This window comes from Providencia sp. PROV197, assembly GCF_028479625.1.
Lineage (GTDB): Bacteria > Pseudomonadota > Gammaproteobacteria > Enterobacterales > Enterobacteriaceae > Providencia > Providencia vermicola.
In genome coordinates, this window is record NZ_JAMPNZ010000041.1 from 1 (window position 1) to 41,758 (window position 41,758).

Annotated in this window: 41 protein-coding genes and 2 pseudogenes; 19 read left to right on the top strand and 24 right to left on the bottom strand. The window is 39.5% G+C overall.

Features of this window, described 5'->3' with window-relative positions:
- Positions 1-36 precede the first annotated feature (36 nt).
- Positions 37-474, bottom strand: a complete 438-nt coding sequence (locus PR808_RS19850) for a rhodanese-like domain-containing protein (RefSeq protein ID WP_206085783.1) — start codon at positions 472-474, stop codon at positions 37-39.
- A 435-nt stretch (positions 475-909) separates the two neighbouring features.
- Here PR808_RS19850 and envC point away from each other — a divergent pair, with 435 nt between their 5' ends.
- Positions 910-2,202 (top strand): murein hydrolase activator EnvC, encoded by a 1,293-nt coding sequence (envC, locus tag PR808_RS19855; RefSeq protein WP_272539958.1) that lies wholly within the window; start codon positions 910-912, stop codon positions 2,200-2,202.
- Between the two features lie 37 nt (positions 2,203-2,239).
- Entirely contained in the window at positions 2,240-3,289 is a 1,050-nt protein-coding gene (locus PR808_RS19860; RefSeq protein WP_272539959.1) for a divergent polysaccharide deacetylase family protein, read from the top strand.
- Between the two features lie 66 nt (positions 3,290-3,355).
- Here the strand turns inward: PR808_RS19860 and tdh are convergent, their stop codons facing one another.
- Positions 3,356-4,381, bottom strand: a complete 1,026-nt coding sequence (gene tdh / locus PR808_RS19865) for an L-threonine 3-dehydrogenase (RefSeq protein WP_272539960.1) — start codon at positions 4,379-4,381, stop codon at positions 3,356-3,358.
- A gap of 10 nt (positions 4,382-4,391) precedes the next feature.
- Positions 4,392-5,588, bottom strand: coding sequence for a glycine C-acetyltransferase (locus tag PR808_RS19870; protein WP_272539961.1), 1,197 nt, complete (start codon positions 5,586-5,588; stop codon positions 4,392-4,394).
- A 229-nt stretch (positions 5,589-5,817) separates the two neighbouring features.
- Between PR808_RS19870 and rfaD the strand changes: the two genes are divergently transcribed.
- The 3 genes from rfaD to rfaC are packed head-to-tail and all read left to right on the top strand — an operon-like array spanning position 5,818 to position 8,777.
- Positions 5,818-6,756: an ADP-glyceromanno-heptose 6-epimerase gene (gene rfaD / locus PR808_RS19875; RefSeq protein ID WP_206085769.1), complete on the top strand. Its 939-nt coding sequence runs from the start codon at positions 5,818-5,820 to the stop codon at positions 6,754-6,756.
- Between the two features lie 9 nt (positions 6,757-6,765).
- Positions 6,766-7,812 (top strand): ADP-heptose--LPS heptosyltransferase RfaF, encoded by a 1,047-nt coding sequence (gene rfaF, locus PR808_RS19880; RefSeq protein WP_206085767.1) that lies wholly within the window; start codon positions 6,766-6,768, stop codon positions 7,810-7,812.
- Positions 7,812-8,777 (top strand): lipopolysaccharide heptosyltransferase RfaC, encoded by a 966-nt coding sequence (gene rfaC / locus PR808_RS19885; protein WP_272539962.1) that lies wholly within the window; start codon positions 7,812-7,814, stop codon positions 8,775-8,777. The genes rfaF and rfaC overlap by 1 nt, the downstream gene beginning before the upstream one ends.
- Positions 8,778-8,814: 37 nt before the next feature.
- Here rfaC and PR808_RS19890 read toward each other — a convergent pair whose 3' ends face one another.
- Both PR808_RS19890 and waaA read right to left on the bottom strand, forming a co-directional pair.
- Positions 8,815-10,275 carry an ArnT family glycosyltransferase gene (locus PR808_RS19890; RefSeq protein ID WP_206085763.1) on the bottom strand — a complete coding sequence of 487 codons (1,461 nt, stop codon included), beginning with the start codon at positions 10,273-10,275 and terminating at the stop codon, positions 8,815-8,817.
- Positions 10,276-10,462: 187 nt separating this feature from the next.
- Positions 10,463-11,743: a lipid IV(A) 3-deoxy-D-manno-octulosonic acid transferase gene (gene waaA, locus PR808_RS19895; protein WP_206085995.1), complete on the bottom strand. Its 1,281-nt coding sequence runs from the start codon at positions 11,741-11,743 to the stop codon at positions 10,463-10,465.
- Between the two features lie 203 nt (positions 11,744-11,946).
- Here waaA and coaD point away from each other — a divergent pair, with 203 nt between their 5' ends.
- On the top strand, positions 11,947-12,432 hold the full coding sequence (gene coaD, locus PR808_RS19900) for a pantetheine-phosphate adenylyltransferase (protein ID WP_206085761.1): 486 nt from the start codon (positions 11,947-11,949) through the stop codon (positions 12,430-12,432).
- Positions 12,433-12,442: 10 nt separating this feature from the next.
- Here coaD and mutM read toward each other — a convergent pair whose 3' ends face one another.
- Positions 12,443-13,252 carry a bifunctional DNA-formamidopyrimidine glycosylase/DNA-(apurinic or apyrimidinic site) lyase gene (gene mutM, locus PR808_RS19905; protein WP_206085753.1) on the bottom strand — a complete coding sequence of 270 codons (810 nt, stop codon included), beginning with the start codon at positions 13,250-13,252 and terminating at the stop codon, positions 12,443-12,445.
- Positions 13,253-13,452: 200 nt separating this feature from the next.
- Between mutM and PR808_RS19910 the strand changes: the two genes are divergently transcribed.
- Positions 13,453-14,691, top strand: coding sequence for an O-antigen ligase family protein (locus tag PR808_RS19910; RefSeq protein WP_272539963.1), 1,239 nt, complete (start codon positions 13,453-13,455; stop codon positions 14,689-14,691).
- A 41-nt stretch (positions 14,692-14,732) separates the two neighbouring features.
- Here the strand turns inward: PR808_RS19910 and PR808_RS19915 are convergent, their stop codons facing one another.
- Positions 14,733-15,773, bottom strand: a complete 1,041-nt coding sequence (locus PR808_RS19915) for a glycosyltransferase (RefSeq protein WP_272539964.1) — start codon at positions 15,771-15,773, stop codon at positions 14,733-14,735.
- Positions 15,774-16,097: 324 nt separating this feature from the next.
- Between PR808_RS19915 and PR808_RS19920 the strand changes: the two genes are divergently transcribed.
- Positions 16,098-17,651 carry a phosphoethanolamine transferase gene (locus PR808_RS19920; protein WP_272539965.1) on the top strand — a complete coding sequence of 518 codons (1,554 nt, stop codon included), beginning with the start codon at positions 16,098-16,100 and terminating at the stop codon, positions 17,649-17,651.
- A gap of 138 nt (positions 17,652-17,789) precedes the next feature.
- Here PR808_RS19920 and PR808_RS19925 read toward each other — a convergent pair.
- The 10 genes and pseudogenes from PR808_RS19925 to radC form a co-directional block, all read right to left on the bottom strand.
- Positions 17,790-18,230: pseudogene (locus tag PR808_RS19925) on the bottom strand (glycosyltransferase family 52); the annotation flags it as partial.
- A gap of 22 nt (positions 18,231-18,252) precedes the next feature.
- Positions 18,253-18,561, bottom strand: a complete 309-nt coding sequence (locus PR808_RS20740) for a glycosyltransferase family 52 (protein ID WP_442959416.1) — start codon at positions 18,559-18,561, stop codon at positions 18,253-18,255.
- Between the two features lie 92 nt (positions 18,562-18,653).
- Positions 18,654-19,697 carry a glycosyltransferase family 9 protein gene (locus tag PR808_RS19930; RefSeq protein WP_272539966.1) on the bottom strand — a complete coding sequence of 348 codons (1,044 nt, stop codon included), beginning with the start codon at positions 19,695-19,697 and terminating at the stop codon, positions 18,654-18,656.
- A gap of 43 nt (positions 19,698-19,740) precedes the next feature.
- Positions 19,741-20,751: a lipopolysaccharide 3-alpha-galactosyltransferase gene (waaO, locus tag PR808_RS19935; RefSeq protein ID WP_272539967.1), complete on the bottom strand. Its 1,011-nt coding sequence runs from the start codon at positions 20,749-20,751 to the stop codon at positions 19,741-19,743.
- Positions 20,752-20,779: 28 nt separating this feature from the next.
- Positions 20,780-21,577, bottom strand: a complete 798-nt coding sequence (rfaP, locus tag PR808_RS19940; protein ID WP_206085719.1) for a lipopolysaccharide core heptose(I) kinase RfaP — start codon at positions 21,575-21,577, stop codon at positions 20,780-20,782.
- On the bottom strand, positions 21,570-22,694 hold the full coding sequence (locus tag PR808_RS19945) for a glycosyltransferase family 4 protein (protein WP_206085717.1): 1,125 nt from the start codon (positions 22,692-22,694) through the stop codon (positions 21,570-21,572). Before PR808_RS19945 ends, rfaP begins: the two co-directional genes overlap by 8 nt.
- 1 nt (position 22,695) lies before the next feature.
- Positions 22,696-23,760 (bottom strand): lipopolysaccharide core heptosyltransferase RfaQ, encoded by a 1,065-nt coding sequence (gene rfaQ / locus PR808_RS19950; protein WP_272539968.1) that lies wholly within the window; start codon positions 23,758-23,760, stop codon positions 22,696-22,698.
- Positions 23,761-23,965: 205 nt separating this feature from the next.
- Positions 23,966-24,133: a 50S ribosomal protein L33 gene (rpmG, locus tag PR808_RS19955; RefSeq protein ID WP_004265124.1), complete on the bottom strand. Its 168-nt coding sequence runs from the start codon at positions 24,131-24,133 to the stop codon at positions 23,966-23,968.
- A gap of 11 nt (positions 24,134-24,144) precedes the next feature.
- Complete coding sequence (gene rpmB, locus PR808_RS19960; protein WP_004265123.1) at positions 24,145-24,381, bottom strand: 50S ribosomal protein L28; 237 nt, start codon at positions 24,379-24,381, stop codon at positions 24,145-24,147.
- A gap of 251 nt (positions 24,382-24,632) precedes the next feature.
- Positions 24,633-25,298: a RadC family protein gene (gene radC / locus PR808_RS19965; protein ID WP_272539969.1), complete on the bottom strand. Its 666-nt coding sequence runs from the start codon at positions 25,296-25,298 to the stop codon at positions 24,633-24,635.
- Between the two features lie 183 nt (positions 25,299-25,481).
- On the opposite strand from radC, the gene coaBC reads away from it, so the two are divergent.
- From coaBC to slmA, 3 genes are all read left to right on the top strand, one after another.
- Positions 25,482-26,693 carry a bifunctional phosphopantothenoylcysteine decarboxylase/phosphopantothenate--cysteine ligase CoaBC gene (gene coaBC / locus PR808_RS19970; RefSeq protein ID WP_272539970.1) on the top strand — a complete coding sequence of 404 codons (1,212 nt, stop codon included), beginning with the start codon at positions 25,482-25,484 and terminating at the stop codon, positions 26,691-26,693.
- Complete coding sequence (gene dut / locus PR808_RS19975) at positions 26,680-27,135, top strand: dUTP diphosphatase (protein WP_206085702.1); 456 nt, start codon at positions 26,680-26,682, stop codon at positions 27,133-27,135. Before coaBC ends, dut begins: the two co-directional genes overlap by 14 nt.
- 216 nt (positions 27,136-27,351) lie before the next feature.
- Positions 27,352-27,951 (top strand): nucleoid occlusion factor SlmA, encoded by a 600-nt coding sequence (gene slmA / locus PR808_RS19980; RefSeq protein WP_206085700.1) that lies wholly within the window; start codon positions 27,352-27,354, stop codon positions 27,949-27,951.
- A 50-nt stretch (positions 27,952-28,001) separates the two neighbouring features.
- Here slmA and pyrE read toward each other — a convergent pair whose 3' ends face one another.
- Positions 28,002-28,643 carry an orotate phosphoribosyltransferase gene (pyrE, locus tag PR808_RS19985; protein WP_206085693.1) on the bottom strand — a complete coding sequence of 214 codons (642 nt, stop codon included), beginning with the start codon at positions 28,641-28,643 and terminating at the stop codon, positions 28,002-28,004.
- Between the two features lie 121 nt (positions 28,644-28,764).
- On the bottom strand, positions 28,765-29,478 hold the full coding sequence (rph, locus tag PR808_RS19990) for a ribonuclease PH (protein WP_206085691.1): 714 nt from the start codon (positions 29,476-29,478) through the stop codon (positions 28,765-28,767).
- A 122-nt stretch (positions 29,479-29,600) separates the two neighbouring features.
- Between rph and PR808_RS19995 the strand changes: the two genes are divergently transcribed.
- The 6 genes and pseudogenes from PR808_RS19995 (at position 29,601) to PR808_RS20020 (ending at position 35,013) form a co-directional block, all read left to right on the top strand.
- Positions 29,601-30,464 (top strand): YicC/YloC family endoribonuclease, encoded by an 864-nt coding sequence (locus PR808_RS19995; protein ID WP_272539971.1) that lies wholly within the window; start codon positions 29,601-29,603, stop codon positions 30,462-30,464.
- 241 nt (positions 30,465-30,705) lie between these two features.
- Positions 30,706-31,106: pseudogene (locus PR808_RS20000) on the top strand (hypothetical protein).
- 319 nt (positions 31,107-31,425) lie between these two features.
- Entirely contained in the window at positions 31,426-32,736 is a 1,311-nt protein-coding gene (locus tag PR808_RS20005; protein ID WP_206085687.1) for an MFS transporter, read from the top strand.
- A 40-nt stretch (positions 32,737-32,776) separates the two neighbouring features.
- Positions 32,777-33,424 (top strand): RraA family protein, encoded by a 648-nt coding sequence (locus PR808_RS20010; protein ID WP_206085685.1) that lies wholly within the window; start codon positions 32,777-32,779, stop codon positions 33,422-33,424.
- A 9-nt stretch (positions 33,425-33,433) separates the two neighbouring features.
- On the top strand, positions 33,434-34,225 hold the full coding sequence (locus PR808_RS20015) for a carbon-nitrogen hydrolase family protein (protein WP_206085684.1): 792 nt from the start codon (positions 33,434-33,436) through the stop codon (positions 34,223-34,225).
- Between the two features lie 164 nt (positions 34,226-34,389).
- On the top strand, positions 34,390-35,013 hold the full coding sequence (locus tag PR808_RS20020) for a GntR family transcriptional regulator (RefSeq protein ID WP_047756388.1): 624 nt from the start codon (positions 34,390-34,392) through the stop codon (positions 35,011-35,013).
- 81 nt (positions 35,014-35,094) lie between these two features.
- Here the strand turns inward: PR808_RS20020 and PR808_RS20025 are convergent, their stop codons facing one another.
- From PR808_RS20025 to PR808_RS20035, 3 genes are all read right to left on the bottom strand, one after another.
- Complete coding sequence (locus PR808_RS20025; protein ID WP_225820420.1) at positions 35,095-36,351, bottom strand: nucleoside permease; 1,257 nt, start codon at positions 36,349-36,351, stop codon at positions 35,095-35,097.
- Positions 36,348-37,265, bottom strand: a complete 918-nt coding sequence (locus tag PR808_RS20030; RefSeq protein WP_272539972.1) for a DMT family transporter — start codon at positions 37,263-37,265, stop codon at positions 36,348-36,350. The genes PR808_RS20025 and PR808_RS20030 overlap by 4 nt, the downstream gene beginning before the upstream one ends.
- 65 nt (positions 37,266-37,330) lie before the next feature.
- Complete coding sequence (locus PR808_RS20035) at positions 37,331-38,149, bottom strand: purine-nucleoside phosphorylase (RefSeq protein ID WP_272539973.1); 819 nt, start codon at positions 38,147-38,149, stop codon at positions 37,331-37,333.
- A gap of 189 nt (positions 38,150-38,338) precedes the next feature.
- On the opposite strand from PR808_RS20035, the gene PR808_RS20040 reads away from it, so the two are divergent.
- Together PR808_RS20040 and thiM are read left to right on the top strand one after the other, a co-directional pair.
- On the top strand, positions 38,339-39,541 hold the full coding sequence (locus PR808_RS20040) for an ROK family protein (RefSeq protein ID WP_241016880.1): 1,203 nt from the start codon (positions 38,339-38,341) through the stop codon (positions 39,539-39,541).
- A 77-nt stretch (positions 39,542-39,618) separates the two neighbouring features.
- Positions 39,619-40,398, top strand: a complete 780-nt coding sequence (thiM, locus tag PR808_RS20045; RefSeq protein ID WP_272539974.1) for a hydroxyethylthiazole kinase — start codon at positions 39,619-39,621, stop codon at positions 40,396-40,398.
- A gap of 28 nt (positions 40,399-40,426) precedes the next feature.
- Here the strand turns inward: thiM and PR808_RS20050 are convergent, their stop codons facing one another.
- Both PR808_RS20050 and PR808_RS20055 read right to left on the bottom strand, forming a co-directional pair.
- Complete coding sequence (locus PR808_RS20050) at positions 40,427-41,131, bottom strand: lipopolysaccharide core heptose(II) kinase RfaY (RefSeq protein ID WP_206085676.1); 705 nt, start codon at positions 41,129-41,131, stop codon at positions 40,427-40,429.
- 188 nt (positions 41,132-41,319) lie between these two features.
- Positions 41,320-41,758 (bottom strand): UDP binding domain-containing protein (locus tag PR808_RS20055; protein WP_272539951.1); only part of this gene is annotated, 439 nt, incomplete at its 5' end.

Sequence of the window (41,758 nt, forward strand, 5' to 3'; positions counted from 1 at the left end):
TTACCTATTGATATAGGCAGCTTGAGGTAACGGTAACTACTTCTTACCACGAGCCAGTGGAAGGTTTTCACCTGCCCAACCAGCAATCCCTTCTTTCAGGACAAAGACTTTTTCAAAACCGTGTTGCACGAGTTGCTCTGCGGGTTTGTTTGATTCCATGCCACTTGCAGAAACGATAATCACAGGTTTCTGTTTGTGTTTATCTAACTCACCTAAATTATTATCTTTAATTTCAGACGGCGTTAAATTAATAGAATCAATGATATGGCCTTTACGGAAGTCGTCACGAGAACGCAAATCCACAATAACCGCTTCTTCTTTATTAATCAGTGTAATCGCTTGTGAGCGAGCAATCACTTTCGTTTTAGAAAAGAGGCCTTTAAAGGTCATGACGACCACAGCAACTAATAGCGCTATCCAAACCAGACTCAATAACATGTTCCGGCTTACAAATTGCATGATTTCTTGGATCATGGGGGGCAATCACTCCCGTTAGTTAAAATCGAATATCAAAGGGTTCAGAGTATACCTGTGTGTTGAGCTAATTACAGCCAATTCACGCAAACTACTGTGTTTTTTTTGCGGTAATGTACGCAAAATTAATACCATTTTACTGAAAAATAGAATTTCTTTCTCGAAGCGGTACGCAAATATTTTACCATAAACATGCCTAAACGGGACTAACCTGTAGATTAAATAGGCGTTCAATAATAAAAAACCGTTCAAAACTAGCTATACAAAATAAATCAGTGATAATAAAACTATATTATTTGACTTAATTAGCCTTTGTTTCAGGGCAAAAGTCCGAATTTATAAGTGTTTTCAATACTATTTATTAGAGAGTGCTGGAAACCATCACTTGCAGATGAAATAATCAGTTATTGCATTTAATTGAGGTGATCTATCACAATGGCCAATACACAATATCGAATGAAAACAACATTTCTTCGTCAGGCTATTACATCCGCCCTACTTGGTTTAGGGCTCTTTGCGCTTGCCCCTACACATACCGCTTTCGCAAACCAGATCACTGAAAATAAAGGGCAATTACACGATTTACTCAAAAGTATTGCTGAAAAAGAAAAAAGTGTTAAAGAACAGCAGGCTAAGCGTTCTAACTTACTGGAACAGCTCAAACAGCAAGAACAAAGCATTTCCGCTGCGGGGCGTAGCTTACATGAAACACAAAACCAATTAAAACAGCTAGATAAAGAAATTGTTTCCTTAAATAGCAATATCAAACAGCTACAAACTAAGAAACAACAACAAGAAAAAATGCTTGCAGATCAGCTCGATGCCGCTTTTCGTTTAGGTAAACACCAAGGCCTAACCCTGATGTTTAAAGGGGAAGAAGGCCAACGGGAAGAGCGTATCTTGGCGTACTATAGTTATTTAAATCAAGCGCGTGAAAAAAACATTGTTGCACTTGAAGAAACAACTAAAGAGCTACAACAACAAAAACAATTAGAACAAAAAAAACAGGCGGAACAAAAAAGTACACTTACCCGCCAACAACAAGAGAAGCGTAAATTAGATAACGCCCGAGCCTCTCGGCAAAAAACCCTGACAGCCCTTGAAAGTACCTTAAAAGAAGATCAAAAAAATCTCGCGGTTTTAAAACAAAATGAAGCAAGGTTGCGTGACAAAATTGCTCGTGCAGAACGCGAAGCCAAAGCCAGAGCCGAACGCGAAGCCAAAGAAGCGGCACGTATTCGCGCCCAAGTGGCAGAAAAAGAACGCCAAGCAAAACAGAAAGGGGCGACTTATAAACCTTCTGAAAGTGAGCGATCACTTATGTCCCGTACAGGTGGTTTAGGGCGTCCCGCAGGCCAAGCCATGTGGCCAGTTCGTGGCTCCCTACTTCACAATTATGGTGATGTCATTTCCAGCGAACTACGTTGGAAAGGCATGGTTATTGCCGCCAATGAAGGCACACAAGTCAAAGCCATTGCAGATGGTCGCGTTTTACTGGCAGACTGGCTACAAGGTTATGGCCTTGTTGTGGTCGTTGAGCATGGTAAAGGTGACATGAGCCTGTATGGTTATAACCAGAGTGCCTTAGTCAATGTGGGCCAAGAAGTTCGTGCTGGCCAGCCAATTGCTCTAGTCGGTAGCAGTGGTGGTCAAGAGCGACCATCCTTGTACTTTGAAATTCGCAGGCAAGGTAAAACCGTTAATCCTCGCCCATGGTTAGGAAGATAACCCAGAAAACTTAAAATCAAACGATTAGGATGAAATTATGTTGAAGCGCTTACCCTTTAGATTATTCATTAGTTTACCGCTGTTACTGATGAGCCTGCAGGTGAGCGCCGCAAAACTCGCGATAGTCATTGATGATTTTGGCTATCGCGCTAAAGAAGATAACCAAATTTTAGCACTTTCCCCCGCGGTCACGATTGCGATTTTACCCAGTTCGCCCCATGGCCGTGAAGTGGCGGAAAAAGCCTACCAGCAAGGGCGGGATATTCTGATCCACATGCCCATGAAACCATTGAGTAAGCAGCCCTTAGAAAAAGACACTCTCGCCCCCTCAATGAGTGCGGCGGAAATTGACCGTATTATTAAAAATGCTATTTCCCGTGTACCCCATGCAAAAGGCATGAATAATCATATGGGTAGCGAAATGACATCCAACCTGCCAGGTATGCGTAATGTGATGCAGAGCCTCTCGCAATCAAATTTATTTTTTCTCGATAGTGTGACTATCGGCAATACGCAGGCAGGAAATGCAGCAAAAGAATTTGGCGTCCCAACACTGCGCCGTAACATCTTTATTGATAACCACCAATCAGAAGAAGAAACACGTACCCAACTAAATAAAGCCGTTGCTTATGCGCGAAAACACGGTAGCGCTGTAGCGATAGGTCACCCGCATCCCTCTACTGTGCGTGCACTGCAAAAATATTTGCCACAACTGCCCGCTGATATCGAACTGGTTGCAGTAAGTGCATTGGTTAACCCTCAAGATCCTGCAAAGCAACCTGCGACATCACTCAGAATGCTCTCTGAAGAAGCACAGAAAAAACCTGAGCAACCTAAAGAGAAACAGCCTGACAGTGAGCAGCCAAAAGCACCAGAGTCAACTGAATCGATTGAAAGCAAACCAGAAGATGGACTTATTGTCGAAGAGTTAGGCATTTGTGAGGTCACAATACCTGAAACGAAATTACAAGGTATCGATTTAATTATGTCGATTGTCGAAAATATTTATCAAGACAAAACATTGCAACCATTGCTTAAACAAGAAGCGCCAACGAAAAAGCGCATGCTTTTTAAAACCGAATCTTAGAGGTTAGCTCCCACATACATCATTCCCTTCTGAAGGCAATAACCTCAGAAGGGAATAACTCGCTAATTAATCCCAGTTTAAAATCACTTTTCCGGCTTGGCCTGAGCGCATAACGTCAAAGCCTTTTTGGAAATCATCAATGGAAAATTGATGAGTGATGATGGGTGATAAATCTAATCCTGATTGGATCAGTGTCGCCATTTTATACCAAGTTTCGAACATCTCTCGGCCATAAATACCTTTAATAAACAGTCCTTTGAATATAACTTGGCCCCAATCTGTTGCCATTGAGGCAGGAGGTATCCCTAATAACGCAATACGTCCACCATGATTCATGGTGTCTAACATGGTTTGAAAAGCCGCAGGCGCCCCCGAAACTTCTAATGCCACATCAAAACCTTCTTTCATGCCGAGTTCGTTCATCACATCTTTTAGGTTTTCACGACTCACATTGACTGCACGGGAAACACCCATTTTTTTCGCTAATTCAAGGCGATAATCATTCACATCCGTAATAACTACATGACGAGCGCCAACATGGCGACAGACCGCGGCAGCCATGATGCCAATCGGCCCAGCCCCAGAAACCAGCACATCCTCACCCACTAAATCGAACGAAAGCGCTGTATGCACAGCGTTACCAAATGGGTCAAAAATAGCGGCTATTTCATCAGGAATATTGTCGGGTATTTTGAATGCGTTGAAAGCTGGGATCACCAAATACTCGGCGAAACAGCCTTCTCGATTCACGCCTACACCAATTGTATTACGACAAAGATGGGTACGGCCACCACGGCAGTTACGACAGTGACCACATGTAATATGCCCTTCCCCTGACACTCGGTCACCAATTTTAAAGCCTTTGACTTCCTGCCCAATCGCAACAATTTCCCCTATATATTCATGACCGACCACCATCGGGACAGGAATAGTTTTTTGTGACCATTCATCCCAGTTATAGATATGTACATCTGTACCGCAGATAGCGGTTTTGCGAATTTTGATCATCACATCATTGTGCCCGAGTTCCGGTTTCGGAACGTCCGTCATCCATATACCTGGTTCAGCTTTCAGTTTGGACAGTGCTTTCATAAAAGACCTTTTATTTGATTATTTTTAGTTTTCTACCAATGCGGGTGAATGCTTCAACGGCGTGTAAAATATCCTCCTCACTGTGGGCTGCGGACATCTGTGTACGAATTCGTGCCTGACCTTGCGGCACAACTGGGTAGAAAAAGCCAGTGACATAGATACCTTCATCAAGTAGCTCTTTCGCAAAAATTTGGGCGAGCTTGGCGTCACCTAACATAACAGGGATGATAGCGTGGTCGGCTCCGGCAAGCGTAAAACCCGCTGCCGTCATTCTTTCCCTAAATAACACCGCGTTACGCCATAGTTTTTCACGTAGTGATTGGCCTTCTTCCATCATATCAATCACTTTGATAGACGCGGCAACAATCGCAGGCGCAAGGGAATTCGAGAATAAATAAGGGCGAGAACGCTGACGTAGCCACTCAACGACCTCTTTTTTCGCTGCCGTATAACCACCGGAAGCACCGCCAAGTGCTTTACCTAACGTTCCCGTAATAATATCGATACGCCCCATTACATTGCAGTATTCATGGCTACCGCGGCCATTTTCGCCGACAAAACCCACGGCATGGGAGTCATCAACCATCACTAACGCTTGGTACTCATCCGCTAAGTCACAAATAGATTGTAAATCAGCAATCACACCATCCATTGAAAAAACGCCATCAGTGGCAATTAAAATATGACGGGCACCCGCCGCTTTTGCTTCTTCTAGGCGTTCTTTTAACTCAACCATATTGTTATTGCTGTAACGGTAGCGTTTAGCTTTACTTAACCGCACACCATCAATAATTGAAGCATGGTTTAATGCATCAGAAATAATGGCATCTTCTGGCCCCAATAAGGTTTCGAATAGGCCACCGTTAGCATCAAAACAGGATGAATAGAGAATAGCGTCTTCCATGCCTAAGAAATCAGCCAGTTTGCGCTCTAAAACTTTATGGCTATCTTGCGTTCCACAAATAAAACGGACGGAAGCCATTCCAAAACCATGAGTATCCATGCCTTGTTTAGCCGCTTCAATTAACGCCGGGTGGTTCGCAAGCCCAAGATAATTATTAGCGCAGAAATTGATGACTCGTTGGCCTCCGACAATTTCAATGTCGGCATCTTGTGAGGTCGTAATAATGCGTTCGTGTTTAAATAACCCATCCGCTTCAATTTGTACCAATTGGTCTTGAATCTGCTGATAAAATCTTTCTGACATGATTTCTTCCTGTATAGTGACTATTTATAGAGTTTAATAATAGTCTCTGTGTGTAGCGATATTCACAGCATAAATAAGTTAAGTTTGTAGCCAAGATCACGATATTTACCTTGTTCCCATTCAGCCCCTAGTTCAATTCTCTGCTATCAATGCTACCGTCTGCGCCAAGAGATGTTATTATAGTCATCAATTGTTATTCCATTTTCTTAACCCATTTGAGGTATACCCAATGATCATAGTCACTGGTGGAGCTGGTTTTATTGGCAGCAATATTGTTAGAGCCCTAAATGCAATCGGCCGCACAGATATCCTAGTGGTAGATAATCTGAAAGATGGCACTAAATTTGCCAACCTTGTTGACCTTGATATTGCGGACTACGCAGATAAAGAAGATTTTCTTGTTAGCATCCTTTCAGGTGATGACTTTGGCGATGTTGATGCCGTATTCCATGAAGGTGCATGTTCATCCACTACGGAGTGGGATGGCAAGTATATGATGGATAATAACTATCAGTATTCTAAAGAGTTATTACATTACTGCTTAGAACGCGAAATTCCCTTCTTATACGCCTCTTCTGCCGCCACTTATGGCGGCCGTAGCGACAACTTTATTGAAGAACGTGAGTTCGAAAAGCCATTAAATGTCTATGGTTACTCTAAATTCCAATTTGACCAATATGTTCGTGAAATCCTGCCAGAAGCTGAGTCACAAATTTGTGGCTTCCGTTATTTCAACGTTTATGGCCCAAATGAAGAACACAAAGGTGGCATGGCGAGCGTTGCTTATCATTTAAATAAACAAATTAATGAAGGGCAAAACCCGAAATTGTTTGAGGGTAGCGAAACATTCCGCCGTGACTTTATCTATGTTGGCGATGTTGCCGCAGTGAATTTATGGTTCTGGGAAAATAACGTTTCAGGTATTTTTAACTGTGGAACAGGGCGCGCAGAGTCTTTCCAAGCCGTTGCCGATGCCGTAACTGAATTTCACAAAGACAAAAATGTGGCTGTCGAATATATTGAATTCCCAGAAAAATTAAAAGGTCGCTACCAAAGCTTCACACAAGCGGACCTCACCAAGTTACGTGCCGCTGGTTACACTGCGCCATTTAAAACGGTTGCAGAAGGTGTCACTGAATACATGCAGTTACTCAATAAAGACGCGTAATTAGTATTTATGAAAATATTGGTGATCGGCCCTTCGTGGGTAGGGGATATGATGATGTCACAAAGCCTATATCGTACGATAAAGGCGCTTCATCCTCACGCACAAATTGATGTGATGGCACCACAATGGTGCCGTCCTTTATTAGCAAAAATGCCTGAAGTCAATCAAGCCATCCCGATGCCTTTAGGCCATGGTGCCCTTGAAATCGGTGAACGTCGTCGATTAGGCATCAGTTTGCGGGGAAATGGGTACGACCAAGCGATTGTTTTGCCTAACTCATTAAAATCTGCACTTGTTCCGTTCTTTGCTCACATTGCAAAAAGAACGGGCTGGCGCGGGGAGATGCGTTATGGGTTACTCAATGATATTCGCCCATTGAATAAAGAAGCGTTTCCACTCATGGTACAACGCTACGTTGCGCTTGCTTATGATAAGCAAACTATTCAATCTGCTGCTGATATCCCATCACCAATATTAAAACCTAAACTTGTCACGGTGCCACAAGAAGTCAACGAAACACTGCAAACCTTTGGCATTGATGATTCTCGCCCAATTATTGGTTTTTGCCCAGGTGCAGAGTTCGGCCCCGCAAAACGCTGGCCGCACTATCATTATGCAACGCTCGCTCAAGAGCTAATCAGTTTAAAAGGCTACCGAGTCTTATTATTTGGTTCCCAAAAAGACCATCCCGCAGGGGAAGATATTCGCCAAAGTCTAACGGATGATGCCAAATCGTACTGCTATAATTTTGCAGGGAAAACCTCGCTAGAACAAGCCGTTAACTTAATTGATGCCTGCCATGCCGTTGTCAGTAACGATTCAGGCCTTATGCATGTCGCTGCCGCATTAGATAAACCTTTAGTTGCACTTTATGGCCCAAGCAGCCCAGATTTCACACCGCCTTTATCTGATAAAGCAGAAGTGATCCGCTTAATCGAGGGGTATCATAAAGTTCGTAAAGGGGATGGCGAAAGCGGTTATCACCAAAGCCTGATCGATATCCAGCCAGAAATGGTTTTAGACGCATTAGCCCGTTTAAATATAGGTATTGAATAATGCGAGTATTATTAGTCAAAACATCCTCAATGGGCGATGTTTTACATTCTTTACCTGCATTAACCGATGCTCAGCAAGCTATTCCCAATATTCAATTTGATTGGGTGGTTGAGGAAGGTTTCGCTCAAATTCCAACATGGCACAGTGCGGTCAACCAAGTGATCCCTGTCGCTATCCGCCGTTGGCGAAAAAACTGGTTTTCTGCGCCGATCAGGGCTGAACGTGCAGCTTTTCGCCAGCAACTGCAAGCAACACAGTATGATGCAATTATTGATGCTCAAGGCCTACTAAAAAGCGCATTTCTTGTTACGCGCTTGGCACATGGCGATAAACACGGCTATGACCGCCATAGCATTCGTGAACCTCTTGCCAGTTTTTTCTACGACCACCGTTATGCTATTAGCAAGCAACAACACGCCGTTGAACGCATCCGTCAATTATTTGCGAAAAGCCTTGGGTATGTTTGCCCAGCACAGCAAGGCGATTACGCTATTGCGCAGCATTTCCGACAATCTTCAACTCGTCAGGAATGCCCTTACGTGGTTTTCCTACACTCAACCACCCGTGATGATAAACACTGGCCTGAAGAAAGTTGGCGGAATTTAATTGAATTAATGGCGGGGAGTGGCATAAAAATAAAGCTACCGTGGGGAGCGCCACATGAACAGCAACGCGCACAGCGGTTGGCAAACGGTTTTGATTTTGTCGAAGTATTACCAAAGCTCACACTTGCTGAAGTTGCGCAGCAAATTGCCAATGCCAAAGCTGTTGTCTCTGTTGATACAGGGCTAAGCCATCTAACTGCTGCACTGGATAAACCTAACTTCACGCTCTTTGGCCCTACCGATCCAGGGCTGATTGGGGGTTATGGGCAAGAACAGCACGAATTGATATCAACCAACAAGGTTATGGCTAATATTACACCAAATACAGTTTATCAACAGCTGGTTCAATTTATTTCATAAGATAAAAAATCGGCATATCGCCGATTTTTTCTTTAGATCATTTCTGCGGTGCAATAAACCCAAAGCACATCGTTTCAGGCGCGGCATCAGGCTCTGACTGGTAAATGACATCTTCTTTTTCGATGGTAAATTGCGGCCAGAACTTACGTACTTTGGCAAAATTCTCATGGGCACAATCATCGTATTTTTTACCTAATAACAAAGCACCATGCTGGCGAATTTCTGCTTCAGTGATATCACGGTTATATACATTTGGCGGCATATGTTTCTCCATCGACCAAGGTTGGATAACATGCGGCCTGTCTTTCCCATAAATAATAAACCATTGATATTGGTTATCTTCGCCACCGACGTATTTCACGGGTGTACCATAGCGCTGATACCAACGCTGTTCACCATCAGCAATTAAGGTTTTAACACCAATAAATTTTTGCCCTGCTCCGCGGATATTCGCCGCTTGCACTGTGATATAGCCGACAACCACTAAAACCCCAAAAATCGCAAAACCAATGAGTGATTTGTTAAACGGTTTTCTTGGCATCACAGTTATTGAGCCAACAAACAAAGGTGCAATAATCGCCATAAAAGGCTGTAACCATTCTGTAATCCGCCCGCCATCATGGAACGAGAACCAGCCATAAATAACAACTAGAGGGAATAAAATAATGAAATTTGCCATACGATTAGGCAATGCTTTAGGCCACCCAAGTTTCCCGCCACTGCAATAAATAATAATGGCCGCAATCACTAACGGGTAAAAAACACTAAGTGCCGCTTGAGTTGTATGGAAATTAAAACCAGGGTCAATTTGCGAATCCACCCATTTAAAAGCAGAGAAATCCGTTGCCATCAACCAAAAGAAATTAGGTAGAACTAACGCAAACCACAGTGCGATAGCCAAATAAAAGACAGGATAACGATAGCTTTGACGCGCTTGCTTAACAAAAATAGTCAGTAAAAAAACCGAGCCGACTAAAGCCAATGTTGAGTATTTACCCATAGTTGCCAGCCCAGCAAACAAGGCAAAAGGCAACCACCACGCTGGATTATCATCCACCGCACGCAAAAAGAAATACAACACCCATGGCCACAAAGTGACTAAAATATAGTTATCATTATAAGGAATGATATCGAAATTAATGACACCTGATAAATTCAGCATCAACATTGCAAACCAAGCGAGATCACGACGCCCAGTTAAACGATAAGCCAGCTTCCAGACCCCCAACAGACCAAACGCAATACCGATAAAATGGATCAAATACCAATAAAAACTATACGAAATCCCCAAATAGATAGCTGGCCACATCAATACGCCAACAAACCAGGGATTTTTCGGGGAGCCCCATTCCCCATTCATTCCCCAATTCACAGCTTCTACCGTGTCATAAGGCACTGTTGGGTCAAAATAAAAGCTCGCTAAGATCCATGCTACGGCATAGCCTATGATCCATAAATAAACATATTTATTTGAATTTGGTTGATTGATTGCTGGCATACTGTCTTAAAATATAAGGAAAAAACAAGTACTCTATTCATGACTTAAAAAGCAAAATAGAATACCCCTATAACAAACGGTGCAGTCTACTATAGTTTAAATATAATACTAAGGTGTGGGAGAAAATATTCACTGTTCATTGTTGAAATGTTCAAGTTAGCCTATCTAAAAAAGACACTCTTGATTATTATTGTTCTTTTGGGGGTAAATATGGCTGCAATAATTTTAATAGCCGTTGCAGAGCGCCTTGGTTTTCATGTAAAACTTCTGCAGCATGGCGGCCATAATATAAACGGTAGTCTTCATCAGAAAGCAAGCTAGTTACAGCTTGAGCCATCGATTCACTATCCGTGACAGTAATCAGCCCATCTGCCTGCGTTAACTTTCCACAAATATCTTTAAAATTAAAGGTATGCGGTCCCATTAAAACGGGTAATGCATGCGCTGCCGCTTCTAGAGGGTTATGCCCTCCCGTTTCAACTAAGCTTCCACCAACAAAGGCAATATCTGCAATTCCATACAGCAACATCAATTCACCCATGGTATCGCCAATAACCACTTGAGTATCTACGCTAGGAATAGTGTTGGCACTACGACGAATAAACGTTAAGCCCGCTTTTTGAGTTAGCTCTTCAGCTTTCGTAAAACGTTCAGGGTGGCGAGGGACTAAAATAAGCAATAAATTAGGAAAACGTTTTAATAACTTTTGGTGTGTCTCTAAGACAATCGCTTCTTCACCATCATGAGTACTGGTCGCAATCCATACAGGGCGATGAGCAGCCCATTGCCTGCGAAGTGTAATGGCTCGAACAGCTAATTCAGGGGTAACAGAAATATCAAATTTTAAGCTTCCCGTCACTGTTAACTGCATACGCCTTAACCCTAACTGAACAAAGCGCTCACCATCTTCTTGGTGCTGTGCTGCAATCATCGTGACATTACGCAGCATACGCTTCACAAAGCTGCCTAATTTTTGATAACCCGCTGCGGAACGCTCTGACAATCGCGCATTGGCGATAACTAAAGGAATTTTTTGCTTATGTAGTTGATTTATCATGTTTGGCCAAAGCTCAGTTTCCATGATGATCACAAGCTTAGGGTCAACCTGCTTAAGAAAACGACGCATCGAGCCGGGTAAATCATAGGGTAGGTAAACATGGCTAACATCATCACCAAATGCGGACTGTACACGTTCCGACCCTGTTGGCGTCATTGTTGTAACAGTGATGGGCAAAGAAGGATAATGATGACGGAGTGCCCTGACTAAAGGGACTGCAGCGAGCGTTTCGCCAACTGACACCGAATGCAGCAAAATGCCTTGAGGCTTAACTTTACCCGCACAAAAACCATAGCGCTCGCCCCAACGTTTACGGTACGCAGGCGCTTTTCGGCTACGCAGTAAAAGGCGAACCCATATAAATGGCTGGATAAGATAAAGAAGTACCTGATATAACCGCAGCAATAACATTCGATCTGATTCACTTACCAAAATTGGCGCTATCTTACCATAAACCTTCTGCAAAAGTGTGCAGAATATGCACCTAAAAATTCACAGAGCCTCGCTAACTCTTGTTGCAACCATACGAGATAGCCGATAAGGTTAAACGCTCACATCGCTTATTTACGCTAATATTTTGAATAAGCAATAACAAACAATGAGATACTATCGCCATGGAACATAAAGCCATCTACCCAGGTACCTTTGACCCGATCACATCAGGGCACGTTGATATTGTCACCCGTGCAGCGGCAATGTTTGACCATGTGCTACTCGCGATAGCCAATAGCCAACGCAAGAACCCCATGTTCACCCTTGATGAGCGAGTTTCCCTTGCAAGGGAAGTAACATCTCATCTTGATAATGTTGAAGTCGTGGGTTTTTCTGAGTTAATGGCGAGCTTTGCACAAAAAAAAGGGGCGAATATTCTAATTCGTGGTGTCCGTTCCGTGGCTGATTTTGAATATGAGTGGCAATTAGCGAATATGAACCGCCACTTCGTCCCTGAATTAGAAACGGTATTTTTACTCCCATCACAAAGCCTATCTTTCGTTTCATCCTCTTTAATCAAAGACGTTGCCCTTCATGATGGTGATATTTCCTCTTTTCTGCCCCCTGTCGTTGCAGATGCGATGCTAAGAAAGCTCAATAAAAAATAGCTATTACAGATTACTTTTGGCATTGCGGACAGAAAAAAGTACTACGCTGGCCTTGTTTAATACTTTCAATTGGTGTTCCGCACATTGAACAAGGCTCTCCCTTTTTACCATACACAAACAACTCTTGTGCAAAATACCCTGGTTTACCATCTGACTGCAAAAAATCCTTCAGCGTTGTACCACCTTGCTCAATCGACCGTGTTAACACGAGTTTGATTTGCTTAACCAACTCCGTGATTTCAGCCAATGTTAATGTATTGGTTATTTTTTCAGGTGAAATTTTTGTCGCAAATAAAGCTTCATTTGCATAAATATTGCCAACGCCAACCACGACTTTGTTATCCATCAGCCAAGGCTTGACCGCCACTTTCTTTTTTTGTGAGAGTTCATAAAGATATTGCGGGTTAAATGCATCAGATAGGGGCTCAGGGCCCAAGTGCGCGAGTACCGAACTATTTTCTAAGTCGTCACACCACAACCAAGCGCCAAAACGCCGAGGGTCGGTATAGCGTAAAACTTTACCGTCACGCATGACTAAATCTACATGGTCATGTTTTTCTTCAGGTAACTCTTGCGTTAAAATACGCACACTGCCTGACATCCCTAAGTGAACGATAATCCAGCCCTTTTTCAATTCAATCAGCAAATACTTCGCACGGCGTTGTACACTTAAAACAATTTCATCAGATAAACTTTTTATTTGTTCACTGACAGGCCAACGCAAACGGCTGTTTCTTACGACTGCATAAGAGATTGTATTACCGACTAAATGTGGTTCAATGCCACGACGGCTGGTTTCGACTTCTGGTAGTTCTGGCATTTTAAACCCTACAAAAATCAGATATTAAATATACAATACAGTATGTGGCTCATTAAACGAAATAGGTTACCAGATAGAATCCTTTTATCCATTGGATTTCTTTGCTTCGTTATGAATGTGCTATGTTTACATTCCATACTCTTTCCTACATGATAAGCATCAATTTTTGAGATTAAATCAAAGACAATAAAGGCAATTTCGTGAAAATAAACAGCTTTCTCCTCCACCAATTTCCTTTTTTATTACTATTTTTAGTCACACTGGGAATGTTTACCAACGATACACAGGGGGTATTAAATGTCTCAGTTGTCTTGCTTTTTTTATATACAACTTTCACACTTTTAAAGAATAGAGTTAATATCAAAACTGACCTTCTCGCTCTAATTAAGGCAAGAAAGATGCTTTTTTTATTTGGTGGCTGGGGGCTATTTTGCGCTATATTTTTTACTTATTCAGGCTTCACTCAAGAGGCCATCAAAGCATTCTTTAATGATTGGCGATATGTTTTTATTATTACTTTCTTTCTTCTCGTATTTAAAAGCGATGGTGATAAATCAAAAAAAACAATCTGTTATGCGCTCATTGCCACATTGGCCTTTATAATATTTTTTATTCCAATTCTAAAACAGTTTAAAAATAGTGCTTTACCTCTCTACTTACAACTTAGATATGGTTTCGCACATTATATGACACTCTTATTTCCCTTTACTTTCAGCGCCTTATTTCTATTCAAACAAAGAATATTAAAAGCCTCTATGCTACTTCTTTCTGTATTGGCCTTCTTGTTCATATTGTATACTGGTAGCCGAGGAGGTTTCCTCTCTGTTATTATTGAAGCTGCTATTATTTTGTTTATTTTATCCTCAAACTACAAAAAGCTCATTGTTAATATTGTGAGTTTTGGTGTTTTAGCAATAGTAATTGTTTTCGCCTCTTATCATTACATCCCGCAAGTAAAAAATAAAATAAACCAATCTCTATATGCGTCAGACATCACTTCATCTCGAGGTAAAATCATTGATACTCGATATCCAATTTTTACTCAAAATCTCTCATATCAATTGATGGGAACGGGCTATGGTTCAGTCGCTTATAATCAGTTTTTATTTGATAATAATGCCCCAAAATTCAGTGGTGGAATGGGGTATTCTAGAAGTAAAAAAGAATCATTTTACAACAATGATGAACCCTTCTTTCTAAATATTAGCTATAATATAGGCCTAATTGGATTAGTTCTGTTTTTGGTAACATTTGCCATCAATATGAGAGACTTATTTAAAAGTATTCAAGTTGAAAAAGATATTTTTAATGTTGGGATATTTGTTTCATCTATCGGCTACTTTTTAGTTTATTGTCTATTTGAATTTATTTTTATCGATATATTTATTTTATATAATATTTTAACGGCTATTTTTATTCGAAAAATACTAATCAAGTAAAGAAAGGCCCTGTATAAACGTAAATAAACAGGGTTTTAAAATCAAAATATCTTTTTAACTAAATACTTAAATGTTGTAGACAGAAAACCTAAATAATCTCCATTCTTTCTTAAATGTGATTTCTTTCTTGATAACTGTTTATACCCTTTTGGCTTTATTAAATCGATGTCTTTCCATGGAGACTGGCGCCTTGCCTCTTCAAAAAAAGCATATTCCTCATAAAATCTTGCCCACTCATGAAATGGTTTAGTCAAGCCAACAAAGTGAATAAAAACAACATCTTGAGTTATTTTAGGGATGCTGGATTTTTTCCCTATATACCAGTCTAAAGAGAACATATAATTAAAATTCTCACTAATATTAACTAGCTTCGTATTTAATAAAATATTCAAGGCATCTTGGTCTGGGTGACTAAAATCATTATCACTAACTAACTCAATCACTTTATTTGGAATATTATATTCAGCTAATTTTTTTACTGACATATATAAAAAGCCAGAATTAAAATACATTGACATATTCATTGGCAATGTTTTTTTCTGGCTACAAAACTTATCTTTTACCGCGTACAAAAAAATATTTTCGTTAAACTCTAATGAATCAAGATAAGATAGATTACCTTTACAGATAATATCTGCATCTAAGTACAATAACTTATTGATACTTTTTCCTGCTAAATAAGAGATAATGATCAGGCGAAAATAGATTGCAGAGCTCCAGCCTTTCGATGGCAAAGGTAATGATTGAAATTTTTCGTTATCAATCAAATAAATAGTTAACCTATGTTGCGTTCCTTCAATCAAGCGATGAAAAAGCAATTCATTTTTTAATTTATCAATAAAAACATGGAAATGAAAACGACGTTCAGTGTTATAGATAAGAATTGAGGATATTGAAGTACCTACACCGTATAAAAAATTTTCATCTACACCATAAGCGATATGAAAAAAGTCTCCATCACTGATGTTGGTATCTGAGCTTATTTCTATTTTTGATTTTATCATCTCATTACTTAACATCATATGTTCCCATTGCAAGCCTTTTACCATTTTAACTTTAACGCCACTTTCTATAAGTATCATCAATAGTATAAACTATTCTTGGTTTGATTTTAGGTTATTCACGTAGTTTTACACTTTATTCTTTTCACGGAAAACATCATAGAATCAATGCACTAAATGATAATAACTATCATTCCCCCGTTGTTAACAAATTGAAGCTCACCTTTATTCATTAGTAAACACAATACCCATAACTCTAAGTAGTCCCCTTTTACTCGTGTAAATACTTTAGTTTTCCTTTATAATCACGAAGTAAAGCATTATACAAAACATACTCTATAGAAATACAATAAGCTCAATGACTAACGAGTATAACAGTTTTATTTTTAATCACATGGCTGCTCTATGATACAAAAACCAGAGTTAAAAAAAACCTTATTGGTTTTATTTTCCTTAATTATCCTAGCCTCTATAGCTAAACTTATGTTACTAGGCTCGGGGAATGCGCACCCTACAGTAAGGGAAATAACGTTAGTTTGTTTTTTAATTATTATATTAAGCTCTTCAAATAAATCTTACTGGTACATAGGATTTCCAATTGTATTGGTTAATGCTATATACACGCCTATTGGCTTAAACTTCGGTGAGCCTACTTATCAATATATTTCATCTGTTATTGCTACAGATGCGATGGAGTCCAAAGAATTTTTCACTCAAATTCCGATAAAAAATTATCTTTTTTCAATAGTGATTGTAGCTGGGTTTATTTTCTATCGAAAGATAACCGTTAAGAATGGAATATACTTTTATAAAAATAAAACACTACTTGTTTGCTTAGCTATTCTTGCATTGATAAACCAGTCTCCTTTTAAACTTTTTGATAATATGTATCAATCAACACTAAATGTGAAAAAAGAAGTTGATAGCCTCAGTGAGTTCACTAAAAATAGTGAATGGGGAAAATCAACATTAATAAAGGATAGGACTCAATATGATGACTATGTTTTAGTTATCGGCGAGAGTGTTCGCCGAGATTATATGAGCGCTTATGGGTACCCAATAGATAACACCCCATTTATCAATAAAACTAATGGTATAATAGTTGAAGGTTTAACTTCTGGTGGAACCAATACCGTTTCTTCGTTACGCGTAATGTTAACACAATCAAGTACAGAAAGCTGGGAACCCAACTATGGGCAAAATTTTGTTGATTTAGCAAAATCAGCTGGCTATAAAGTTTACTGGATCTCAAATCAAGGTTTTCTTGGTGAATTTGATACACCGATAACGTTTATCGCCAAAAGGAGTGATGTTAAAAAGTTTAACAAGATGGGGGCCTTTAACTCCAACGATTCAAGTGACTTTAGCTTAGTAAATATGTTTAAAGATGAATTAGAAGAAAAAGTAAATAAGAATCAAAAACGGTTATTTATCATCCATTTATATGGTTCTCACCCTGATGCTTGTGCACGTATTGACGATTATGAAAATAAATATGTCACTAAAGATAAAAAATATACGAATATCTCATGTTATGTCTCAAGTATCGAAAAAACAGACAATATCCTTGAATCAATTTATAATATATTAAAAATACAAGAAAAAGAAAATAATCGTAGTTTTTCAATGTTATACTTTGCAGACCATGGTGTTTCGCATACCATGATTGATGATGAAATAAAATTAAACTTAAGTAATTCATCTACTCAAGTTCTAAGAACTCCATTAATGGCATTCAACTCTGATAGCTCCAAAAAGGAATATATAAAAACAAAAAAATCAGGAAAATTATTTATACAAGGTATAGCAAATTGGCTGAATATCAAAAATAGTAAGATTCAGCCTAATTACAGCCTATTTACAGAACAAAAAGATAATGATGGATATAATTTTGAACAACAATTTGAGAGACTAAGAAATGGGGATACTGACTTACCCATTGATGTGAGTGAAAAATAGCTTAGAATTCTCTATTTTGCCTATTAATGTTAATAGGCAATTTTCAATCAAGGTCAATTATGATAAGTTCCTTAGACAAATCAAATAATAAAAATGATTCAAATATATCCTCCCTAATTAAATTAGTCCTTAACAAAGTTATTTTACATTATTCATTTTCATTAAGTTTAGCTGGCATGTGCTAGCAAATCCAATTAAATTAACTGAGTACCCATCACTAATAAGTTTTATAATAAAATCTTCAGATATCGTATCCACACTTTTTTCTATCATAGAAAATGCGTCAATTAAATTTTCTCTCGGGTGTATAAGATAAATAATATTAGGGTACTGCCTTGACAATTCTCTTATTTTACCAAGTAATAAATTAAAATTTTCTTCATTTTTATCTCTCTGTATATCCTTAAATTTTGACCCTATAAATATGTTAATATTTTCTTTCTGAACGTTATTTTTAAAATCAAAATCAAACAAATTAATCCTCACCAATTTAGATTTAACATTTAATTTTCTGTTCTTATCTAAAATAGTATAATGAACATCACTCTCATTAATTATTCTCTTTATACTATAGTTATTTTGATAAAATAGTTTAGTTCATTTATGTTTTATTTTTTTCCTTTAATTCCAAATCAATATTTTTAATTGTATTGATATTTAATATTCCATCATCAAATGTTCTAATAATAAAATCACTTTTTATATTTGACAATATATAATGAACAGTTAAATCACTTGCATTTGCAAGATACACAAAAAGGTTTCCATTTTTTATTTTGGAAATAAATCTCATGATATGCTTGAAATTAAATATCCCATAATCCATCCCAGAAATTAAGTAGGAATCATATTCAGTAAGAATATTTTTCCTTATCCCATTATTAATTATAGAATTTGCTTTGAGATACAAAACATGAAATTCATTATCAAAAACACTAAATTCTTTTTTTTATTTTTGAGACTATACTTAATTGCAAAGGTGAGCATACAATAAATATATGATTATTCATTGTCTCCTCCAACTTTATCTAAGAGTTTTAATTCGTGTAAAATAGCATTAACTATATCATTCACATTAAGATTACTAATTCCTGTTGACTCTACTATTTGTTTAGACTTAGCATAGTTTGGAGCACATAAAAAATCCGTGTTGAACCCATCATTAAATACTGAACTATAAAATGCTAGCAAAGGAATATCCTTGCTATTTGCTAAATGAACAAAAGATGTATCTGAAGAAATACAAAAATCACAAAGACTTAATATTGCAGCAGATGAAATAAAGCTCTCTGTTTTAAAAAAGTAAACATTTTCATCAATATTAATATTTTTCACTCTGTGTTCTTCGCAGAGTATAATAATACTTATATTCTTTTCTTTTTTTAACTTACCTAAAACTGCATTAACTTGCTCATCACTAAAACTTCTTTCTAGGGTTGATGCGAATGGGCAAAATGCAATTTTTAAATCTGACGTTGGAATATTACCTAGTAGTTCATGGGCTTTTTTTATTTCACCATCTGGTATATTAACAATATATTGCCCTTCAATTTTACTATTAAAGAATTTTTTTAAAACATGATTATAATAATCAGTTATATGAATACCATTTTCTGAAAGAAAATTATCACTATATTTACTTGGCTTTTTAACATTAAAACCACTCAAATACTTATACTTCATTTCACTTAATAGTTTATAATATCTATAAGAAAAAAACCATCCACAGTGACTATAAGGATCCACAACTAAATCATATTTTTGCTGATTTGTTTTTTTTTCATCAATGCAAAGTACATTTCTCACATCTTTATTATTAGTGAATATGTCAAAGTTTTTTTTAGCAATAATAACATCTATGCTCTTATTTAACTTTTTTAGTTCATGAATAAATGAGGTTGCCATTATTGCATCACCAATTCCAACATTAATCAAAATCAGACATACTGAATTAATACTCTCTCCTTCCTCGTAACTAGCCAGTTTTAGCATATTAGTCTGCTGAATTATTGATTTTATTTTATATTTAAATTCACTAAAACTCATATTGTCACCTAACATAGAAATTACATATAGCTAATGAATATTATCAAACTACCTTTTTTAGTAAATATTTGAGATAATTTTTGATACATGCAAAATATCTTTTCTGATAGCTTAAATGCTTCGCACAATAGCGTAAATGATTACTACTCTTCGCTTTTAATAAGGGAATATCTTTCCATGGAGATGCATTTTTTGCATCTATAAAAGGCTGAGCAGTGGGGTAATTGGCCCATTCATGCCAAGGCTTAGTCGGTCCAATATAATGGATCAAAACAGTATCAGATGTTATTGGATTTTCTTTTTTACCTTTTTGTAGCTCATAGTTGATGCTGTATTGGGTGTTATATTTCCCATCAAGATAAATAACTTTCTCTGTTAAGAGCATATTTAAAATATCCTGATCGAGATAAGATAGTTTCGCTTTAACGGTCTCTTGAGAAAGTAATTCCATTGCCTTAGTCGATATATCAAATTTTGACCAATTGACTAAATTAAGAACCAAAAAACCTGCATTAAAATAGCCGGAAGCAATACTTGGGATCCCTAAAGCATCGGCCCGCTTTTGCCACCATACCTTGTCTCTTTCTGGTACTACTGCTGCAATCTCATCTTGTTCAAACTGAATATCTAATAGCGGTTTCAATGAGCCTTGGCACATAATATCCGCATCCATGTAGATCATCCGTTCTAATTGATTCGAAAAATAATCCGCAATAATAAACCTAAAATAGGTAGCATAGGACCAGTTCTTAGTACTCGGTAATGATCTTAGTTGTTCACAATCAATAAGATATATTTTAATACTAGTTTTGTATTGTTCTGCAAGCGCCTTAAACAATCGAGATTGTTCATCATCAAAATAGTCTGTAAAAACATGAAATGAGAATGAAATATCAGAATTTGCTTTTAATAATGATGCGATGGAAATCCCACAACCATATAAAAAATTACGGTCAATACCATACGAAACATGCAAGCTACCACCACCAATAACCGTATCAGATGATGATAAATCAATCTGTTTTGTAACTGCATTTTCCTTATTGAAGAACATTATTCTATCTCTCTAATTTCGATTGTATTTACAATGACTTTCTAATCGTACGTTCTTTTATCTTTTCAGCTTTACGACTGACTTTTCCAATAAGTGCTTGCTCTTTTTTTAAAATTTCTTTTAATGGTAAGGAAAAATAAATCTTCATAAAACGAAAAATATCACGTTGGGTAAGCCCAATATTTAGCGAAGAATAATAGAGGCCAATTAAATCTTTGTCACGCCAACGCATTGGGACTGATTTTCTCAGTTGTGCGCGGTGCAAATCAATCACGGATATTTTTAAATCACCTTCATTCTCGGTGAAAGGTAAATGGAGTAGAAAATGGCAAATATAACAGTCACGATGATTAATACCCGCTTTATGCATACCACGAACCATGTCAGCAACTCGGCGAATAATCATTTGTTTCGTACGAAATAACGGGGGCTCATTTAACCAATTTGCACAATAATCTTCCAAGCTAATGGTTGGCGTTAAGTCTTCTGTAATAATAAATGAATGGCGACGCAGCGGATTTACCCCTTTTTGCCCAAAGGCACGTCCATTCATCGTATCGACACCCACTTGTGTAAGCCGATGAATCGCATTCCATTCTCTATCTGCACCTAAAACAGGCAACCGAAAAGAAATCAGATTTTTCAGGACTTCTTTTAAGGTTGTACCATAATGAATTTTGATAAAATAACTACGACTTTCAACCTCAAAACGTAGCGTTTTTCGGGTCTCTAATGCACGAAAAACCTCACCTTGCAGTTTATCCGCTTCAATAAATGGATCTTTATTTTTCCAAAGCTCATCAAAAGGTGATTTTAATTCAATCATTTTGGCATCCTAAAATAATATCAGCTGCCTTTTGCGGTAGACTATATAAGTCTTCCGTATCTGCAAACTTTTGGGCATTTTTAACCCACGTCATGCGCTTTTCTGTCTCTTCTAAACCATTTTGTAACGCATAATTGAGTTCTGATTGCTCAAAAGGTTCGTTAATAACGACTCCACATTGCGCTTTTTGAATAAACGAAGCGTAACCACACACTTCAGTAACAATAATAGGTAAGCCCGCAGTAATCGCTTCCAATAAGACAATACCCGCAGCCTCTTGGTACGCAGGGTGCATTAAGATATCGGCCGCAGCCATTAATTCTGCAATATCATTACGCCCACTAAAGAAAGATACCTGCTGGCTAATACCTAATGATTGTGCTAACTGCTGGTATTTTGACGGTTTATCTTGGCCTACCACCATCAGCAATGTGTTTTTCTTGATGTTCTCTGGTAGTGCAGCAAGAGCCCTTAACGTACGGTCAACACCTTTACGCTTAAAGTCAGAGCCTACTTGCAATAGCAAAAACGCAGATTCTGGGATTTGGTTCTTTTGGCGATAAATCCGTTTTGCATCAGTAATTTGCTTATCGTATTTACGATCCAAAGCAATACCTGGTGGCAACATATGGAAACGCACATCTTCAGTTTGGTAGTGCTTTTTGAAATGTTTGATTTGATGTGGTGTTAACATTAATAGTTGTGTGGGTTTATCCACATCAAAAACGGCTTTTTCGAATGCCGCATAATGCTTATAACGTGGTGTCAGTTTATAGAAAAAACCTTTTTCTTCAGCAACTTTCTGTGCATAACACACATCCGCAGCATAATAAACATCCAAACCAGGCATCTTATTAAAGCCAACAATGCGGTCAACAGGGTGCTGCTTAATATTTGCGAGTACCCAGTCACAATATTGTGCATTTCGACCATGATTGGTGCTTGAAGACACGGGGACAATGACAACCTCAAACCCATCAGGTTTTTCGCCTTCCCATGATTGGGTATACACTCGAATATGATGACCCCGTGATTGGCATTCTGTCGCAATGCGCAAAAAATCGCGCTGTAAACCACCAAAAGGGAAGTATTTATACAAGCAAAATGCCAATTTCATATTAATACCTTGTCATCATGGAACGGATATTCATTGGCAACAATTTTTCCGTTGCTTTAATCACATCTGAGGCAGGAATAATCGAAAGATATTTTTTATTTCTATCCAATTCATCCCGTGGTGGCATTGCTTCGTAATCACCCGCCCAAAATTGTACTGCATTATCCGTCCATGGGCGCCAAAATATGTGATTAGTTGCGCCAAAAAGACACACAATTGGTGTATTTACAGCTGCGGCTATATGCATCGGTGCTGAATCTACACCAATAAATAATGCAGCATGGGCAATCAATGCGCCAAGTTCAGGAAACGTCGTTTTACCCGCTAATTCAATCACTGGCTTTGTTCGGCAACCATTCGCAATATTATTGACACATTCAAGATCTTCCTTGCTTGGCCCAGAAGTTAATACCACTTGGTAACCACGCGATTGCAATGCATCAATGACTTCAGAGAATTTCTCATCATCCCAGCACTTAAAAATTTGCCGCGCTGTTGGCTGAATAACCACATAGCTGCTATGCACGCCTAAGTCTAATAGCCTTTGGTCAATATTTTTCCAATCATCCGCTGTGTAAGACATCGTTAGATTTGTTTTAAGTTCTTTTAATTCTAACGGTTTAAGCACAGATAAATTATTTAAAACAACATGCTCCCCTTCGGGGATAGTTAAATGCGTGAAGCTGTTACGCCAATATTTAGAATCACGATGACTAAACTGGTGCGAAATTTTTGTTCCCGCAGGAATTGAACGCACCAGTAAACTTACCATCCACTGATCTGCTAAATTAACAACCAAATCGTATTTATTTTTACGCAGCACTAAAAGCAATTTAATAAAATTGCACGCTTTACTTATCCCACTACTTTTTTTATTTGCCATCCCATATAGCGCATTAATTTCGCTGTTTTCAGATAGGATAGGGAGCGTATCCTGATAAAGCAAAACATCAATTTCAGCATCAGGATATTGGTGTTTTAATGAACTGATAACTGGCGTTGTCAGCAACATGTCCCCATGAAACCGCATCTTGATAACAAGAATTTTTTTAAACTGTTTTTTCACCAGGCACTCTTAGTCAGGTCTATGTATAAAAAGTAAAAGACGATAGATATTCGACAATAAATATCATCATTAATTCAATCAATATTCGCTATGTTACTACTTTCAGAATAATGGTCATAGCCTCCTGTGCGCATATCTCCATTCAATTAAAATTTAGGCAAAAAAAAACTCAGCCTAGGCTGAGTTTTTAACGCAGAAAGCAAAATTATTTGATTTTTGCTTCTTTGTAGATCACATGCTTACGAACAACTGGATCGAATTTTTTCAGTTCCAGTTTTTCTGGCATTGTGCGCTTGTTCTTCGTAGTGGTATAGAAGTGACCTGTACCTTCAGAAGAAACCAGCTTGATTTTCTCGCGAATACCTTTAGCCATTTTTTAGCTCCTTAGTACTTCTCACCACGGGTACGCAGTTCAGCAAGAACAGCATCAATACCCTTTTTATCGATAACACGCATACCTTTAGCAGATACACGCAGTGTTACGAAACGTTTCTCAGACTCAACCCAGAAACGGTGAGAGTGCAGGTTTGGCAAAAAACGACGTTTGGTCGCATTTAATGCGTGTGAACGGTTGTTACCGCTCATTGGACGCTTGCCGGTAACTTGGCAGACTCGTGACATGTCTATTCTCCAAAAATCTAATCAGCTCGAGCTTTTTTGTTCTGGGTATGGCCGCCTCGTCAGGCTTAGGAGCCCATCTCAGCAAACTTTTAGTGACTGAAAAAACCGTTTATACCTAAGTAAAAAATTTACTGAGATAGGCCCTTCTCGCCAAACCCAAGATCCTTAAAGGTGGCGTAGTATACGCTTTCAATCGTTTTCACTCAAGCCCAACAACGTAAAAGTTGTCATTTTTTAGGCAAAAAATGATTTTACAGCCACCCTCGCTCTGCAAAGGAGACGCATCGTTTGTGCCCAACAACAAAATGGTCGAGTAATTTCACTCCCATAATGGAACAAGCGCTCTGGATCCGTTCAGTGACTTCTCTATCTGCGGCGCTGGGTTCAGGATTACCTGATGGGTGGTTATGCGCTAAAATGATTGAACTTGCATTCATTTTTATTGCAAAACGAATAATTTCCCTTGGATGAACTTCAACGCGGTTTAATGTGCCCTTAAACATTTCTTCATAACAAATAATTTGATTTTGAGTATTTAAAAATAACACAATAAAGACTTCGCGTTCTTGCCCCGCAAACAAATCAAGCAATCTAGATTTTAGGAGGTCAGGCCCACTCATTACATCCTCATGCAGAAATTGCTCCGAAAAAAAACGACGAGCCAACTCGCTAATGGCTTGCAACTGCGTGAATTTACAGCTTCCCATACCTTTACATTGTATTAGCTTCGTATAATCGGCTTGAATTAATAAATACAAAGAACCGAACTCCTTAATTAGCCGTTCAGCAAGTTTCAAAACTGGCTCTCCTTGGCTCCCCGTTCGCAAAAAAATCGCTAATAATTCGGCATCCGAGAGCGCTGCTGCACCATAAGCAAGTAGCTTCTCTCTGGGCGGTAAGTTTTGGTGTTCATTCATGATATTATTCGTCCTTGAATTCTCTCTCACCACTTTTATCGAGTTTTCAGTGAATCACAATTGCGCTCATAAGGCTTTGCGTAGCGCTTCGCAAAAATAATAAGTTGATGCAAAATCGAGCGCGCCACCTAAACGTGCAATGTGGTAATATGCCGTTCATGTTGAGCAAAGTGGATAAAAATAATGAATCAACTATCACTATTGGGTAAACAGATAGTTATTGGTATCAGTGGGGGCATCGCCGCCTATAAAATTCCAGAACTAACGCGTCGCTTACGTGATCAAGGCGCGGTCGTACGTGTCGTCATGACTCAAGGTGCGAAAGCCTTTATTACCCCTCTGACTTTACAGGCAGTCTCTGGCCATCCAGTCGCAGACGATTTATTAGATCCAGCGGCTGAAGCAGCAATGGGTCATATTGAATTAGCAAAATGGGCTGACTTGATTATTTTAGCCCCAGCAACTGCTGATTTAATTGCTAGGCTTAATGCAGGTATGGCAAATGATTTGCTTACCACAATATGCCTTGCTAGCGCTGCGCCGATTGCCGTTGTACCCGCAATGAATCAACAAATGTATCGGGCCCGTGCAACACAAGATAATTTAATCAGATTGAAACAACGCCAGTGTATGATTTGGGGGCCTGATGAGGGCAGTCAAGCTTGTGGTGATATTGGCCCAGGCCGCATGATTGATCCGCTCGAAATTGTTCGTTTGGCTGGTGAATATTTCAATCCTAAGCTAGATTTACAAGGCATTAAACTGATGATCACTGCGGGCCCAACTCGTGAAGATCTAGACCCAGTACGTTTTATCAGCAATCACAGCTCAGGAAAAATGGGGTTTGCTATCGCACAAGCAGCAAGCCAACGAGGGGCTGATGTGACATTAATTTCAGGGCCAGTTAACCTCCCTACACCGATGAGCGTTAATCGAATTAACGTGATTAGCGGCTTAGATATGTATGAAAAAGTGCACCAATCTATCGCTGAGCAAGATATTTTTATTGGTTGCGCTGCTGTTGCAGATTACCGAGCCAAAACGGTTGCTGAAAATAAAATAAAAAAACAAGGCGATGAGTTCACGATTACACTGGTGAAAAACCCAGACATTGTCGCAAGTGTTGGGGCTCTTACGAAAAATCGCCCTTATGTTGTGGGATTTGCAGCTGAAACCCAAAATGTGGAAGAATATGCTCGCCAAAAACGACAACAAAAACAATTAGATTTAATTTGTGCCAATGATGTTTCCCTTGCAGACAACGGTTTTAATAGCGATAACAACGCATTACATCTATTTGATGCCAACGGTGAGACTCGGTTGCCACATAGCAGTAAAATTGAATTAAGCCACTATTTACTTGACGAGATACTTCAACGTTATGAAAAAAATTGACCTAAAAATCCTTGATAACCGTATCGGTAATGAATTTCCTTTACCAACCTATGCAACAACAGGTTCAGCAGGTTTAGACTTGCGCGCTTGTCTTGATGCACCTATTGATTTAGCGCCAGGTCAAACAGAATTAATTCCAACAGGTTTAGCGATTCACATCGCTGATGAAAGTCTCGCTGCAGTTATTCTTCCCCGTTCAGGGCTGGGCCATAAACACGGTGTTGTACTCGGGAATCTTGTCGGACTTATTGACTCCGATTATCAAGGGCAACTCATGGTTTCTGTTTGGAATCGTGGTGATAAAACCTTTACTGTTGAGCCAGGCGAGCGCATGGCACAAATGGTTTTTGTCCCTGTGGTTCAAGCTGAATTTAATATTGTTGACGACTTTGATGCAACAGAACGTGGTGCAGGTGGTTTCGGTCACTCAGGTCGCCAATAAATAAAATATTCTGATATTTAATATGCTATATAGAACCTACTTTAGGTTCTATATTTATGAATCAAAACAATCAGTCGCATATTACTAAACAGGAAATTGTTCAAAATTTACTTATACTCTCTACATTTTTAAACCTATTTTGCTCTGTAAGTCTCTTTACTAAGAGCAAAATTTTGGATAGTTTGTTTTGCTGTTTTAGCAGGGGTCTTATTAGACATGGCAGAAAAAGCGACAACACAAAAACGTAACAGACGTGACGAGATCTTACAGGCTCTTGCGTTAATGTTAGAAAGTAGTGATGGTAGCCAACGCATTACGACTGCAAAACTTGCAGCCTCCGTTGGTGTTTCAGAAGCAGCGTTATATCGTCATTTTCCCAGTAAAATGAAAATGTTTGATAGTCTTATTGGGTTTATTGAAGATTCACTGGTCTCGCGTATCAATCTGATTTTAAATGATGAAAAAGATACCATCATTAGAATTAAATTAATGTTAGCGTTAATTTTAGGGTTTTCAGAGAAAAACCCAGGCTTAACACGTATAATGACAGGCCATGCGCTCATGTTTGAGCAAGACAGGCTACAAGACCGAATTAACCAATTGTTTGAGCGAATAGAGTCTCAATTGCGCCAAGTGTTAAAAGAGAAAAAAATACGTGATGGTCATGGCTTTATCCATGATGAATCGCTACTTGCTTCTCAATTACTTGCTTATTGCGAAGGCATGTTATCACGCTTCGTACGTTCAGAATTTCGTTACCGACCGACTGTCGAATTTGAAGCGCGCTGGCCTTTAATTTTAGCTCAGTTACAATAACAGTTATTAGTACTACTCACCCCGCCCGTTTTTTGGGCGAGGGGATTTTTTTAAATACCGTACTGTTCTCTATAAGCTTTCATTGCCACTAAGTGTGCTTCCATACCTTCTTGTTCAGAAAGATACGTAATCAAATCACTCATCGTAATGATTGAATAAACCTTGCAGTTATAGTCACGCTCAACCTCTTGTACGGCTGAGATTTCCCCTTTTCCTTTTTCTTGACGGTCTAAACACAACAAAACACCATTGAGAGTCGCTTTTTGCTGCTTAATAATTTCCATTGATTCACGAATTGCAGTACCTGCAGTGATCACATCATCAACCACAACAACACGTCCTTGCAGAGGGCTACCAACTAATACACCACCTTCTCCGTGATCTTTTGCTTCCTTACGATTAAAGCAATATGGCATATCGATATCATGATGCTCAGCCAATGCAACTGCCATTGTAGTTGCAATGGGAATACCTTTATAGGCTGGCCCAAAAATCACATCACACTCAATTGCACTCTCTTGTAGCGCTTGTGCATAAAAACGACCGACAAGTGCCAGATCACGCCCAGTATTAAATAACCCTGCATTAAAAAAATAAGGGCTTTTTCGACCTGATTTCAGCGTAAACTCACCAAATTTCAATACCTGTTTTTTCATGGCAAGTTCAATAAAATCGCGCTGATAGGCTTTCATTGGTCATTCTCCTCATTGATGACGATTATGTATATTAAATTTGTTATTTTGCTAATTGCGTTATCTGCCATTTAGCAGACATAAAAAAGGCGACTTTTCAGCCGCCTATTTAAACATTAATTTATTTCAGCGCTTCTCGCTGAGCTTCAAAAATGGTGTCGAGCCCTGTTTTGGCTAATGCTAATAGAGCCAATAATTCTTCATGGCTAAATGGTTCGCCTTCTGCGGTGCCTTGCACTTCAATCATACGGCCATCATCCATCATCACGACGTTCATGTCCGTTTCTGCCGCAGAGTCTTCAACGTACTCAAGGTCGCAAAGCGCTTCTTGGTTCACAATCCCGACCGAAACTGCAGCAACCATCGACTTCAGAGGACTTTTTGCAATTTTCCCCTGAGCAACCATATTATTCAGTGCATCCACCAGTGCCACACAAGCACCTGAAATCGCCGCTGTACGTGTACCGCCGTCAGCCTGGATAACATCACAATCTAAAGTGATGGTGAATTCACCCAATTTTTTCAGATCAACAGCTGCACGTAATGAACGGGCAATCAAACGTTGAATTTCCATTGTACGGCCAGTTTGTTTACCACGAGCCGCTTCACGTTGGTTACGTGAATTTGTTGCGCGAGGTAACATGCCGTACTCAGCGGTTACCCAACCTTGACCTTGACCTTTTAAAAAGCGAGGTACACCCTCTTCAACCGTTGCATTGCATAACACCTTCGTGTCGCCAAACTCAATAAGAACAGAGCCTTCTGCGTGTTTTGTATAATTGCGCGTGATGGTAATCGGGCGCATTTCGTCCGCTTGTCTATCTGCTGGGCGCATGGTGTTATCTCCGTTATCAACTCAAATTGGGACGCATTATACGTCCTTAAAACGATAATGCCTATCCTGTCATCTCTCATAGCGTTATAATCCCATTATCTTATCGATAATAGGAACGAATTATGATCCGTAGTATGACCGCTTTTGCCCGCCGTGATATCAAGGGTGAATGGGGGAATGCGGCCTGGGAGCTGCGTTCCGTAAACCAACGTTATTTAGAAACGTATATCCGTTTACCTGAGCAATTCAGAAGCCTTGAACCCGTTATTCGTGAACGCCTTCGTTCACGCTTAACGCGCGGAAAAGTGGAATGTAACCTGCGTTTTGAATTAGACGGTGGAAACCGTGGCGAATTAATTCTCAATGAACAATTAGCCCGCCAATTAATTAGCGCAGCAAATTGGGTCAAAAATTACAGCCACGAAGGTGAAATCAACCCCCTAGAGATTTTACGTTGGCCAGGTGTGATGTCGGCTGGCGAGCAAGATTTAGATGCCATCAGCGAACAGTTAATGGCTGGTTTAGATGAAACTATCGATGCTTTTATCCAAAGCCGAGAAGCGGAAGGTGCTTCATTGCATGCCTTAATTGAACAACGCCTTGATGGTGTTTTAGTTGAAGTGGCAAAAGTTCGTCAACATATGCCAGAAATTCTGCAATGGCAGCGCGATCGCCTTCAAAGTAAGCTCGAAGAAGCGGAAATCCAAGTGGATAACAACCGCTTAGAACAGGAGCTCATATTGCTCGCCCAACGTGTTGATGTTGCTGAGGAATTGGATAGATTAGAAGCGCACGTTAAAGAAACGCGTAATATCTTGAAGAAAAAAGAAGCCAATGGGCGCCGCCTTGACTTTATGATGCAAGAATTTAATCGTGAGTCTAATACGTTAGCATCAAAATCGATTAATAGCGAAGTCACCACTTCCGCCGTTGAACTGAAAGTATTAATCGAACAAATGAGAGAACAAATTCAGAATATTGAGTAATCTCTCTAACTGTCATGCATGACTAAGCCAATTAATGCTCTGTGTAAATTGGCTTTTTTTATTTTACTGAAATATCCAAATAACCTGAAATAGATGGACCCCCCCGCAATTTTGGAATAAAAATCGCATAAACTGCCTTAAAAATCCTATTTTTTGAAAATCCTTAGGCGCTCAAATAATCTCCACGATAAACTATCTTTCTTCCCCCAAAAAATCACTTACTCAAAAATTGGAGAGTCAAATGGTGCCGCAACAGCCTTTTGAAGATATTAGAAAAACGGATAATTCGGGAAATGAATACTGGTCAGCGAGAGAGTTGTCTAAACTCCTCGAATATTCGGAATATCGGCATTCTTACCTGTTTTAGAAAAAGCAAAAGAGGCATGTTTGCAAAGTAGACATGCCATTGAAGACCATTTCGAGGAGATCATCGATATGGTCGAAATTGGTTCTGGTGCTAAACGAAAGCTCAAACGAGATAACATCCAAAGTAAAACAGAAGCGAATCAAACTCACTTTGAAGTTGGCCAAAAAGTGAGAGAAACACTTGGCGGTACCATGCCAGAAAATCTGCCTACCCCAGAAAAAAGCATAAGACAACTCGCTCAAAAAGAGGCGAAAAAAAAGAAAATTGATAAATAACGTCTATGTTAAATCTAGAAATACGTCGGCATTTCTAGATTTAACTATTTCCCACGGCAACAAACGCTTAATTTACCCATGCTCCCTCAGAAGCATAATACATTGATTAATAACAAATTAATCTTTGATAATTGTTTTATCGAAAAAACATGAGCTCGCTCATAAATTCACCAAATGTTTTGATTTCAATCACAGATAACAAAACAGATCTTTGACAGGCCAATAACGGGTTATTAACATCCATCTTGTATACAAGTTGAATTCAATATAAATACAATAAAATTAATTACCTCTACAGACCAATAAAAAAGGTAAGACTATGTCATACAAAGACTCTGTGATAGCACCTACAGCAAAAGACACACCAGGGCGTTTACGCTGGGGTTTAGCAGCAATATTTTTTATTATCGGTTTAATTGCCTATATGGATCGCGCCAACATTTCCATTGTTGCGGAACATATGATGACCGATTTAGGTATGAGTAAAGTTCAATTTGGTTTTTTAGGCGCATTATTTTCTCTTGGTTATGCATTAGCACAAATTCCAAGTGGAATATTAGCGGAACGCTTTGGCAGCCGGTTAATTGCGACAATAAGCTTATATGTTTGGTCTGCGTTTACCATTCTAACGGTGGTTGCACCGACTTACCTCTGGTTATGTATCGTTCGTTTTTTCTTTGGTGTTGGCGAGGCGCCTCTATACCCTTCAAATGCTGTCTTTAATACTTGGTGGTTTCGTCAAAATGAAAAAGCCAGAGCGGCAAGCTTCTTATTGGCAGGCTCTTATTTTGGCCCAGTCATCGCTCCTACCCTTACTGTTTTCATTATGATTTCTTTCGGTTGGCACGCTGTTTTCTATATCTTTGGAGTCATTGGTATTTTAATTGGTTTGATCTGGTACTTCTGCGCTCGCAATAAACCAGAACAGCACCCTAAGATTTCACAAAGCGAAATCGCATTTATACAAAGTGGCCGAACAATCAGTGAGAATGGCGGTGAAGATGTCAAAGCTCCATGGCGTAAGTTTATGAAAGAACGTCCATTTTGGGCTGTAGGCTTTCAATACTTTTTTGTCGCCTATATGACTACATTATTTATGATTTGGTTACCAACTTACCTCCAAGAAGCACGCGGATTTTCACTAACTCAAATGGGTGTTGCGGCAAGTTTCCCATGGTTAGCCATTTGTATTGCTGTGCTTACCGCGGGTTCAGTATCTGACTGGCTACTCAATAAAGGCTACTCCCAATTAGTGGCAAGGGGCTACATCGCCATTACTGGTTTTATCCTGTTTATTGTTGGGATTTGTGGTGCTGCTCAAACGGAGAGCGCTGTTGTAAGTGTCGCATGGCTAACCCTTGCCCTCGGTGCTTTAGGCCTGCCCGTTGTGACTTCGTGGGCAATTGCCGCTGATAAAGGCCGTCAATATGCAGGATCAGTAAGTGGATGGATGAATCTGTGGGGCAATTTGGGTGGTGTTATTTCTCCAATTTTATGCGGCTGGCTTGCCCAACACTTTGGGTGGACGGTTGCCTTACTTTTCAACGTGATACCTATTAGTTTAGCCATTATTTGCTGGTTCTTCATTCAACCTGATAAACCTCTAGCAGCGGCTGTAAACCAAGATTAGTTTTACTCATACACTCTAATATAACGAATAAAGGTGCCCTATGTTTACGTTAAATCCTCGAGTTACCTGTTTTAGCCAAGAAGTGATCGAAAGCTGCCGCGATGTTTGCCCGTCAACAATTGGCCATATGACCGATTTTGGCTTCATCAAAACACTACGTCCACAAATTGAAAAAAACCAGTTCATTGGCCACGCAGTAACTGTGCGAATTCCACATATGGACTCTTCAGCAGTACATAAAGTCTTTGATATTGTTCAAGAAGGAGATGTTGTTTGCATTGATATGTCAGGAGATTATGACCGCGCCTGTTGGGGTGAGATGGTGTCCTATATGGCACGAGCAAAAAAAATTGCTGGGGCTGTTATCGATGGTTGCGTAACTGATATCAAAGCGCTGCGTGAGATTGGTGTCCCTGTATTTGCTCACAAAGTCAGTCCGCTAACAACTCGAATCCTAGGCATTGAAGGCGCAATCAATGTGCCAATCAGTGTCGATGGCGTCACTATCCACCCAGGTAATTTAATTATTGCAGATGGTGATGGCATTTTAGTGGCTGATGAAGTGACATTGCAAGAATATCGCCAACGCGCGCTTAATGCACAACATGCTGAAATTGATGTCAAAAAACGCATAGATGCAGGTGAAACCTTAGCCGCTATCTCAGGCGCTGCAAAATATTTCGAATAAGGAGCCAACATGAAAGTTGCAATTGCCCAACTAGCCAGTAGCCCTAATAAAGAACAAAACTTGAAAAAAGCCTGTGATGCCATACAAAAGGCGGCTCAAGGCGGAGCAGATTTAGTTCTATTACCTGAAATGTTTATGGCATTTGTTCCCGCGGATAGTGGTATCAGCTATGCGGATGTCGCAGAGAACGTTGATGGTCCTTTTGTTTCTCAACTAGCCAAAACAGCAAAAGAGTATGGAATTTATGTGGTTTGTGGTATTTATGAACGGGCTGAGAATGAACCTAAACGCGCGTTTAACACCACCATTATGTTAAACCGCCAAGGGGAACTCATTTATCATTACCAAAAAACGCATTTATATGACGCATTCTCTTATCAAGAGTCACTCAATATCATTCAAAGTCATAATGAATTGAAACCTGTCGAAACCGAATTTGGGAAAATTGGTATTTTAGTATGCTATGAGCTGCGTTTCCCAGAAGTCGCCCGTAAATTAGCATTAGCAGGGGCAGATTTACTCCTAGTCCCAACAGCTTGGGTCAGTGGTCCTCTCAAAGAAGAGCACTACCAAACCCTAGTAAAAGCCCGTGCTCTAGAAAATACCATACCTGTTTGTGCGTGTGACCAAACCAGTAATATTTTTATTGGGCGCAGCTTAATTTGTGATGCTCTTGGCGTAACAATTGCTTCTGCAGGCTATGATGAAACCGTGTTCTTCGCTGAAATTTCCCCCGAGCACACAGCTGAAACTCGTCAAAAATTGCCCTGTATGGAAAACCGCCGTCCTGAATTATATTAACGCAATCAAAACTGGCACGGATGCTGGTTTATTATCCATATTATCACCAATAATTAACCGCCATTTGCTTATTATCTAAACAATATAAAGTTGGTACTTTACTTGTATACCAATCTATTCCTTTCTATACTCACTGAAATTTCTAATTTTGATACAAGATCCTGATGAAAGATAAACCACTCAGCCAACAAGCCTATACGGCTATTAAACATAAAATTCTCAGTAAGCAGTTTGGCGAGGAAAGCTATACCTCTGAAAACAGCTTAGTTGAAGAACTTGGTATGAGCCGTACTCCAATTCGTGAAGCGCTATATCAGCTACAAAATGAAGGTTTGGTTAAAATTATTCCACGCAAAGGGGTATTTATCCAAAAACTTTCCTTAAAAGAAACGCGGGATAATTATGATTTACGTTTAGCCATTGAGTCTCATGCAATTAAACTCGTCCGTGATTATTTAACTGAGGAACACTTCGCTTGCTTAGATGCGATAATTGAACAGCAAAAAGCGCTACTTGCCGAAAATAATTACCAAGGTTGGATTAAAGAAGATGAGCGCTTTCATCGATTCTTTTTAGAGTTACTCGATAACACTGTCTTTTTAGATTTAGCGGATAATATTCGCCAGCGTGTTTATTTTCAGCCAGACCCCATTTATCGTAATGAATATTACTTTGAGTCTACACGTCAACATCAACAACTTGTCGAACAACTCAAGCAAAAGGCTTTCAGCCAAGCAGAAGAAACTCTGACAGAACATATTCTACGAGGTAAACGTAACTATGTTTAGCGTTGAGTTGCGCCAAAAAGAAAAAGCCAAATTAATGGCTTTCTCTTTTTACGTTTTGTTCGTTATGTTTAACAGATTATCTTAGCTGGCTTTGGCTTCCTTCATTGCCGCGTCTTTATCATGACTATAATGGAAGGTAAATTGGAAAATAATCGCTAAAACAATTGTGTAAGACGAAAAGACCAGCCAAATCATTTGCCAATCTTTAATACCGTCAACAGTATAGTAATCGACAACCAACCCGCTGAGAATTGCACCAAAATAAGCACCGACACCATTCACCATGGTCATAAATAACCCTTGGGCACTCGCACGCATTCGTGTATCGACTTCTCGTTCAATAAATATTGAACCTGAAATATTAAAGAAATCAAATGCACAACCATACACAATCATCGACATGATTAAGAACATCAAACCAATCGCTGATGGATCTCCGAAGGCAAAGAACCCAAACCGCAATGTCCATGCAAACATACTTAATAACATAACGGTTTTAATGCCATAGCGTTTTAAGAAGAATGGAATTGCTAAAATAAAACACACTTCCGCCATTTGCGAGATAGATAATAATATGGAGGGATATTGCACCACTAAACTATCTTGATACAGCGGATTGAGACCAAAATCATGTAAGAACGGGTTACCAAATGTATTGGTTATTTGTAAAACCGCACCAAGCAACATAGCGAATAAGAAAAATACAGCCATTATTGGCTTCTTAAATAACACTAACGCATCTAAGCCTAGCTTGCTCATCCAGCTACTTGAAATGGCTTTTTTATTCACTTCAATTTTAGGTAATGTTAGGGAATACGCGGCTAATAGCAGCGAACATCCCCCTGCTATATATAGTTGCATACTGCTGAGTTCAAATTTTAATAAGCTAATACTCCACATGGCGACAATAAACCCAACCGTTCCAAATACACGAATTGGAGGGAAGTTACTGACCGAATCCAATTGGTATTGGCTTAGTGATGAATAACTAATGGTATTTGAAAGGGCAATTGTCGGCATAAATGCCATCGCATTTATCAACATCACCCAAAACATCACCGATGAGCTGGTGACTGTAGCGGCATAAAATAATGCAGCTGCCCCTATCAAATGGCAGATCATATATAAGCGATTCGCTGGGATATATTTATCCGCAATAATGCCGATAAGCCCTGGCATTAAAATAGCCGCAATGCCTTTAGAGCTATAAACTAAACCAACTTCAGCACCTGAGAAACTCAAAGTTTTCATCATGTACGAGCCGAGCGTAACTAACCAACTTCCCCAAACAAAATATTGCAGGAAAAGCATGATTTTCAAGCGGGATTTAATGTTCATACGAAGCTCCGTTTGGAGTTACATGTGTTTATTTTTATTTTCAGCTCAGCGATAGCCACCCCCATTAAAATGACGGCAACACCTACAAACTGAATGAATTCGAGGGGTAATTGCAGAACAGTCACTGACAGTAAAATAGTAACGGGCAGCTGCATTGAGCTCACAATGGTCGCTAAGCTTGTACCAATCAGAGGTGTGCCTTTAGCAAACATCCACATACCGAAGAAAGAACCAAAGAAAGCCAGAGGTAGTCCATAAGTAAAAAATAGCGATTGAAACGTTGATACACTAAATAAGAATGTTGGTGGCACGATAATAGAGGTCAAGATTGCGCCTCCCGTCACCATAATTGCCGAGCGCATCATCGGATCCGTTTTTACAGCCAATGCGCCACTCACATACACCCGTATCGCATTTGATAATGCTGCACATAATCCTAGTAGCACGCCTGCCCAATGAAATACGATATCTTGGCTATTTAATAACCCTGTCGCCAGTATGGTACCAATTAAGATCACTATTACAGAAACAATTGTCATTAATGGTGGTATTTGACGGTTTACGACAGCATTAATCGCCACTCCCATCCATGTAAATTGCAGAAATAGCACCACACCTAATGCTGGGGATAAATACTGCAACGATGCGTAATATAATAACCCCGTTAGGCCCGTCGTCGTCCCCGTTAACAACATCAAAAGACCTTGTTGCCGAGTTGGCCACATTAAGCGAGCTTTTTTCACTAATGCGCCGACAACAACAAAAAACCATAACAAAATTGCACCAAGTACCGTTTGGCTACCGATTACATCATTCAAGGAATAACCTGCGCGATAAGCCAGTACAACTAATGTTGAAAGAATGCCATAACTACAAGCGCCTAAAGAAACTAAAATCAGACCTTTAAATTTCATTTCAATATTCACCTTATTAATAATTACAGCATCTTTATTTTATTTTGAGAAAAAGAGTCTTGAAATTAGAAACGCGCAATCACACCCGTGACGAGTTTCAAGAATGTCGCTTTCACTTTTTCTGCGGTTTCAATCACTTCATCATGGCTTAATGGTTGTTCCAAAATTCCGCATGCCATATTAGTTAAGCAGGAAATTCCTACGGTTTTAATTTGTGAATGATGTGCAACTAATGCTTCTGGTACTGTCGACATACCGACTGCATCAGCCCCTAATGTTCTGATCATGCGAATTTCCGCTGGTGTTTCGTAAGTCGGGCCTGTCCACCATGCGTAAACCCCTTCACGTACAGAAACACCCTGTTCAGAAGCAACATCTTTGATTGTTTGGCGTAACTCTTTGTTGTATACCTCGCTCACATCCAAGAAACGAACACCCAACTCAGGGTTATTCGGCCCTATTAATGGATTATTTGCTGTCAGGTTAATGTGATCGGTAATAATCATCAGGTCACCTGGGTTAAAATCGGTATTTACCGCGCCACAGGCGTTAGTGATAATTAATTTTTCGACACCGAGTGCTTTCATCAAACGCACAGGGAAAGTCACTTGGTCTAATGAAAAACCTTCGTAATAGTGAAAACGGCCTTTCATCGCAACTACCGTTTTGCCAGCAATCGTACCAATCACTAATTCATTCGCATGGCCAACAGCCTCAGACTTAGCAAAATGAGGCACTTCGCTATAAGGAATATGAACCGCATTCTCTAGGGTATCTGCAAATGGGCCCAATCCAGAGCCTAAAATAATCCCAACAGTTGGCTTTAATTCCGTACGTGACTGAATAAATTTCAGGCTTTCTAAAATATCTTTCGTCTGGTGCATGGCTATCTCCAAATTAAAATCGAATACTGATTGTTGAAATCGATCATAGCGTAATTTAGAAACATAACAGCGATCTTAATCTCATTTTAAGAAAAAGATTTTAGGTATGATGTGCGGCATAATGCAGAACTTTATATATAGATTTGCTAATCTTAAGCCTAATGGTTGGAACGAAAAGGAGTGGGGCGCTTGTTACATACATTATTAAATGAATTTCGCACCTCAAAAAATTCAAAAACACAAAAACTGAAAGTGCTTTACCGATTAGTTCTCAATCACGGGCCAATTCGAGCCGAGATGCTCGCTACACTCGCGAGTATGAAGCCAGCCACCTGTGCAAGATTGCTAGATGAGCTGAGTAAATGCCAATTAATTTCAACCTCTGAGCTGGGTGAATCCACAGGAGGACGTAAGCCCATTTTGTACAGTATCAACCCTGCGGATGGTTACCTTGTTGGTATTGAAATGAGTGATATCTATTCCACCATTGTTTTACAAAACCTAAAACTCGAAATTCTAGGGATGGTGAAAGTCAAATATGAGCACCTTGAAACGGCTGAGAACATGCTCGATCATCTGCTTAGTAAAGTTGACACCCTCCTTGCAGGACATCAACTAAGTGTAGAAAACCTGCTCGGTATCGGCATTGCTATCGACCATATTTTAGAGCGTGACAAACTCCCCTATCATCAATATAACTCGCGCATCAAAGGGCTCTATAACTACATCACGCAAAAAGTACCGTGCTTTGTGCTACTGGGAAGCGGGATCAGTTTTGCCGCATTCGCCGAATACCGTTTACATTATACGTCTGATAGCCAACGATTTTTATTTACCACCTGCGACACGGACATTCGCAGTTGCACGATCATCAATAATCATTACGCACCCGCACCAATTAGCACTGCGCAGGCATTTGGCCATACAACGATTGATATTAATGGGCAACGCTGTGAATGTGGCTCGTTTGGCTGTTTAAAGCAATACAGCTCGTTGTCCGCCATAAAATCTCGGGTGATCCAACAACTCCGATTAGGTAAAAGCTCGGTCATTAATGATCTTGTTAATAATGAAGCAGATATTAACTACCACACAATTTTCCAAGCGCTGACATTAAACGACACCATTTGTCTCGAAGCTCTTGAAGAAGCGGCTTATTATTATGGAATCGCTATCGCGAATGCTATTTTAACGACTCAAGCAGATGTCGTTGTTTGTGGTGGAACCTTAACACCAAAAAATCATTTCTTTGAGATGACGAAAAAGTCCGTTGAAGAAAAATTAGCCGCCTTCCCTCATATCAAAACACGTATTTATGCAGCTAATGACTCTTATGAAATTGTCGCACAAGGTGCTGGGGGAATGGTAATGGAAAATTACCTTTCAGATTAACGACTTCTTTCATTAAGAGGGATAGAGTGTAGAATAAATCCACTATTTTATACTCTATCACGCAAAATGAGGGGATCATGATCGAATTTGAACATATCAACGATGCTGTAATATCACCGATATTACAGCAACTTCACAGCAAATCTCCTCTCGTTCACTGCATGACCAATGATGTCGTTCAAACCTTTACCGCAAATGTTCTGTTAGCGCTAAATTGTTCCCCTGCCATGGTCATTGAACCTGAAGAAGCTGAGCAATTTGCTGCCATAGCAAACAGTTTATTAATTAATGTGGGAACACTCACGACGGATAGGCAACAAGCAATGAAACGCGCTGTACATAGTGCAAATACCGCGGAAAAACCTTGGGTTCTTGACCCTGTTGCTGTTGGTGCTCTCACTTTTCGTACCCGCTTCTGTCATGAGCTTCTTGGCCTTAAACCTGCTGCAATTCGGGGCAATGCATCCGAAATTATGGCATTAGCAGGTAACAGTCTCGGTGGTCGAGGGGTAGACTCCCTAAACTCCACAAATGATGCCCTTCCTGCAGCAAAATCACTGGCCAAACAAGCGAACACCATTGTCGCCATCAGTGGCGAAATTGATTATGTCACTGATGGCAAACGCACAATTGCTATCGCAGGCGGGGATATTTTAATGACTCGCGTAGTTGGGACGGGATGCGCACTATCCGCTGTCGTTGCCGCTAGCTGTGCGCTATCTGGTGATAGGCTACAACATGTTGCAACCGCTTGTGCACTAATGAAACAGGCAGGGGAAACAGCGACACAGCGCTGTCGCGGTACTGGTAGCTTTATCCCTGAGTTTTTAGATGCACTTTATCAATTAAACCCATAAATTCACCGATAAGAAAACTCAATTTAGTCTATAACCGAGTTTTCTTACCTCGCAACTTTCTAGACCAATGGCGAAAGTTATCCCTAAAACGAATAAACCGATAAGCCCCATTTTTTTTGTCTGGCTCAATACCATAAAAACGTTTTAAGGCGATTAAATCATTTGCTTTACATATGGTTAAATTTCCGTAATCAGACAAATCAATCACTTTCAGTCCATTCTCTGTCAAAACAAAGTTTCCTGCATGAATATCATTAGAAGATAAACCATAGCGATGAAGTTGGTCGATAACCGATTTCATTTCAGCATAATAAGGTGTTAGATCATCCAATTCTGATAGGACAGTTCCTTCAACATATTCAGCAATAATCCACGTTTCAACTGATTCACGGCATTGCATTTTTTCTGCCACAAAATAGATGTCATTTGTAACAGTGCAGCCCTGATTTTGTGCGGAGACTAAACGCATTAATAAACGTGAATAAAATGGGCCAGATAACATACGCATTACTCTTTTTTCAATGCGTTTATCCCGCTCTTTTTCACATTTGATAATATAATTTTGGCCATTTAGTTGAATACGTTCGACACTTCGTTCTGCATTTCCACTGCCTAAATCTTTACCAACAATTCGTCCATCAATATAGTCAGTCATGACTTGCCAAAAATCAATTTCACCTGCTTTTTGGTAAGTTATGAAGTCACCTCTTTGTTTTTTTATAATTTTTTGCATGACAGAGCGCCCGCTTTTTAATCAATCGGCGGATGCTAACAAATGAAAAAAGACATTTCTTAGCGATTCTTGCAAAAATGGTTCAAAAATAAAGAAGTTGTGGAATACCGCACAAAATGAGCGGTTTTTAGGAAGGAAAAGGTGAAAAATAGGCTGGCAAACTGCCAACCCATTCTTACTATTAATATTTAGTCATTACCAAATAAATCACGGGTATACACTTTGTCTGCCACATCTTCGATTTCAGGCACCATACGGTTGGCTAAAATAATGTCGCACTGGGCTTTAAATTCCGCTAAATCATTGACCACTTTTGAACGGAAAAACTCGGTTTCTTTCATCACAGGCTCATACACCACCACTTCAATGCCTTTGGCTTTGATGCGCTTCATGATGCCCTGCACCGCAGAAGCACGGAAATTATCTGACCCTGCTTTCATCACTAAGCGATAGACACCGACTTTACGTGGTGCTTTGGCAATAATTGCGTCCGAAATGAAGTCTTTACGCGTGCGGTTGGATTCGACAATCGCGTTAATCAGGTTGTTCGGCACATCATCGTAGTTAGCGAGCAATTGCTTGGTATCTTTCGGTAAACAATAACCGCCGTAACCGAATGATGGGTTG

What these genes read in the sequence shown, in the direction of transcription:
- PR808_RS19930 (WP_272539966.1), bottom strand. Translation starts at nt 19,697, where the DNA reads ATGAGTTTTAGTGAATTTAAATATAAAATAAAATCAATAATTCAGCAG.
- PR808_RS20035 (WP_272539973.1), bottom strand. Translation starts at nt 38,149, where the DNA reads ATGCACCAGACGAAAGATATTTTAGAAAGCCTGAAATTTATTCAGTCA.
- mutM (WP_206085753.1), bottom strand. Translation starts at nt 13,252, where the DNA reads ATGCCAGAACTACCAGAAGTCGAAACCAGCCGTCGTGGCATTGAACCA.
- envC (WP_272539958.1), top strand. Translation starts at nt 910, where the DNA reads ATGGCCAATACACAATATCGAATGAAAACAACATTTCTTCGTCAGGCT.
- tdh (WP_272539960.1), bottom strand. Translation starts at nt 4,381, where the DNA reads ATGAAAGCACTGTCCAAACTGAAAGCTGAACCAGGTATATGGATGACG.
- dut (WP_206085702.1), top strand. Translation starts at nt 26,680, where the DNA reads ATGAAAAAAATTGACCTAAAAATCCTTGATAACCGTATCGGTAATGAA.
- PR808_RS20025 (WP_225820420.1), bottom strand. Translation starts at nt 36,351, where the DNA reads ATGAACATTAAATCCCGCTTGAAAATCATGCTTTTCCTGCAATATTTT.
- PR808_RS20010 (WP_206085685.1), top strand. Translation starts at nt 32,777, where the DNA reads ATGTTTACGTTAAATCCTCGAGTTACCTGTTTTAGCCAAGAAGTGATC.
- rpmB (WP_004265123.1), bottom strand. Translation starts at nt 24,381, where the DNA reads ATGTCACGAGTCTGCCAAGTTACCGGCAAGCGTCCAATGAGCGGTAAC.
- PR808_RS19890 (WP_206085763.1), bottom strand. Translation starts at nt 10,275, where the DNA reads ATGCCAGCAATCAATCAACCAAATTCAAATAAATATGTTTATTTATGG.
- radC (WP_272539969.1), bottom strand. Translation starts at nt 25,298, where the DNA reads ATGAATGAACACCAAAACTTACCGCCCAGAGAGAAGCTACTTGCTTAT.
- PR808_RS19860 (WP_272539959.1), top strand. Translation starts at nt 2,240, where the DNA reads ATGTTGAAGCGCTTACCCTTTAGATTATTCATTAGTTTACCGCTGTTA.
- PR808_RS20030 (WP_272539972.1), bottom strand. Translation starts at nt 37,265, where the DNA reads ATGAAATTTAAAGGTCTGATTTTAGTTTCTTTAGGCGCTTGTAGTTAT.
- pyrE (WP_206085693.1), bottom strand. Translation starts at nt 28,643, where the DNA reads ATGAAAGCCTATCAGCGCGATTTTATTGAACTTGCCATGAAAAAACAG.
- PR808_RS19995 (WP_272539971.1), top strand. Translation starts at nt 29,601, where the DNA reads ATGATCCGTAGTATGACCGCTTTTGCCCGCCGTGATATCAAGGGTGAA.
- thiM (WP_272539974.1), top strand. Translation starts at nt 39,619, where the DNA reads ATGATCGAATTTGAACATATCAACGATGCTGTAATATCACCGATATTA.
- rpmG (WP_004265124.1), bottom strand. Translation starts at nt 24,133, where the DNA reads ATGGCTAAAGGTATTCGCGAGAAAATCAAGCTGGTTTCTTCTGAAGGT.
- PR808_RS19945 (WP_206085717.1), bottom strand. Translation starts at nt 22,694, where the DNA reads ATGAAATTGGCATTTTGCTTGTATAAATACTTCCCTTTTGGTGGTTTA.
- rph (WP_206085691.1), bottom strand. Translation starts at nt 29,478, where the DNA reads ATGCGCCCAGCAGATAGACAAGCGGACGAAATGCGCCCGATTACCATC.
- coaBC (WP_272539970.1), top strand. Translation starts at nt 25,482, where the DNA reads ATGAATCAACTATCACTATTGGGTAAACAGATAGTTATTGGTATCAGT.
- rfaD (WP_206085769.1), top strand. Translation starts at nt 5,818, where the DNA reads ATGATCATAGTCACTGGTGGAGCTGGTTTTATTGGCAGCAATATTGTT.
- rfaC (WP_272539962.1), top strand. Translation starts at nt 7,812, where the DNA reads ATGCGAGTATTATTAGTCAAAACATCCTCAATGGGCGATGTTTTACAT.
- PR808_RS20050 (WP_206085676.1), bottom strand. Translation starts at nt 41,131, where the DNA reads ATGCAAAAAATTATAAAAAAACAAAGAGGTGACTTCATAACTTACCAA.
- PR808_RS20015 (WP_206085684.1), top strand. Translation starts at nt 33,434, where the DNA reads ATGAAAGTTGCAATTGCCCAACTAGCCAGTAGCCCTAATAAAGAACAA.
- PR808_RS19870 (WP_272539961.1), bottom strand. Translation starts at nt 5,588, where the DNA reads ATGTCAGAAAGATTTTATCAGCAGATTCAAGACCAATTGGTACAAATT.
- PR808_RS19915 (WP_272539964.1), bottom strand. Translation starts at nt 15,773, where the DNA reads ATGATACTTATAGAAAGTGGCGTTAAAGTTAAAATGGTAAAAGGCTTG.
- waaA (WP_206085995.1), bottom strand. Translation starts at nt 11,743, where the DNA reads ATGTTATTGCTGCGGTTATATCAGGTACTTCTTTATCTTATCCAGCCA.
- slmA (WP_206085700.1), top strand. Translation starts at nt 27,352, where the DNA reads ATGGCAGAAAAAGCGACAACACAAAAACGTAACAGACGTGACGAGATC.
- PR808_RS19920 (WP_272539965.1), top strand. Translation starts at nt 16,098, where the DNA reads ATGATACAAAAACCAGAGTTAAAAAAAACCTTATTGGTTTTATTTTCC.
- rfaP (WP_206085719.1), bottom strand. Translation starts at nt 21,577, where the DNA reads ATGATTGAATTAAAATCACCTTTTGATGAGCTTTGGAAAAATAAAGAT.
- waaO (WP_272539967.1), bottom strand. Translation starts at nt 20,751, where the DNA reads ATGTTCTTCAATAAGGAAAATGCAGTTACAAAACAGATTGATTTATCA.
- coaD (WP_206085761.1), top strand. Translation starts at nt 11,947, where the DNA reads ATGGAACATAAAGCCATCTACCCAGGTACCTTTGACCCGATCACATCA.
- PR808_RS20020 (WP_047756388.1), top strand. Translation starts at nt 34,390, where the DNA reads ATGAAAGATAAACCACTCAGCCAACAAGCCTATACGGCTATTAAACAT.
- PR808_RS20005 (WP_206085687.1), top strand. Translation starts at nt 31,426, where the DNA reads ATGTCATACAAAGACTCTGTGATAGCACCTACAGCAAAAGACACACCA.
- PR808_RS19850 (WP_206085783.1), bottom strand. Translation starts at nt 474, where the DNA reads ATGATCCAAGAAATCATGCAATTTGTAAGCCGGAACATGTTATTGAGT.
- rfaF (WP_206085767.1), top strand. Translation starts at nt 6,766, where the DNA reads ATGAAAATATTGGTGATCGGCCCTTCGTGGGTAGGGGATATGATGATG.